This window comes from Providencia burhodogranariea DSM 19968 (genome assembly GCF_000314855.2).
Classification (GTDB): Bacteria; Pseudomonadota; Gammaproteobacteria; order Enterobacterales; family Enterobacteriaceae; genus Providencia; species Providencia burhodogranariea.
The window spans coordinates 1,739,487-1,797,157 of sequence record NZ_KB233222.1 but is presented as its reverse complement, the minus strand read 5'-3'; the positions used below and the strand labels follow the sequence as shown (position 1 = coordinate 1,797,157).

At 37.1% G+C, this 57,671-nt stretch carries 55 protein-coding genes and 1 riboswitch (1 of these 56 only partly in view); of the genes, 26 read left to right on the top strand and 29 right to left on the bottom strand.

Going from position 1 to position 57,671, the window contains the following annotated elements:
- Positions 1-41: 41 nt before the first annotated feature.
- Positions 42-641, bottom strand: coding sequence for an NADH:ubiquinone reductase (Na(+)-transporting) subunit E (gene nqrE / locus OOA_RS07680; protein ID WP_008911577.1), 600 nt, complete (start codon positions 639-641; stop codon positions 42-44).
- Positions 642-1,382: 741 nt separating this feature from the next.
- Here nqrE and OOA_RS07675 point away from each other — a divergent pair.
- Together OOA_RS07675 and OOA_RS07665 are read left to right on the top strand one after the other, a co-directional pair.
- Complete coding sequence (locus OOA_RS07675) at positions 1,383-1,865, top strand: 2-thiouracil desulfurase family protein (protein ID WP_008911576.1); 483 nt, start codon at positions 1,383-1,385, stop codon at positions 1,863-1,865.
- A gap of 636 nt (positions 1,866-2,501) precedes the next feature.
- Positions 2,502-3,314: a bestrophin-like domain gene (locus OOA_RS07665; RefSeq protein ID WP_008911574.1), complete on the top strand. Its 813-nt coding sequence runs from the start codon at positions 2,502-2,504 to the stop codon at positions 3,312-3,314.
- 96 nt (positions 3,315-3,410) lie between these two features.
- On the opposite strand, the gene OOA_RS07660 is transcribed toward OOA_RS07665, so the two are convergent.
- From OOA_RS07660 to OOA_RS07650, 3 genes are read right to left on the bottom strand one after another with little or no spacing between them, the layout of a single operon-like run.
- Positions 3,411-4,667, bottom strand: coding sequence for a PTS ascorbate transporter subunit IIC (locus OOA_RS07660; RefSeq protein WP_008911573.1), 1,257 nt, complete (start codon positions 4,665-4,667; stop codon positions 3,411-3,413).
- 11 nt (positions 4,668-4,678) lie between these two features.
- Positions 4,679-4,966 carry a PTS sugar transporter subunit IIB gene (locus OOA_RS07655; protein WP_008911572.1) on the bottom strand — a complete coding sequence of 96 codons (288 nt, stop codon included), beginning with the start codon at positions 4,964-4,966 and terminating at the stop codon, positions 4,679-4,681.
- A 19-nt stretch (positions 4,967-4,985) separates the two neighbouring features.
- Complete coding sequence (locus OOA_RS07650; protein ID WP_008911571.1) at positions 4,986-5,429, bottom strand: PTS sugar transporter subunit IIA; 444 nt, start codon at positions 5,427-5,429, stop codon at positions 4,986-4,988.
- Between the two features lie 235 nt (positions 5,430-5,664).
- Between OOA_RS07650 and OOA_RS07645 the strand changes: the two genes are divergently transcribed.
- Entirely contained in the window at positions 5,665-6,699 is a 1,035-nt protein-coding gene (locus OOA_RS07645) for a LacI family DNA-binding transcriptional regulator (protein ID WP_008911570.1), read from the top strand.
- 130 nt (positions 6,700-6,829) lie between these two features.
- On the opposite strand, the gene OOA_RS07640 is transcribed toward OOA_RS07645, so the two are convergent.
- The gene (locus OOA_RS07640; RefSeq protein WP_008911569.1) at positions 6,830-7,120 is read right to left on the bottom strand and encodes a hypothetical protein; all 291 of its coding nucleotides are present in this window, start codon (positions 7,118-7,120) and stop codon (positions 6,830-6,832) included.
- A 1,322-nt stretch (positions 7,121-8,442) separates the two neighbouring features.
- On the opposite strand from OOA_RS07640, the gene OOA_RS07635 reads away from it, so the two are divergent.
- Positions 8,443-8,832, top strand: a complete 390-nt coding sequence (locus OOA_RS07635) for a hypothetical protein (protein ID WP_008911568.1) — start codon at positions 8,443-8,445, stop codon at positions 8,830-8,832.
- A 157-nt stretch (positions 8,833-8,989) separates the two neighbouring features.
- On the opposite strand, the gene OOA_RS07630 is transcribed toward OOA_RS07635, so the two are convergent.
- Entirely contained in the window at positions 8,990-10,618 is a 1,629-nt protein-coding gene (locus tag OOA_RS07630; protein WP_008911567.1) for an FGGY-family carbohydrate kinase, read from the bottom strand.
- A 30-nt stretch (positions 10,619-10,648) separates the two neighbouring features.
- A complete protein-coding gene (locus tag OOA_RS07625) occupies positions 10,649-11,377 on the bottom strand; it encodes an SDR family oxidoreductase (RefSeq protein WP_008911566.1) in 729 nt (242 codons plus the stop codon).
- 256 nt (positions 11,378-11,633) lie between these two features.
- Between OOA_RS07625 and OOA_RS07620 the strand changes: the two genes are divergently transcribed.
- On the top strand, positions 11,634-12,665 hold the full coding sequence (locus OOA_RS07620) for a LacI family DNA-binding transcriptional regulator (protein ID WP_008911565.1): 1,032 nt from the start codon (positions 11,634-11,636) through the stop codon (positions 12,663-12,665).
- Positions 12,666-12,734: 69 nt separating this feature from the next.
- On the opposite strand, the gene fetB is transcribed toward OOA_RS07620, so the two are convergent.
- On the bottom strand, positions 12,735-13,511 hold the full coding sequence (gene fetB / locus OOA_RS07615) for an iron efflux ABC transporter permease subunit FetB (RefSeq protein ID WP_008911564.1): 777 nt from the start codon (positions 13,509-13,511) through the stop codon (positions 12,735-12,737).
- A 9-nt stretch (positions 13,512-13,520) separates the two neighbouring features.
- The gene (gene fetA / locus OOA_RS07610; protein ID WP_008911563.1) at positions 13,521-14,174 is read right to left on the bottom strand and encodes an iron efflux ABC transporter ATP-binding subunit FetA; all 654 of its coding nucleotides are present in this window, start codon (positions 14,172-14,174) and stop codon (positions 13,521-13,523) included.
- A gap of 1,034 nt (positions 14,175-15,208) precedes the next feature.
- Between fetA and OOA_RS07605 the strand changes: the two genes are divergently transcribed.
- A complete protein-coding gene (locus OOA_RS07605; RefSeq protein ID WP_008911562.1) occupies positions 15,209-15,970 on the top strand; it encodes an SDR family oxidoreductase in 762 nt (253 codons plus the stop codon).
- Positions 15,971-16,223: 253 nt separating this feature from the next.
- Here the strand turns inward: OOA_RS07605 and OOA_RS07600 are convergent, their stop codons facing one another.
- Entirely contained in the window at positions 16,224-16,445 is a 222-nt protein-coding gene (locus OOA_RS07600) for a hypothetical protein (RefSeq protein ID WP_008911561.1), read from the bottom strand.
- Between the two features lie 30 nt (positions 16,446-16,475).
- Positions 16,476-16,928, bottom strand: a complete 453-nt coding sequence (rpiB, locus tag OOA_RS07595) for a ribose 5-phosphate isomerase B (RefSeq protein ID WP_008911560.1) — start codon at positions 16,926-16,928, stop codon at positions 16,476-16,478.
- 322 nt (positions 16,929-17,250) lie between these two features.
- Between rpiB and OOA_RS07590 the strand changes: the two genes are divergently transcribed.
- From OOA_RS07590 to OOA_RS07570, 5 genes are all read left to right on the top strand, one after another.
- A complete protein-coding gene (locus tag OOA_RS07590) occupies positions 17,251-18,363 on the top strand; it encodes an erythritol/L-threitol dehydrogenase (protein ID WP_008911559.1) in 1,113 nt (370 codons plus the stop codon).
- Positions 18,364-18,459: 96 nt separating this feature from the next.
- Entirely contained in the window at positions 18,460-19,731 is a 1,272-nt protein-coding gene (locus tag OOA_RS07585) for an MFS transporter (protein ID WP_008911558.1), read from the top strand.
- A 12-nt stretch (positions 19,732-19,743) separates the two neighbouring features.
- Positions 19,744-20,745, top strand: coding sequence for a dihydroxyacetone kinase subunit DhaK (locus OOA_RS07580; protein WP_008911557.1), 1,002 nt, complete (start codon positions 19,744-19,746; stop codon positions 20,743-20,745).
- Positions 20,746-20,756: 11 nt separating this feature from the next.
- Positions 20,757-21,410, top strand: a complete 654-nt coding sequence (dhaL, locus tag OOA_RS07575; protein ID WP_008911556.1) for a dihydroxyacetone kinase subunit DhaL — start codon at positions 20,757-20,759, stop codon at positions 21,408-21,410.
- A gap of 165 nt (positions 21,411-21,575) precedes the next feature.
- Complete coding sequence (locus tag OOA_RS07570) at positions 21,576-22,538, top strand: sugar-binding transcriptional regulator (protein WP_008911555.1); 963 nt, start codon at positions 21,576-21,578, stop codon at positions 22,536-22,538.
- On the opposite strand, the gene OOA_RS07565 is transcribed toward OOA_RS07570, so the two are convergent.
- Entirely contained in the window at positions 22,521-23,423 is a 903-nt protein-coding gene (locus OOA_RS07565) for a LysR family transcriptional regulator (protein WP_008911554.1), read from the bottom strand. The genes OOA_RS07570 and OOA_RS07565 overlap by 18 nt on opposite strands.
- A 359-nt stretch (positions 23,424-23,782) precedes the next feature.
- Here OOA_RS07565 and OOA_RS07560 point away from each other — a divergent pair, with 359 nt between their 5' ends.
- The 3 genes from OOA_RS07560 to crcB all read left to right on the top strand — a co-directional run bounded on the left by OOA_RS07560 (position 23,783) and on the right by crcB (position 26,778).
- Complete coding sequence (locus OOA_RS07560) at positions 23,783-24,409, top strand: hypothetical protein (RefSeq protein WP_008911553.1); 627 nt, start codon at positions 23,783-23,785, stop codon at positions 24,407-24,409.
- A 399-nt stretch (positions 24,410-24,808) separates the two neighbouring features.
- The gene (locus tag OOA_RS07555) at positions 24,809-26,131 is read left to right on the top strand and encodes a 2-hydroxycarboxylate transporter family protein (RefSeq protein ID WP_008911552.1); all 1,323 of its coding nucleotides are present in this window, start codon (positions 24,809-24,811) and stop codon (positions 26,129-26,131) included.
- A gap of 80 nt (positions 26,132-26,211) precedes the next feature.
- Positions 26,212-26,282, top strand: a riboswitch (Fluoride riboswitch).
- A 115-nt stretch (positions 26,283-26,397) separates the two neighbouring features.
- A complete protein-coding gene (gene crcB, locus OOA_RS07550; protein WP_008911551.1) occupies positions 26,398-26,778 on the top strand; it encodes a fluoride efflux transporter CrcB in 381 nt (126 codons plus the stop codon).
- Between the two features lie 265 nt (positions 26,779-27,043).
- On the opposite strand, the gene OOA_RS07545 is transcribed toward crcB, so the two are convergent.
- The 6 genes from OOA_RS07545 to OOA_RS07520 form a co-directional block, all read right to left on the bottom strand.
- A complete protein-coding gene (locus tag OOA_RS07545; RefSeq protein ID WP_008911550.1) occupies positions 27,044-27,385 on the bottom strand; it encodes a hypothetical protein in 342 nt (113 codons plus the stop codon).
- A 12-nt stretch (positions 27,386-27,397) separates the two neighbouring features.
- Positions 27,398-27,814: a hypothetical protein gene (locus OOA_RS07540; RefSeq protein WP_008911549.1), complete on the bottom strand. Its 417-nt coding sequence runs from the start codon at positions 27,812-27,814 to the stop codon at positions 27,398-27,400.
- Positions 27,815-27,878: 64 nt separating this feature from the next.
- Positions 27,879-28,670: a scabin-related ADP-ribosyltransferase gene (locus tag OOA_RS07535; protein WP_008911548.1), complete on the bottom strand. Its 792-nt coding sequence runs from the start codon at positions 28,668-28,670 to the stop codon at positions 27,879-27,881.
- 55 nt (positions 28,671-28,725) lie between these two features.
- On the bottom strand, positions 28,726-29,142 hold the full coding sequence (locus OOA_RS07530) for a hypothetical protein (protein ID WP_008911547.1): 417 nt from the start codon (positions 29,140-29,142) through the stop codon (positions 28,726-28,728).
- A 207-nt stretch (positions 29,143-29,349) separates the two neighbouring features.
- Positions 29,350-29,808, bottom strand: coding sequence for a tail fiber protein (locus tag OOA_RS07525; protein ID WP_008911546.1), 459 nt, complete (start codon positions 29,806-29,808; stop codon positions 29,350-29,352).
- A gap of 356 nt (positions 29,809-30,164) precedes the next feature.
- Positions 30,165-31,115, bottom strand: coding sequence for a sugar-binding transcriptional regulator (locus OOA_RS07520; protein WP_008911545.1), 951 nt, complete (start codon positions 31,113-31,115; stop codon positions 30,165-30,167).
- Between the two features lie 181 nt (positions 31,116-31,296).
- On the opposite strand from OOA_RS07520, the gene dalD reads away from it, so the two are divergent.
- The 6 genes from dalD to OOA_RS07490 all read left to right on the top strand — a co-directional run bounded on the left by dalD (position 31,297) and on the right by OOA_RS07490 (position 40,201).
- Positions 31,297-32,685: a D-arabinitol 4-dehydrogenase gene (gene dalD / locus OOA_RS07515; protein WP_008911544.1), complete on the top strand. Its 1,389-nt coding sequence runs from the start codon at positions 31,297-31,299 to the stop codon at positions 32,683-32,685.
- Between the two features lie 12 nt (positions 32,686-32,697).
- On the top strand, positions 32,698-34,167 hold the full coding sequence (gene xylB / locus OOA_RS07510) for a xylulokinase (protein WP_008911543.1): 1,470 nt from the start codon (positions 32,698-32,700) through the stop codon (positions 34,165-34,167).
- A gap of 100 nt (positions 34,168-34,267) precedes the next feature.
- Positions 34,268-35,560 carry an MFS transporter gene (locus OOA_RS07505; protein WP_008911542.1) on the top strand — a complete coding sequence of 431 codons (1,293 nt, stop codon included), beginning with the start codon at positions 34,268-34,270 and terminating at the stop codon, positions 35,558-35,560.
- Positions 35,561-36,480: 920 nt separating this feature from the next.
- Positions 36,481-37,704, top strand: coding sequence for a hypothetical protein (locus OOA_RS07500; RefSeq protein ID WP_008911541.1), 1,224 nt, complete (start codon positions 36,481-36,483; stop codon positions 37,702-37,704).
- 7 nt (positions 37,705-37,711) lie between these two features.
- Positions 37,712-38,947: a Zn-dependent hydrolase gene (locus tag OOA_RS07495; protein WP_008911540.1), complete on the top strand. Its 1,236-nt coding sequence runs from the start codon at positions 37,712-37,714 to the stop codon at positions 38,945-38,947.
- Positions 38,948-39,016: 69 nt separating this feature from the next.
- Positions 39,017-40,201 (top strand): M20 family metallopeptidase, encoded by a 1,185-nt coding sequence (locus OOA_RS07490; protein ID WP_008911539.1) that lies wholly within the window; start codon positions 39,017-39,019, stop codon positions 40,199-40,201.
- Between the two features lie 86 nt (positions 40,202-40,287).
- Here the strand turns inward: OOA_RS07490 and OOA_RS07485 are convergent, their stop codons facing one another.
- Positions 40,288-40,848, bottom strand: a complete 561-nt coding sequence (locus tag OOA_RS07485; RefSeq protein WP_008911538.1) for a helix-turn-helix domain-containing protein — start codon at positions 40,846-40,848, stop codon at positions 40,288-40,290.
- Between the two features lie 82 nt (positions 40,849-40,930).
- Here OOA_RS07485 and OOA_RS07480 point away from each other — a divergent pair, with 82 nt between their 5' ends.
- Positions 40,931-41,587 carry an AzlC family ABC transporter permease gene (locus OOA_RS07480; protein WP_008911537.1) on the top strand — a complete coding sequence of 219 codons (657 nt, stop codon included), beginning with the start codon at positions 40,931-40,933 and terminating at the stop codon, positions 41,585-41,587.
- Positions 41,588-41,589: 2 nt separating this feature from the next.
- A complete protein-coding gene (locus OOA_RS07475) occupies positions 41,590-41,910 on the top strand; it encodes an AzlD domain-containing protein (RefSeq protein WP_008911536.1) in 321 nt (106 codons plus the stop codon).
- Between the two features lie 92 nt (positions 41,911-42,002).
- Here the strand turns inward: OOA_RS07475 and OOA_RS07470 are convergent, their stop codons facing one another.
- Entirely contained in the window at positions 42,003-42,191 is a 189-nt protein-coding gene (locus OOA_RS07470) for a YegP family protein (protein ID WP_008911535.1), read from the bottom strand.
- A gap of 268 nt (positions 42,192-42,459) precedes the next feature.
- Positions 42,460-42,783, bottom strand: coding sequence for a hypothetical protein (locus tag OOA_RS07465; RefSeq protein ID WP_008911534.1), 324 nt, complete (start codon positions 42,781-42,783; stop codon positions 42,460-42,462).
- A gap of 422 nt (positions 42,784-43,205) precedes the next feature.
- On the opposite strand from OOA_RS07465, the gene OOA_RS07460 reads away from it, so the two are divergent.
- Positions 43,206-44,210 carry a luciferase-like monooxygenase gene (locus tag OOA_RS07460; protein ID WP_008911533.1) on the top strand — a complete coding sequence of 335 codons (1,005 nt, stop codon included), beginning with the start codon at positions 43,206-43,208 and terminating at the stop codon, positions 44,208-44,210.
- Positions 44,211-44,324: 114 nt separating this feature from the next.
- Positions 44,325-45,206 (top strand): LysR substrate-binding domain-containing protein, encoded by an 882-nt coding sequence (locus tag OOA_RS07455; RefSeq protein ID WP_008911532.1) that lies wholly within the window; start codon positions 44,325-44,327, stop codon positions 45,204-45,206.
- Here OOA_RS07455 and OOA_RS07450 read toward each other — a convergent pair.
- From OOA_RS07450 to hxpB, 6 genes are all read right to left on the bottom strand, one after another.
- Complete coding sequence (locus tag OOA_RS07450; RefSeq protein ID WP_008911531.1) at positions 45,195-45,911, bottom strand: sulfite exporter TauE/SafE family protein; 717 nt, start codon at positions 45,909-45,911, stop codon at positions 45,195-45,197. The two genes, OOA_RS07455 and OOA_RS07450, sit on opposite strands and share 12 nt — an antisense overlap.
- Before the next feature lie 313 nt (positions 45,912-46,224).
- Complete coding sequence (locus OOA_RS07445; protein ID WP_040691197.1) at positions 46,225-46,611, bottom strand: YkgJ family cysteine cluster protein; 387 nt, start codon at positions 46,609-46,611, stop codon at positions 46,225-46,227.
- Positions 46,612-47,602: 991 nt separating this feature from the next.
- Entirely contained in the window at positions 47,603-48,478 is an 876-nt protein-coding gene (locus OOA_RS07440; protein ID WP_008911529.1) for a leucine-rich repeat domain-containing protein, read from the bottom strand.
- Between the two features lie 549 nt (positions 48,479-49,027).
- Positions 49,028-50,419, bottom strand: a complete 1,392-nt coding sequence (locus OOA_RS07435) for an L-cystine transporter (protein WP_008911528.1) — start codon at positions 50,417-50,419, stop codon at positions 49,028-49,030.
- Positions 50,420-50,607: 188 nt separating this feature from the next.
- Entirely contained in the window at positions 50,608-51,183 is a 576-nt protein-coding gene (locus OOA_RS07430) for a metal-dependent hydrolase (protein ID WP_008911527.1), read from the bottom strand.
- Positions 51,184-51,374: 191 nt separating this feature from the next.
- Positions 51,375-52,040, bottom strand: a complete 666-nt coding sequence (gene hxpB, locus OOA_RS07425; protein WP_008911526.1) for a hexitol phosphatase HxpB — start codon at positions 52,038-52,040, stop codon at positions 51,375-51,377.
- 582 nt (positions 52,041-52,622) lie between these two features.
- Between hxpB and OOA_RS07420 the strand changes: the two genes are divergently transcribed.
- Positions 52,623-53,162 (top strand): YniB family protein, encoded by a 540-nt coding sequence (locus tag OOA_RS07420; RefSeq protein ID WP_008911525.1) that lies wholly within the window; start codon positions 52,623-52,625, stop codon positions 53,160-53,162.
- A 40-nt stretch (positions 53,163-53,202) separates the two neighbouring features.
- Here OOA_RS07420 and OOA_RS07415 read toward each other — a convergent pair whose 3' ends face one another.
- Positions 53,203-54,072, bottom strand: coding sequence for a fructosamine kinase family protein (locus tag OOA_RS07415; protein WP_008911524.1), 870 nt, complete (start codon positions 54,070-54,072; stop codon positions 53,203-53,205).
- Between the two features lie 451 nt (positions 54,073-54,523).
- Between OOA_RS07415 and OOA_RS07410 the strand changes: the two genes are divergently transcribed.
- Complete coding sequence (locus tag OOA_RS07410; RefSeq protein WP_008911523.1) at positions 54,524-56,812, top strand: FdhF/YdeP family oxidoreductase; 2,289 nt, start codon at positions 54,524-54,526, stop codon at positions 56,810-56,812.
- Positions 56,813-57,276: 464 nt separating this feature from the next.
- On the opposite strand, the gene OOA_RS07405 is transcribed toward OOA_RS07410, so the two are convergent.
- Positions 57,277-57,671, bottom strand: the 3' portion of a protein-coding gene (locus OOA_RS07405; protein WP_008911522.1) for a metal ABC transporter permease. Its footprint extends 472 nt past the window's final position; 395 of the gene's 867 nt are visible here — the last part of the coding sequence; its start codon lies off the right edge, out of view — the gene reads right to left on this strand; the stop codon is at positions 57,277-57,279.

Genomic DNA, 57,671 nt, shown 5'->3' with positions numbered 1-57,671 from the left:
TACTTTAGCGTGTGCCTATAAATCGGTGTTTCCCAATGAATTTAAAGGGAGATGCCTGAAAAAGACATAAACCCAAGAGACATAAGTCCGACAGTTACAAAAGTAATTCCGAGACCCTTTAATCCTTTCGGTATATCCGAATATTTCATTTTCTCTCTGAGTCCTGCTAAAGCAATGATTGCTAGTAGCCAACCAATACCACATCCCGCGCCATATGTAATTGACTCGGTGAAAGTATAATCTCGTTCAACCATAAAAATGGTAGCACCAAAAATAGCACAATGAATAGTCAATAAGGGGAGAAATACACCCAGAGAAAGGTACAATGAATGAACAAATTTATCGAGGAACATTTCAAGTATTTGAACTAAAGCCGCTAATACAGCAATAAAAGTGACTAAAGATAAAAATGATAGATCAATCCCAGGAATAAGCGCATTATTTTTAAGAATGTAATGATATATTAGGTTGTTGATTGGTGTAGCGATAGTAAGCAAAAACACCACCGTTAAGCCAAGCTTAAAAGATGTTTTTACTTCTTTTGACACGGCAAGAAAAGTACACATCCCAAGGAAGAATCCTAGCGCCATATTTTCTACAAAAGCAGCCCTAACGAATATATTTAAGTGATTTTCAAGCATGTTCCCTCCTTAATGATTTTATCTTTATTTAATATAATAAAAACAGTATATTAAATAAAGTATAAACTCATAATTATGAGGTCTGTGTATAAAAAAAATAGATCATGAGCACGGATATGTATTATTGTTAACAGATTATCCTAAATTAAGTTAGCTTATTGAGCATTGTGATTCATTTAAGGATAAAGGCCTTGTAAGTATAAGGTTATGGTTAAAATCTAAAATTTTTCTATCTAAGTAATGGGAATTAAATAAATTAAATCAATGTATTACTGTATTATTGTTGTTTTTGAAAAGCTAGGTTAGTTACAATTTTATTCAAAAATTGAAATCATGATAACCTTATGTTATTTAGGTGTTTTTTTTGGCGCTTATCAATCATTGTTATTTTACCGGTCTTTAACTATGTGGCATTTTAATGATTTTTAATTAATTTAACTAAAAGTGCCATTGGAACTCATCTTTTTAAGATTGACTGTGTTTCTTGCATTATGTACAAAATCGTTAAATTTTTTGCAAAAATGACGACATAGTCGAAATAGTTATAGAAAGTTTAAATCAATAGAAAATTGGTCAGGGATGCTGGTATAATTTGAAGAGATTAGTTGAGGGTTTGGTCTAAATCAGCGACGCATAGCATACTTAAAAAATATTTTACATAGTAATAGTACAAATTCACATTACTGAGTTGTTTATTACCGAAAATTAGTATAGTACTTATTTTAATCTTGTGAGCGCCAAATGATAGCAGTGAGTTCTTGTTTGTTGGGCTATTCAGTTAGGTATGACGGTAAGCATCAGCTTTATTCACCTTTGAAACAGCTCCATGATAGAGGATTGGTAATAGGTATTTGCCCTGAAATTTTGGGAGGGTTACCTACACCGAGGCCATCGGCTGAAATTGTTGGTGGAAATGGTGAAGATGTCTTACAAGGAAAAGCGAAGGTCATTGAGGTTTCTGGGGATGACGTTACAGAACAGTACATCGCCGGCGCTAAGGTTGCGTTAGATCAATTAAAGCAACACAATATCTCTCTCGTTGTTTTAAAGGCTAATAGCCCATCTTGTGGTAGCAAACTGATATATAGCGGCTTATTTGATGGTACAGTGAAAGAAGGGTTTGGTGTTTGTACTGCACTTTTTAGACAACACAACATTAAAGTGTTTGATGAAAACGAACCAAATCTAATTGATGAAATTAAACGCTATTTATTACGAAAGTAATTCTACATTAATCATAATGTAGGGTATATGCAAAATGATAAGTATAGGCATGTACTAAAAAGCTAGTTAAAGCGAATTTCTATAACAGATTTACCTATGAGCGAAGCTAACATTAACTTCAACTATTTTGTCTGTAGACAAATCATTCGCGAGAGTGGTAGTAAGGTTAATTATTTTTGTTAGGTAAAAATCAATATGATAAAAATAAGTAAGAAAGAAAAATTTTCGCTGTGAGAAAATGATAACTAACTTAAATCTCATTGCCAATAATCTTAGCTAAAGTGGTTTTTTGATTTTAGTATTGACCTTCTTCTAATTACATGGTTATGTATTTAAAATAGCCACATCGATTATGTTTATTTATTAAAAAACAACTCGAATAAAATTCCCCCCTTATCGATTAAAAGTAAAAATTGAATAGTATAAATTTAATACTTGCTCTAAATATGATGAGTGAATGAGTAATATTAGTTTGTTTTATTGGTTTGATTTTAATTGTATTTTTTGTTTTTGCAGTTGAAAATTTGACTTTTTTCAGGGTTAAATACTTAACAATATTTTGTTCAATAAAATACTGGAAAGTTTTATTCTGCATATGGTATATCATCGTAAAATTACCTGCCTGGGCAACATAGTATGTTTAATTTTTCTGAATTAATTAATGGCACCCCTATAGATTCATTTTTGTTATTCACCATCACATTTGTATTGTTAATTCTTTCCGCATGTACAGGTAAGTTTATCTTCAAACGTAAAAATGCAAATGAGCAGGCTGAAGATGATGAAGCTAAAATTATATTAGGTGCTATTTTGTCTCTGTTAGGTTTATTGATTGGCTTTGTCTTATCAATTTCGATCAATGGATATAATAATCGTCAGCAAACTGAAGAGAATGAAGCGATTGCGATAGGAAATGCTTACCAACGTGCTCAAATACTTGATAGTAGTGATAGGGAACAGGCCATACATCTGCTACAACAATATCTAGAGGCAAGGATTGAATTTTTTAAGTCAGGTGTGAGTGATGAAAATAATCAATGGCGTCGTATATCATTAGATAAGCAAGCTGAGTTATGGGAAATCGGGATTAAGGAAGCAAACAAATCACCTAATCCTGTTATTGCATCAGTACTAACCGCATTTAGTGATCTTTATCTTTCTCAGCAAAAAACGATGGCCAGCTGGCGTCATCAGATTCCAAATGCAGCTTGGTTCTTACTGATTTTTTTTGCTATATCTGCAAATATGCTAATTGGTTTTAACATTCGAGGTACTAAAGGAAAGAATTGGCTTATTTTGATATTACCATCTTTAACGACACTCGCTCTATTTATGATTGCAGAAATAGATATTCCAGGTGAGGGAGTGATTCACGTTACTCCGGATGATTTAATATCATTACAAGAATACTTATTTAAGGAAGGGGCTTTAGTTGGAAGACTTAATTAGATATTTATTCTAAGAAAAGATAAGATAAGATAAGATAAGATAAGAAAAGATAAGAAAGATAAAATCCCCATAGTTTGAAAGCTATGGGGATTAACTTTAACGAACGATAATACCTAACAAAATACCGATGACGCCAAAATCAGCATCACTAAAGGTGGTATTCGCAATACCGATGTTACCAAGAACAGGTAACAGGAATACTGGAAGGAAAGTAATTAATAAACCTTGTGCAAATGCACCTAAAATTGCGCCACGACGCCCACCTGTTGCATTACCAAATACACCAGCTGCTGCTCCTACAAAGAAATGGGGTACAACACCCGGTATAATGATGGTCATATTTAATGCATACAGAATAAACATGCCAATAATACCAGCAGCAAAGCTGCTTAAGAATCCAACTAAAACTGCATTTGGTGCATAAGGGAAGACAACTGGGCAATCTAATGCAGGTTTTGCATTAGGAACTAATTTGTCTGAAATTCCTTTAAATGCTGGAACTATCTCTGCAATGACCATACGAACACCTTGCAGGATAATATACACACCTGCTGCGAATGTAATAGATTGCATTAATGAAAACATGAACCAATTTTTACCACCACTGACTTCTCGCACATAATCTGCACCTGCAAAAAGACAAGTAATAATGAAAATAATAAACATGGTGAATGAGATAGCAACAGGCGTATCACGTAGGAAAAGTAGGCTTTTAGGTACATTCATGTCCTCTGTTGAATGCGCTTTATTACCAAATTTACTACCAATGAAGCCCGCTAAAACATATGAAATGGTAGAGAAGTGCCCAATTGCTACATCATCAGACCCTGTGACTTTTTTCATGTACGGATGTGCAATTGCAGGGAAAAACACCATACAAAAGCCGACAATCAATGAGCCAACAGCCACTAACATGGTACCTTCCATACCTGCCGTTGCGAGAATAACGGCAACCATCATCGACATGAATAAGGTGTGGTGACCTGTCAGGAAGATAAATTTCCATGGAGTCAGGCGAGCAATCAATATATTGATTAACATAGCAAAGAACATAATCATTGCCATTTCACGGCCAAAACTCTTCTGTGCGATGGAAACAATGGCTTCGTTATTTGGGACGACACCTTTGATACCAAATGCGTGCTGGAAGATTGCTGAAAAATCACCCAAAGAACTTACGACTAGACCTGCACCAGCACCAAGGATCACAAAACCCATAATAGTTTTGATTGTTCCTTTAATGCATTCAGTAGCGGGTTTTTTCTGGGCAATAAGACCAATAAGTGCGATTAAACCGACTAAAATAGCAGGTTCAGATAATACATCTTGCATCAGAAAACGAAAAAATGACATATTACCTCCGCTTATAGTGCGCCGAGTTTATGCAGAGCGACGCTCAGATGTTCCTTCATCGCCACTTTATCGATCATATTTTCAAGGGCAACAATTTCGCCAGCCACTTGTTGAGCAACTAATTGCTCAGCAATATCTTTAGTGCCGACAAAAATATCACTTGGAGTACCTTTTGCTGAACCAAGATCAACATGGTCAACATCTGCGTTGACTTGAAGATCTTTTAAAATTGTTTTGATGCTCATTTCCATCATTAGGCTAGTGCCAAGGCCATTTCCACATACAACTGTAATTTTCATGTTATTTCCTTTTAAATTATTAATAACGAGCGATGATTTTAAGAATGTCATCTACGTTTTCTGATTGCATGATATTGTCAATATCTTCTTGGTTATCAAATAGTTCTGCAAGTTTTGCGATAGCACCAATGTGGCTATTACTATCAGTTGCAGCAAGAACGATTAATAGTTTGATTGGGTCGTTGCCATCGGAACCAAATTCCACACCTTGCTTGATAACAGTAAGACCCAGTGATAGCTGGTTTACGCCATCTTCAGGGCGGGCGTGTGGCATAGCGATACCAGGACCTAATACATAATAAGGACCTATTTTTTCATGTGAATGAATGATGGCATCAACATAAGGTTGTTCGATTGATTGATTTTTGATTAGTGGCGTGCAGGCGATATGAATCGCTTCTCGCCAGTCGTTTGCACTTTCTACAATCTGGATGACGTTAGGTGTCAGTAAAGTCGTTAGCATTAAATTTGCTTCTGGTAACGTAACACTATTTTTAGCTTTTCTTTTGACTGACTCGCATAGTAGTGATCAATGATAGCGCTATCTAGCTGAATTATTCATTTTCGTGATAGCGCTATCATTTCAGGTAAATATAATAAATATAAAGGAGTGGGGATGAAAGTCCGCTGATTAACAACGCTAACCTGTGATAAGTTATAGTAGATTAATGATGAACTTGAGCGAAAAATAGTCTTTCATGGAAAAAATACGTAAAAGAAAAAATACTGGGCGAGTTACCTTACAAGATGTAGCAAAATACGCAGGCGTAGGTTCAATGACCGTATCGCGCGCTCTTCGGACCCCTGACTTGGTCTCAGATAAACTACGTGAAAAAATTAATGAAGCTGTTACTGAACTTGGCTATATTCCCAATTCTGCTGCTGGTATATTAGCATCAGGGCAAAGCCGTACTATTGCAGTGCTTGTTCCTTCATTGAGGGATTATGCAAGTTCGGTTTTTTTGCAATCATTACAGGACATCTTAAATAATAAGGGATATCAGGTTGTTATCGGCAGTCATGATTATCAGCAAAAAAAAGAATCTGAAGTTCTATTTACGTTATTACAAAGTAACCCCGCAGCTTTAGTTATTTTTGGCGCCATCAATTCGGAGAGTGTTTTTAGTTACCTTAAGAATATTGATATTCCTGTCATTGGTGTTGCTGGTGAATCGACTCATTCGTTTTCACTGAATATTGGCAGTAATATTGGTGAAGCAGTTTATTTTTTAACGAATTATATGCTGCAAAAGGGATATAAAAAAATTGGCTATATTGGCGCTCAAATGGATAGCAAAATACAAAGTCAGCAGCTCAATGGCTGGACTAAAGCAATGCTTAATCACTACCATAGCGCAGAACAAAGTATTACGACCCCTTATGTTGCAACAATGGATTTTGGGCGCCAATCGATCAGTGAAATGTTAACTCGTCAACCTGAGCTTGATGCTGTTATCTGTAGTCATGAAATGCTAGCGCTTGGTGTAATATTTGAGTGTCAAAGACGTTTAATTAAAATTCCATCGATGTTAGCAATTGCTTGTGTTGAAGGTTCATCTAACTGTGATCATATTCATCCGTCATTAACATCGGTTCGTATTGACTACAGTAAAATAGCACGAGAAACAGCAAAAAAACTGCAAAAATGGTTAGCAGATCCTAATTATGATTATTTAAATCAACAAGAAGAGATTATCTTTCCTTATAAATTTGAAGCGAGACAAAGTGCTTAATAGTAAAATGAGGAGTTTGGATTTTTGATTAACACTGAAGAGGACGAGTGCTAGCTTTCAGCTAGAATAGTAAGCTCAATATTCATGCCTCCTAAGAGTGAGCTAAGAGGCATGATATAAGATAGAGAGGTTACATTTTGTTTAATATAGCCTGCCGATTAATAAAATGGTCTTCTGCCTGTTGTAAATAATGTTCTATTAAGTTGTAAATCCCAGCCCGTTGAATATATAAACCAATATTATTTTTCAATACAGGCTCGACTTGTTTGATAAATTCCTTCAAAAAATCACTTACTTTTAAATTCCTAGGTGCAATATTTAAATGATAGAACTGATAGATATACGAAATTTGTGAGTGAGAAATTGAATCGCTTTGGCTAAAATTATTGATCGTAAGTAAAAGTAGCTGAATATTTGTCATAATGCCCCCTATCTTCGAGACAGTCTGATGTTATCTGAGTTAGATTAAATCAAATATTAAAATTAGTCTTATTTTTTTAGATTTGTATTATGAGCTATACATTATAAGAATATTCTGTAATTTGATAATATTATCTCTCGCGAGTAGGTGTTAATACTTAGCGTGGGGTATAAGTAAAGGCTATAAATTAATTAATATTATTAATGCTCAAATTGAAAATGAAATTCATTTACTCGTTTATGGTGTTTGAATTAATTTCATTTAAAAAATAATCATAAATGGAACTTAACAATTAATTAAATAACCAATATTGATACTAAACTATAAAAATTCAAGTCAATATTTAATGTGTATTAAAAAATAGAAGTTAAAATTTTTAAATTAAAACCATTGAATATCAATTGTTTAAGTTATTTTCAATACTTAGGTTTTATTTTAAATAAGAATTTTTGGGGTAGGGACCCCCTACACCTGTCATGTTTTATGCGGAATTATTGTTAATTATATTTATCTACCAAATAATAAGTTTTCATATTTTTATGATTAATTTCATAGCTATACCTTGCTTATAGGCTTATTGGACGCATTAATTTTTTTAGAGATATATTATAACATAAAATTAACAAGATTAAAATTTTAACCAAATTGTAATGTTTGGGGTAATTACCTTATCTAGATTGAATTATTATTTTTTAGCTCTTTAAAAGTTGAATATCATGAATTATAACACTTCACATTTTGACATGTCATTTTAATGTTTCTACTGATTATAAACATAATGAAACAGATAGTATTGAATTGAAAAATTTATTTGTTTTTATTGACCATGAAAAATAAAGAATGGCAAATACTTAAGATAAATAACTATTTTGATTATTGGATAATGATTATTTTTATAAATTAAAAGATAAAAGCTAACAGTTTAGTAGGAAAGGGCTCTTATTTTAAATGAATATACCTGATAGAATTAATTATGGCTAAGCTTTGTTAGATGGGAATACTCATTTAAATTGTGTTAATCGTATATGCATCGTATATGCATCGTATATGCAATGGTTATTTTATCACTTACTAGTCTCTATTTTAATTATATAATAAGGTAAATTTAAGTTGATATACTAGGCATAGTTTAAATTGTAATGATTATTGACTAGTGATTAGATACTAGAATGAGATAATTTATGCTCGACAAAGCCAAATTTTATCAGAAATCGCGGGTTTTATTATATAAATGAGCGTTGTAAACCAATGTCTCATTCAATAAAAAATAATTTTTTATGTTAATTATCAGAGTACTAGTTGTATTATAAAAGAGCGTGAAAATGAATGTCGTAAAATTGCTCACTGTCATATTACTTATAGGTTGTTCTTTCCTATTAGGCGTGGCTGTTAACTACAAACCAACACCTGATTTGCTTCATTTAGTGAAATACAATGTTTCAGACTATTTGTCTTATCCAGAATCTGCGTCATTTAGAAATGTGAAATATAACTTTCTACGTAAGACAGTAGATGAAGGTGAAGTCGGGTATGTTTGTGGTGAAGTATTTAGAGTTAAAAATGAAAAATTGGAAGGCTATAAAAGATTTGCAGTAAAAATTTATGATAACAGTGATGGGCGAGTTTCTCTTTCTATTCCGCTAGTTGAAGGAGATAATGATTTTCTTCCACTTTCAGTAATGGAAGCGGTATGGAAAAAATATTGTCATTGAGCGATTTACCATAAGTGATTGTTAATATTTTAAACAATTAATTATCTATTTAATAACAATGTGGGATGTGATAATTAAGTTTCTTTGCATGGATGTAATACTCATTTCAGTTATTAAAAAAGAAAGCCGACTAAAGGCTTTCTTTATAGTTTATTCATTATCCTTTTAATGTTCTAGCACATTGCTGCAAATACTCGAAAGAAGTAAATCGTAAATTATGACGTTCTCGATATGCTTCATTTGGTTGGTATGTAAGGTCAATAGAAGAGAAGCTAGTCATTGCATCTCTCACATTTTCACAGACGCCACCCGCCACAGCACCTAAAATTGCAGATCCCAACAAAACGGGTTCGCTCGCTAGGGTCGAAATAACAGGAACCCCACAAGTATCAGCTAAAAGCTGACGTACTAATGGGTGTTGCCCCGCACCTCCGCTGACCACGATATTTTTTATAGCAGCGCCTGAATTTGCTTGCGCTTCGATAATTTGGCGCAGCCCATAGCCAATTCCACAAAGACCGGCGGTATAGAAAGATAAAAGGTTTTCTAAACTGTTATCCATTGAAAGACCTGCAATGGTCGCTCGAGCATGTGGATCGGCAAACGGTGCTCTATTGCCTAAAAATTCAGGAACAATATGGATCCCATCGGTTAGTTCAATCGCTTGCGAAGCAGATTTCATTCTGCTCAAAACTAAATCAGCAAGAAATACAGGGAGTGATAAATCTTTTTCTTTTGCTAGTCTTTTGGCATCAGCGGCCGCAGGATGGAGTGATAATAGTTGGTCAATAGCTGCACCAGCAGCACTTTGCCCACCTTCATTTAACCACATTCCAGGCACCATCGCTGAGAAATAAGGCCCCCAAACTCCAGGAATAAATACGGGTTCCTGTGTTGTGGTCATGGTACATGATGAGGTACCAAAAACATAAGCCATGTTTAGGGTTGCATTGCCATTTACACCTACAGTACCTATGCCACCAGCATGGGCATCAATCATACCCGCTGCAACAGGCGTTCCTGCAAGTAATCCCATCTGTGTTGCTGCTTCAATCGTTAACCCTGAGCCACAAGGTGTACCGGGCTCAACGATGTGTTGCCCTATGCGCGCAAAATTTTCATTTGCGAGTTCTTCAAGTCCAATTTGTTTGAAATAGCTCTCATCCCAACGTTTTTCATGCGCTAGATAAGTCCATTTGCAAGTTACTGTACAGGTTGAACGCGCCTCTGAGCCAGTAGATTTCCATGTTAAGAAATCAGCAAGATCAAAAAATTGCCAAGCTGCGTCAAAGGTTTGTTTGCGGTTTTCTTTTAACCAAAGAATTTTAGGGGTTTCCATTTCTGGGGAAATTTTACCACCAACATAATTCAACACAGGATGCTTCAACGCATTAATTCGTTCAGCTTGTTCTGTCGCACGATGATCCATCCATACAATGATATTTCGGTTAGGATCATCTGACTGACTCACCGAGATAGGTTGTTTATCTTGTCCAAGGACAACAAGAGAACAAGTTGCATCGAAACCAATTCCAGCGACTTGTTGTGCTGTTTTTCCAGAAAGTACCATCGATTTTTTTATACAATCGCAGACTGCAAACCATATCTCATTGCTAGATTGTTCGACAACATGGGCGCCTTCACGATAAAGGGTAATGTCTTGCTTGGCGGAAGCAAGCATTTTGCCATTTAAATCAAAGATACCTGCACGTGCACTTCCTGTGCCGACATCAACACCAATAACAACTTTATCTTCACGTGGTAAATTATGAGCTGACTTATTCATGTTTTCTCCTTCAGCGATAGCGCTTATTGATTAGAGATCAACACTGTTTGGCAGAATAACCAAATCGCGAATAGTGATATTTCTTGGACGTGTCAGCATAAACAAAACTGCTTCTGCGACTTCAATGGGTTGCATCAAGCTACCATTAGCTAAAGCTTCTTCCATTTTTTCTTTTGGCCAATCATCTAAGAGCGCAGTGACAACAGGGCCTGGAAGTACAGCTCCAACTCTAACACCATGTTCAGAAACTTGGCGGCGAGTTGAGTGGACAAATGCTTGAACAGCAAATTTTGATGCAGTATAAATCGGTTCCCAAATGACAGGAACAACGCCAGCAATAGAGCTAGTGAAAAGGACATCACCTGATTTTTGTGCAATAAAGTGAGGTAACACAGCTCGAACACTTCGAAAGGCGGCATTAATATTCAGATTGAGTACTTTATCCCACACATCAGGATCGCCCTCAGCAACTGGCCCACCAATATAAGCACCTGCATTGGCATGAAAAATATCTAAACGGCCTGCTTTTTTAATAATTTCATCAAGCATTCCATCAACTTGCTTAGTATCCATTAAGTCGATAACTAACGGGATCGCATTCTCACCCAGTTCAGCAACTAATTGATTTAATCTTTCTTCGGCTCGGTCAACTAATACAACTTTCACACCTGCGTTAATGAGTGTGCGTGCGCATTCAAGACCAATACCAGAAGCAGCTCCTGTAATTGCGGCAACTTTGTTTTCTAGTGAAATAGCCATTGTTATTACTCCAATAAATTTTAAGCACAGTAGGTAAGTAAATAAAAACAATTAAAATCAAAGAAATAAACCAAATCATAGCAATGTTTGAATTGAGAACAGTTAGAAAATTGATATTGCACTCATCAAGTGGGGGAACGAACAATGACCAATACCAAATTAATATTCATCAATTTCAAAATTGCTCAATCGATGTAGCAGTATTGCGAGTTTTCATCTTTGGTGTCAAGCTAGCAAAAAATGGAGATAAAAATTTGTGACAAAGATCAGACAAAATAAAAAAACAACGATCTATGACCTTGCTGAATTAGCAGGTGTTTCTGCCAGTGCTGTGAGTGCAGTACTAAATGGTAATTGGCAAAAAAGACGAATTAGCGTCCAGTTAGCTGAAAAAATCATGCGCATAGCAGAAGAACAGAACTACTCAGTTAATAAACAAGCTAGTTTATTACGCAGTGAAAAATCTAATATTATTGGTATGTTAGTGCCAAAGTATGACAACCGTTATTTCGGTTCAATTGTGGAGTGTTTTGAAGAAAAAGCGCGTGAAAGAGGGTTGTTTCCTATTATTACGTGTACCCGCCGTGATGCAAGTTTAGAAATTGAGGCAGCAAAGGCAATGTTGTCTTATCAAGTCGATTGGTTAATTGCAACAGGAGCAACGAATCCAGATAAAATCAGCGAAATTTGTGCAGCTTCAGGTGTTCCAACACTAAATCTAGACCTTCCGGGTAAACTTGCTGCTTCTGTTATTTCGGATAATTACAGCGGAGCTAAAGCATTAACTCATCGTATCTTACAGAAAAATAAGCTTAAAAGGGCTAGAGATGATGCATTGATCTTTATTGGTGGTAGGCAATACGATCATAATACCCGTGAACGTATTCGTGGTTTTATTGATGCGCATGAAGATCAAGGGATAGCGATTACAGAGCACAATATACTAGCTTGTGGTTATGCACCTGAAAAGGCTGAAAAAGCATTACATGATTTTGCGTGCCAATTTTCATTTGAGCATTGTGGGCTGTTTGTTAACTCGACGATTTCTCTCGAGGGTGTGATGCGATGGCTTGTTTCTAAGGGGTATACGGGAGAGCATCAGCCTGAAATGGGGTGTTTTGACTGGGATCCTTTTGTTGCTCTTTTGGGGCATGATATTGAAATGGTGAAACAAGATGTACCGACAATGCTAAATCATATATTTGCTTTGATTGACACTGAAAATAAAGGTAAACAGCTTATTGAAGTGCCGCCGATCTCTGTCGGTGATGGGCGCATATTCAAATAATAAGCTTAGCATCACGCTTGATATGAAGGGGCAATAATTATCATGTATATCAAGCGTGATATTGCGGTTCTATCTATTTAAGGTATTAACGAGTAGTTGATGGCGAGAGTTATAAAACTTAATATAAGTCATATAACCAGCTAAAATCGTTGATAAACTAGCAGTCGCAATGAGCATAAATGTGACCATAATTTGATATTTTACGGCTTCAAGCGGGTCAACTCCGGCAAATATTAATCCAGACATCATACCCGGTAAACTCACAATACCGACAGTTTTCGCGGAATCGACAGTTGGAATAAGTGAAGCTCGAATACTTTCACGAATGATGGTAGCAGAAGCAATTTTTGGTGTAGCACCTAAACTTAACATTTCTTGTATTTGCTGTTGTTGGCTGCTAAAGCGCTGACCTAAATTGTTAAAGCACAACCCTACCGCAATCATGGCATTTCCAGCAATCATCCCTGTAATCGGGATCACTTGCATCGGCGTGAAAGCTATCGCTTTAGTGATTATTAATACAAATAGTGTCACAAGTGTACCTGATGTGATTGCTATAAATGCAGTTAAAAAGATTTTATCGATATATTTACTACGTTTTTTTGCATTCCACGCGGCATTGAAACAAATAAACATCACCATAATGACAGTAAGAATTGCATGATCGACATTGAATATATAAGTGAGAATATAGCCAACAATGAGCAGTTGAATAATCGCGCGAACGGTGCTCCAAATGATATCCTTCTCTAGTGCTAACTTTTCTTTATGACTGATAAAAATAGCCACTAAAACAAGCATAATAGAAAAGCCAAGTGATTCATTGGTAATAGCAGGTTGATGCATGGTTATTTCCTACTTATCGGTGTTGTGAACAGGAAGGGTGATAATATCATCGGCATGTGAAATTTCATCTTGGTCATGAGTGACCCACAAAATAGCAATGTTTTGTTGCGAGGCAAATTGGTGAATAAGTTCATTGACTTTTACTTTATTTACGTCGTCTAATGCGCTAGTTATTTCATCTAATAATAAAATCTGTGGTAAGAATTGTAGATTTCGAATCAATGAGATACGTTGTTTTTCTCCACCGGATAATTCATTAATACTTTTTTCTAGAATAGTTTCAGGCAATAAAAAATAGTCCAGATCTTGTAATATTTTATTCTTATTGAACTCCACTTTTCGCAATTGATAAGGGAAAATTAAATTATCATAGACTGTTGAGCCAAATAAGCTGGGGGTTTGGGTACAATAAGAAACTTGCTGGCGGTATTCTTCAGGTGCCACTGTTGTGTAATCACATTTATCAAACAGTATTTTCCCTGAAGAAGGGGAGAGCAAAGATGCGATAATTTTTAACAGTGTACTTTTACCGCAGCCGGATGGACCTGTAATGAGTTTGAACTCCCCAGCAAATAAATCAAACTGCACTTTATCGAGTATCGTCTTATCATTAATGATGTAACCGATATCCTCTAATTGCAATAAAACGCGATTTTTATCCATTTTTACGTTTAGCCTATCAAGTTAATCTAATTTCAATAAAGAAAATTTTTAATAATTGGCTGTTTTTCCCTAAAGCATCTGAGAAATACAGTTCTGATCTAATTCTATACCTGTCATACATTAAGTTATATGAGAATTAATTCTGTTCGGCAATTCAAAACATATATCTTGCTATGTATCTTGGTTTTACCTCTCTTAGTCTAATAAATACAGGCCTAAAAATATTATGCGATATTAAAACCTAAAGTTATAGAGTTAGATCAATTTTTATCATGAATTCAAGTTGTGATTAAATACCTCTGAGTCTGGATTCTTAAAATAAGACTTGTTATTCAATATGATAATGTCAATTTGGTTATGGTATTATAAATGCAAATATTGATGAGTATTGTCATTTTTTACTGAGGATCAACTCCGATTTGAATTGTCATTCAACAATAAAAATTTCGACATGAAACGTTTACTTATCATCTTAGGTAAATTAATTGCTATGATGAAACTGATGATAAAATTAGCGATTAATTTTTCAAGTTAGAATCATTGTACTGGTTTAGGGTTCTGACAATAATATATTGTTAGTATTAACTATTAGTTTTGTTTTAAAATCGATAGATTTCGCTTTTTTCACGAGACAAATCCGAATGACATATTATTGCAATAACGGTACTTAACTATAAATAAGATATTCGAAATATTTTTTAATTTAAAAATTGTTATTCAATAGAAATGGCATGGCTGATAGGGAATTAGCATAATTATAGATGCTATTTTTGTTAGTTAATATTTATGCTAACATAACAAATATTCAATTTATTTTGAAATTTGAACATATGCTCTTAAATGGAAGGATGCTAAATTAATTATGAGAGATAGGTCATTTTTTTAATGGTGTGTTATGGCTGTCATGCTATTGTTTGGATATATTATGTTGGTAAAGATAATATTATATTTTTAATTAATCTCCATCTTGTTTTTATAAACTTCGAGATGCTGACTATATTAGGCATTCTACTGGTTATTATAAGGAGTTATAAATGAACAACTTTAAAGGTTATGATACTAATTTTTCTTTAGCGGGAAAAACAGCTCTTATTACTGGTGGAGCCGCTGGTATTGGCTTGGCAATTGCAAAACTGTTTGTTGAGAAAGGTGCAAAAGTGGCATTAATCGATAAATCTGACCAAGTGAAACGAGTCGCAATGGACATGGTGAACACCATTGGCATAGCGTGTGATATTACGCAATCTGACTCAGTGAAGCAGGCGATTGATCAGGTTGTTAATCATTATAATTCCCTTGATATTGTTGTGAACTGTGCTGGTGTAGTGGCGTTAGCACCCGCAGAATCCTTAAGTGAGTCAGATTGGGATTTAACCATGAATGTGAACCTAAAAGGGACATTTTTAGTTAGTCAATGTGCCGGTAATTTCATGATAAAAAAAGGAAAAGGGAAAATTATTAACTTAGCATCTCAAGCTGGCGTGATTGCGTTAGAACAGCATGCAGCCTACTGCGCTAGCAAAGCCGCCATTATTGGTTTGACGCAAGTATTAGCTCTAGAGTGGAGCCAAAAAGGGATCCAAACCAACGCGATTTCTCCAACTATCGTCTTGACCGAATTAGGCAAAAAAGCGTGGTCGGGTGAAAAAGCGGAGGTAATGAAAGAAAAAATTCCTGCTCGTCGTTTCGCATTCCCTGAGGAAATCGCGGCTTGTGCCTTATTTTTAGCCAGTGATGCATCGGATATGATTACTGGCCATAACCTCGTGATTGATGGCGGCTATAGTATTCAATAAATATTTAATATCCATCATACATCAAGTTGTATGGTTATTAGTGGCATTCATATAGCCGAGTTACATAATTAACTATGTGACGTCGCTATATTCATTTTTGTCCTAAATTAATTTTAACTTAAATCCTACTTTGTAATTATGATATTACAACCGAATAACAGGCTCGTTATTCGGTCTATTTTTATGTGTGAAATGAAATTTTAAATAATGGAGTTAAAAGGCTAATATAATAAAAGTATTAGCCTTGATAATTTTATTTTTCAGAATGATCTAATGATAGGTGCATATTAATTAAATTGTTAACGATAAAACCAAAGTGTTTGAATAGTAATTGAGAAGCTGCAGACTCTCGAAAACTTGATATGCCTATGAATAATCCATCCAATCCAACATATTTACCGCAAGGAACTTCTGCGATATCAATGCTAAGAATACGGGTCGTATATGCGAGTCTATTGTATTTTTGTGTACTCATCGCAATCCCCTAAATATATTCAGTACTTAGTTAGCGTTGTCTATTTTCATATTCATTAATGCGAGCGACTTTGGGGGCTGAGCGACCCCCGTCATATTCGGAAGAAAGCCATGTATCTACGATCGATTTTGCTAACTCGGGGCCAATAACGCGGGCGCCAAATGTGATAATTTGAGCATCATTACTCTTTTGGGCACGCTCAGCCGAGTATGTATCATGACAAAGTGCTGCACGAATACCGATTACTTTGTTGGCGACAATTGACATACCAATTCCCGTACCACAAATTAAAATACCTCTTTGATGTTTTCCTTGCGAAATCGCACTAGCAACGGCATGTGCAACGTCTGGATACATCTCATCTACTACGCCAGTGTTATGAGAGTAATCGGTGACTTCAATATCGAAAGCCTTCAGATGTTCTTTAATCAAATCTTTCATTTCAAACGCCGCATCATCGGCACCAATGGCAAGAGATAACATGATCGGGATCCTTATCTTGAACATTTGTTAGTTGAGTAATCATATGTACTTCATAAAAAATAGAGCTTAATGAACAAATAATCAATAGGTGAACAAATGTTTTTATTTTTAAAGCGCTTAATTTCGTAATTAGAGACTGTAAAAGATGACTCTTCGAAAATTCAAATAGAAACCAATCCTTAAAAGAGCGGTTTTAGGCAATATTTGCTCTGAATCACATTTTGGAACTCTAACGATGGGCAATCATTCACAAAAGAGGGTATTGTTTATTTGTATTCATAATGAACTTATGCTCACTTGAAAAATCATTAAGGACTCAATTATGTGTGAACAATGCGATTCAAAAGCCACAATGAGTGACGGCATTCCAGAGAAAATGAAGGCAGTTGTAGCATATGCACCAAAGGATTATCGATTGGAAACAGTGGATGTTCCCACGATCAATGAAGAAGAAATACTGGTGAGAGTCGAAGCATGTGGTATCTGTGCGGGTGATGTTAAAGCCTTTGAAGGCGCACCAAGTTTCTGGGGTGATGCAGATCAACCTGCTTATATAAAAGCACCAATGATCCCCGGCCATGAATTTATTGGCCATGTCGTGGGTTATGGTTCAAAAGTTGAAGGTTTTGCCCTCGGCGAACGCGTAATTTCAGAGCAAATCGTACCTTGTTGGGAGTGCCGTTTCTGTAAACGTGGCGAGTATTGGATGTGTGAAAAACATGACCTGTACGGTTTTCAAAGTAATGTGAATGGCGGCATGGCTCAATACATGAAATTCACTAAAGAAGCAATTAATTATCATGTACCTGCGGATATGCCGATCGAAGATGCAATTTTGATCGAACCCTATGCCTGCTCGTTACACGCGGTTCAACGCGCTAAGGTCAAATTAGGCGATGTAGTGGTTCTATCGGGTGCGGGCACGTTAGGGCTGGGTATGATTGGCGCTATTAAAAAATCGGGTGCAGGGAAAATAGTTGTACTGGATTTATTTGATAAACGCCTTGAGCTAGCGAAAGAATTTGGTGCCGATATTGTTTTAAACCCCAAACGTGATGATGTAGATAAAATCGTTAAAGGTATGACGGAAGGCTATGGATGCGATATCTATATCGAGGCAACAGGCGCACCGAAATCCGTAGAACAAGGACTCAAAATGATCCGTAAACTCGGCACATTTGTTGAATTTTCTGTGTTCAAAGACCCTGTCACGGTTGATTGGAGCATTATTAGTGACCGTAAAGAACTCGATTTATTAGGCTCACATCTTGGCCCTTACTGCTATCCACTAGTGATTGACGGGATCGGTAATGGCGATTTCCCAACCAAAGGTGTTGTAACTGATATTCTGCCACTGGATAAATTCGCAGAAGGATTTTCTATGATGGCGAAAGGCGATCCGCATATTAAAGTGGTTCTCGACCCGAACCTGTAATGCTTTAGTGGAATCAAAAAACAATAAAAATTGGACCTGAATACCTTTCACCTTACTCAGGTCCAAACCCAGCGAACAAGCACTGAGGTTAACGGTATGATAATCAATAAATTGTCTAAAGTAACGGGCTTTTCACCGAAATTATTACTCGGTTATTTTGGTGTTCTTATTTTTATGATGGGAGAAGGCCTAGAACAAGGTTGGCTTTCACCTTTTCTCATCAGTCGCGGTATGAGTATTGAAGAGTCATCACTGTTATTCAGTGTTTATGGCTTTGCTGCAGCCGTTGCGGCTTGGTTATCAGGTGTACTAGCAGAAATTTATACAGCAAGGCGAGTTATGATTTTTGGTTTCGTCATGTTTATTATTGGCTCTGTCATCTTTTTATCCGTTGGCTTACCAAGTAATAGCCTATCTGTGATGATCCCCACCTATGCGTTACGTGGTTTCGGTTATCCGATGTTTGCTTATGGTTTTCTGGTGTGGGTAGCCTATGAAGCGCCTATCAAAAAATTAGGATCAGCAGTCGGAATATTTTGGTTTGTTTACAGTGGTGGTCTAGGTGTTTTAGGTGTGATGTATTCGAGCTATGCATTACCGATTATGGGCGAAATGGCGACACTCTGGACTGGATTGATCTTCGTCACTATTGGAGCGTTTATTGCCATCGCACTCAATAAAAATGCTTCGGGTGGCGAGCAAGTGACATCAACAGAAAAAGTGTCTCTTAGTTATCTATTTAAAGGAATTACCATCGCATTTGAAAACCCGAAAATTGGCTTGGGAGGAATAGTAAGAACAATCAATACATCCGCAGCCTATGGATTTGTTATTTTTATGCCACTGTTCCTTGCCGATTACGGATATTCAAGAACTGAATGGCTACATATTTATGCAACATTATGGTCAGTTAATATTGCTTTTAACCTTATCTTTGGCGTTATTAGTGATCGTATAGGCTGGCGCAATATTGTGATTTGGTTCGGTTGCGTTGGCTGCATGGTCTGTACGTTGATGTTTTATTACGTACCGTATTACTTCGGCCACAATTACAGCTTGATGATGGTTGCAGCAGGATTGTTCGGAGCTTGCTTAGCCGGTTACGTTCCTCTTTCGGCCATCATGCCATCATTAGCACCAAATAATAAAGGTGCTGCAATGTCGATACTTAATTTAGGTGCAGGGTTAAGTACTTTTGTCGGTCCTGCGTTGGTCGGGATCTTTATTGGTAGCCTTGGTGCGTTTGGTGTGATTTGGATTTTCTCCAGTCTTTACCTATTCAGTGCGCTACTCATGAAATTTATTACCGTACCAAAAGAGCTTCTTGATCAGCCAGCAGAAATGCAGCTAACACCAGAAAATCGATAAAACGAGGGAATTATGAATAGAATTATTAATGAACCTGACTTAGTTGTTGAGGATGCCATTCAAGGTTATTTGAAGGCACATCCAGACTATTTTGCACAAACAGAAAATGCACGGGTACTAAAATATCCGCAAGCGCCTATTAAAGGTAAAGTTGGTATTGTCACTGGCGGTGGTTCTGGACATGAACCGGCATTTTTAGGTTATGTTGGTGAAAATATGTTAGATGCCGTTGCGATAGGGGAAATTTTTTCTTCACCAACAGCGGGTGCATTTTTAGATGCATTCAAAGCGGCAGATAGCGGTGCAGGTGTCGCTTGCCTTTATGGCAACTATGCTGGCGATAATATGAACGTCAAAATGGCCATAAAAAAAGCTGAAAAAGCAGGAATGAAAATTAAGACTGTTGTTGCGACTGATGATGTCGCATCTGCACCGGCGACTGAAAAGGAGAAACGACGTGGAGTTGCTGGCGAAATTTTGATGTGGAAGGTTGGTGCGGCGGCGGCAAGTAAAGGTTATGACCTTGATGGTGTTATTGACGTTGCACAAAAAGCCATTAATCATTGTCATTCGATTGGTGTTGGCTTGACCTCTTGTACAATTCCAGCTGTAGGGCATCCTAATTTTCATATAGAAGATGGCATGATGGAGCTAGGAATTGGTCACCACGGTGAGCCTGGTATTGAGATCATGCCAATACAATCCGCGGCTGAAATGGCTAAAACGATGCTTGATCCTGTGTTAGCCGATATGCAAGGAAAATCGGGAGATGAAGTCGTCGTATTAGTGTCAGGGCTAGGTGCCACGCCAGTCATGGAACTCTATATTTATTATGCCGAAGTCGAAAAATTACTGAGTGAGAAAGGTATTAAAATTATTCGTAATTATGTTGGCAATTATTTCACATCGCTTGAAATGATGGGTGTCACACTGACATTAATGAAAGTAGATGATGAATTAAAAGAGTTAGTTAATGTACCAGCCCGTTCATTAGGTTTAACGCAAGTTAAGTAAAGGAGTTTACTATGCAAGCTATTTCAACAGATTGCGGCTATGAAATCACCATGGATTTAGTCAAGATCATTGTGGCAAACCGTGAGTATCTGAGTGATATCGATGGTGCGATTGGCGATGGCGACCATGGGATCAATATGGCGAAAGGTTTTAACTTGTGCGCTAAAGCTATTGAAGGTCGGACATTAAGCCTCAGTGAAGGATTTGAAGAAATATCAGATGCCTTGATGGAAGGGATTGGCGGATCTATGGGACCACTATATGGTAGTTTTTTCATGGGGATGTCAGATAGCATCGCGAATAAAAGTTCGCTAACGCAACAAGACTTTTTAGATATGTTGAACAATGGATTAACGGAATTACAGGATATTAGTAGTGCCAATGTGGGGGATAAATGCCTTATGGATACACTGATCCCAGCGATTAATGCATTTAAAAATGCCACCACTGAAGGAAAAAGCTTTAAGCAAGCATTGAATGAAATGCAATCAGCTGCAATAGCAGGGCGCGATTCTACACTTGATTTAGTGGCTAAAATTGGCCGAGCAAGCCGTTTGGGGGAGCGCTCCCGTGGCGTACTTGATGCAGGAGCAACTTCTTGTTGTTTGCTACTATGTCAATTGGTAAAAAGTATTGAACAACACAATGTTTGTGTTACGGCTTAAGCCGATTTTTTTAATAAAAAGTGATACACAGAGTATGATAACTCTGTGTATATCAATTGTATTACTTGATTTCATAACTAAATTATTTTACACAGAGAAGCGCTATACTTACGCCGAGTTAAACTTTGTTGCGATTGACATCTATTGAGAGGAAATCATTACTGTATGGATAGATCAAACACATCTTCTGATATCGAGCTACTCACTGAAATTGCGATAGCTTATTATCGTGATGAAATTACTCAGGAAGAGATCGCCAATAAGTTTGGTATTTCGCGTATTAAAGTTGGGCGTTTACTTAAAAGAGCCAAAGAAGAGGGGATAGTTGAAATTAATGTTCGCTATCATCCTATTTTTAGCACTCAACTTGAGCAGCAATTGCTTTCACGTTTTCCAATATCACGAGCGCTTATTGCACTTGATCATCCTGATGAAGAAGAACAGCGTTATCAAGTTGGTACTCTAGTTTCGAATTATCTCGCGACAACATTACGTGACAATATGGTCGTCACTGTAGGTCAAGGTCGAAACGTTGCTGTTGTTGCCGATAGTGGTGGTGCTGTACCTGAAAAAGATTGTCGATTTATCTGTGGTATTGGTGGAACTCATCGCCCTGGTGATTCGATCAATGCTGACCATATTAGTCGTCGCTTAGCGAAAAAATTTGGTGGAACGAGTGAAACGCTCTATGCACCGGCTTATGTGGAAAATAATGAGCTTAAACAGTCTTTTATGAAGAATGGTACCATTAAGGAAACCCTTGACCGTGCGCGTAAAGCTGATATTGCGTTGATTGGTATTGGTGATATGAATGAAGATAGCTATATGGTGAAACTCGGATGGTTTACGCCACGTGAAATTGTTGATGCCAGTCTAAACCAAGGTGTGATAGGCGATATCGCAGGGTATGACTTTTTTAATGCACAAGGTCAGCATGTTGATACGGTGATGAATGACCGAGTGATTGGTTTGAATATCGAAGAATTGCGTCAGATCCCATGTGTGATAGCGATTGCCTCTGAAACTTCTAAAGCAATGGCAATTATGGGGGCATTGCGCACGGGAGCGATTGATATTATTGCTACTAGCGCAAGTAATGTACGAATGATTTTAAAAATGTCGCAATGATGAAGGTTGGATTTCTTCATTTTTACTCAAAAATAGTTGCTCAACGACAGGCGCTATGAGCGCTCTTTTTGAGGAGTTATGTTTATACAAAATCCCAATATCCCGACTTGGCGCTGGCTCAGGGAGTGAAAGTGCAATCAAGTTTTTTCGATCTGGATACATCGGCTGCCAATCAGGTATCAACGACACACCACAACCGTGACGAACTAACGTCACAATGGCATCCAATGTATTGAGGTCGAAACGTTTATTGACTTGAATCCCCTGTGATTGTAGATAGCGGTCGGCGACAATTCCTCCCCATGATTGCTGATGGTAACGAATAAATGGTTCAGTGCTGAGGATGTCATGAGCCGTTCGTCCTTTCATTGTTGCAGGTGCAACGACAATAAATCTCTCTTGATGGTGATCGAGCCAACAAAATTCTTTGCTTAGTGGAAATAGTGGAGCAACTAGTAAAATGATATCAAGTTCATCACGAGTAATTCGCCGATATAAACCACTTGAAAAGTCCAATTCGATTGACAGTGTCAACTGTGGAAACTGTTCATTAAGTCTGATTAGTACGTTCGGGACTAACATCGATAGCAATGTTGGAAGTACACCTATTCTAAGCTCCCCAGCAACATTATGCACTGTTGCCAGCTGTTTCAATGCTTTACTTCCCGCAATCAGCTCTCTAATCTTTGGAATAATCGCTTTGCCTTCGGGTGTAACCTGCATCGTTCGACCCGTTCGATAAAGTAAGGTTACACCGATTTCATCTTCTAATGTTTTTATTCTTTGTGCCATTGCAGTTGCCGTTAAATGCAATTTACGTGCTGCTGAAGCAACAGAGCCTTCTTCAGCAATATATAAAAATGTTTCTAAAAATCGAATGTTCATAGTTAACTTTTTGTTCAGTTTGAAAGTAATAAAACTCTGTTTCATTTACTGTAGTGGCTAGGTAAAGTTGTTGCATATAGGATCGTTATTTGTAGATTTCTCGATTTTATTGGTATATATCGAGTTAATAGGTATTCTCCACATAATAACAATTGGCCAATTATTCTTAATCATTAGGCCGACTCAAAAAATATAATTAATAATAGGGCATTTTATGCAAATTGATAGCAGTAATATGGAAAAGATATGCACTGATCTGAAGGGTGAGTTTTCTAATTATTTTGATTGGAATAAAGTTTATATTGAATATTTAAGAATTGACATTAATAATAAAAAAATAAATATACTATCAAGCAACTATGAAAAAATATCATGTTATTGGTGTCATGGTTTTAAATTTAATTTTAAAAAAAAGACTCTCGTTAGGTGTTAATTTTCGGAGTGACTACCCTGATGAAAGTGTTAGTTTAGTTGAGAGGTTAAATTGTAATAACATTGAGATTTGTATTAAAACTGAGGAGTTAGTTGAGGTTTTATCAATTAAATTTAAGGGTGAATTACCAAAAGAAGATTTTTTTGTTTTTTATACTTGGAGGGCTATTATTGCTGACTATGCATACCGTATTTGGAACAAAAACAAAAACATCACTATACCTTTGACTGAGGATATTTGTTTTTTAACAGAAGGCTTAGAAGAAGTAAATTCTTTGCCGATAGGATTGATAGATATACATAAATATATGCGATTTGGTGATGTTCGCTTTACCCGTAAAGAGATAATTACAATTAGGATGTTATTATTTCATTGTAAAATAAAAGAAATCAGTGCTTTTCATGGATGTTCAGAAGCTTCTGAGCATAAACGTATTCAACGCATAAAACAAAAACTAAATTGTCCTTATGCATCTTCTAGTCGGTTATTTACTATTCTTAGAACTAAAGGTATAACATTAGCTTGTTTGGAAGGGCTTATTACCTATCGATAAAATACAATCTGATTCAGGTTGGAGTGATAATTAATATCATTTTTATTTTATTATTAATGATATTGAAATTAAAAGTGTGATTTTTTAAATGTTCTATATCCTGACTGATTTTGATTAGTGAGTCCATCATCATATATAGATAATGAGATTGCCCTATGCGTTTGTTACTTTATTATTTTCACGTTATTGTTTTTCTCTACAACGAAGGGCTTGCTTTCCAACTGCATTAGGGATGAGATGATTTTATATAAAGAGAATATTACTAATAAATAGTCTCTTTATATAAAATAAAAATATATTAAATATAAGGACTGAAATGAAAAATTACAGTTGATGGTTTTTTAAACCGAGTGCAATAATTCTTAGAAATACATATTAAAATAATATAATGAGACCTCCATGACACAACATGATATTGCAGCATTACCATCGTCTGAACATAAATTGACGAAGATTTTCAATTACAAAGTGGGTTTTATTCCAATTCCAGTTTATATCATATTAGTTTTACTGGTTACGGGCATTATGTCAGTTAAAAAAATGGGTGCTGATTTACCGACAATGATTGCTATTCTGGGACTGGGTGGTGCAACCTGTGCCGAAATTGGTAATCGGATCCCTTATCTTAGAAAAATGGGAGGGGCAGCAATTGTCGCTGCGTTTCTTCCTGCTTATTTGGTCAGTGTCGATGTGATCCCACAATCGCTGGTCGAACCGATTATCTTATTTACTAAATCGAGTCATTTTATTTATTTATTTGTCTCGGCTGTGGTAGTGGGAAGTATCTTTACGATGGATAGAAATTTAATATTAAAAGGCTTTGCTAAGATTTTCTTGCCACTTTTTATTGGGTCAATCTTGGCATTTATCGTTGGCGGGCTGGTGGGGATGGTTTGTGGATTAGATCTTAAACAGATCATGTTTTTTATTAGCACACCCGTAATGGGTGGGGGGTTAGGAGAGGGTACAATTCCACTGTCGGTAGGTTACTCTGAAATTTTGGGAATTGATTCCGGTAAAGTGTTAGCAAAATTGTTACCTGTGATATTGGTAGCTAACTTATTTGCAATCGTGATATGTGGTTTTTTGAATATGGTTGGTCGCCGTTACCCACATCTTACGGGAAATGGGCAACTGCAAATAACGGGTGATAGCCTATTATCTGGCAATAACGAGGAAGTAAAAGAAGCTATTGATGTTAATTGGGTCATTAGTGCAGGCATATGTGCGATTACTCTTTACCTCGCAGGTGTATTACTCCATGTGCTATTTGGCTTACCCGGTCCGGTATGCATGCTTTTTTTAGCGGTGATATTTAAGCTAAGTAATTTGATACCAAAGCCTCTTGAACAAGGCGCAAAAACATTGTTTCAATTCTTTCTCGCGAGTGTAACTTATCCATTATTATTCGCAAACTCGGTGGCAGTAACGTCTTGGTCTCAATTAGTTGCAGCTTTTCACCCATCCATATTAATTACCATTTTTACCACTGTTGCGATGCTCGCTTTAGTGGGCTTTCTGATGGCAAAAAAAATGGGGATGTATCCTGTCGAGGCGGGTATCGTTACTGCATGCCATAGTGGTTTAGGCGGAACCGGTGATATTGCGATTTTAAGCGCAGCAGAACGAATGAGTTTATTACCTTTTGCTCAAATATCGACGCGGATAGGCGGCGCAATAACGGTAATGGTCGCATTACTGATATTTGCCCAGTTTGGTTAATCATATACAGCTGACGATTAAGTGCCTTAACGGGTACTTTTTTGTTTAACTTATTTATCTTGGTATCATTAGGATGTAATTTAGTTTGAGGCGATGGCATTCCTCCCGTTTAAGAACTGTCCTAATAAGGACTGATGATGCCTACGTTAACCTTTCCAATCGATCGGGTATGTAGGTATTATGTGCCTTGAATAATCTATAGGGTATAAATGTTTTTAAGGTCTTATTCTTACCGTTTATCCCCAAACCATACAAGGGGAGCTCACATGTATGCATCACTCTTTGCTATCGCTCTAGGTTCAGTTTTAGGTGGCTGGCTAAGATGGTTTGTTGGATTAAAACTCAATCATTTATACCCAAACATTCCTATGGGGACGGTATTTGTAAACCTTGTGGGAGGGTTTATTATTGGCTTTGCCATATCGTATTTTTCGAGCACCAGTATCAATCCTGCTTATAAATTGCTGGTAGTGACAGGGTTTTGTGGCGGTTTCACCACATTTTCAACTTTTTCTTTGGAAGTACTGACACAAATCCAAGAAGGAAAATTAGCCATTGCTTTGAGCACTATTGCCATTCATGTTATTGGGGCATTAATTTTTACTTTTTTGGGAATGCTATGTCACAACTGGATTTCACAACAATAAAAAGAGATTAATAACACATCGGCAATATCGACTCTGAACATGGCTTTAATTATAGTGTTTTAATGTATTAGTGTATGAGATGACTCATTGATGAATGATCGTTGCTTAAAATAAGCCCGAGATATTTGGTATTAGACAACGTACTGCATCGTCAAGTTATAGCCCAGTCATATTGAGTTCCTGTGCTGGTTAATATCAAACTTTATGGTGACTATCGGCGCGCACAGAGACATGAAATTTTTCAATAAATGCTTTTTAAGTAACCTTAATCTTTAGCATTAACACCATATAGATAACTATTGTTTAAACCTGAGCCTTGCTCGCTATAACATAATGAAACTTTTTTATTAAAATACATTGCTAACCGTAATGTTCTTTCTGCTTGATATTGAAAGATACTACTCGTTGGGTATATAACCATATCAAAAGTAATGGGTTTTTTAGATGTGCTTTCAATAAAAGTTGCCCGAATATTCGAATGAAATGGAACTGCATCGACTCGTTTGACATACACGTCATATTTGATTTTATCATCACATCGAATGGCATTGCTAAGAGGTGAAATGAAAATAACAAAAAATAAAAATAAAGTAAATTTTTTTCTCATTATATTAATTCCTTATTGTTTTAATGCTGAATTCACTGAATGAAGATATATAGTACTATCGTTATTTTTGTTAAGGCAAAGCTCAATGGTTTGATGCAAAAATAGCGAATTATTAAGAAGGCTGACCACACTTTGAACTGTGTAATCATTTCCTTCATATACCTTGACTAAAACTTCATTAGAATTTGGTTTATTATCTTTGTAATGAAACCAGACTCTTTTATTATAAGCATCTATTTGTAATTGCGTGATCTGTGCATTTGCAATGCTATTATTTGAACCGGGTTGGCAATCTACTGCGAAAGCGGTTGTCGAAATTAATCCTAACAATAAAATGGTTATAATTTTAACGTGGATAATTTTAGCTTTAGTCAATAACCATTTTATAATTCTATGTTTGCATTTAAAGATATGATTAATTAATTTCATTTTATCTCCTTGTTTCATAATGAATTATTTACTTATGATTTTTAAAAACAAACTGACATATGTTTTACGTGTTAGTAATAATTATTCTACGAATACCAATGTTTATAGTGTTTTCCATGCTCTTTATTTTACAAAAATTCTTCCGTAAACTATTTGATTTATGATGTGGCCCTGGGCAGCCATCAAAACCATGTGCTGGCTCAACAGGATAATGGTCAAAGTCACCTAAGTAATAAACATTGGGAATAATAACATTAGTGGCATTTAAAAAATTATGGCTAATTTGTGGTGCTCTTTGTTCATAGGCAGCATTATGAATCTGAACAGGGCTAATTGTAATGAAATTTTCCGCATTACTAGTTATGGCTTGAGCATAATGAATCTGTCTATTTGTAATAGTGTTATAAGCAGCAAATTCCTCTTGCCATGAATAGGTTCTATATAATGCCAGACTCTGACGGGAAATATTAATGTTTTCTGCATTTTGCATGTTGGAATTAATTAGAGAACCATTTATGTCATGAAAATTTATTGAAGGTCTAATGGCATAAACCCAAGCTTGAGTATTTGGACCCATGAGTGTACGTGCCATTTGTTCAATAGTCATCCAATTAGATGTCGTAGAAATCAAAGCAGATGTTCTATTATTGATTGATTCTCCAGATACATGCCGTAATAAATCTTCATCATCGCCCCAAGATTGAAATCCTGTTGCGAAAATTTGGTTCGGAGGCCTTGAATCTATACGATAAACAATATCTGGTGGTGGAATTGCATGTGCTGTATTTAGCGTAATAAAAATTAAAACAAATAGTATGATAAATACTAATAACTTATCAATATAATATTCTTGCATTATACACCTATATTTTAAATGATTTATTTTCTAATCACGTTAATCATAATTGATGCTATTTTTTGAGTTTATATAGATAAAGCTCGGAGTTATTTTTATCGGCGTCAGTAAAACATGAATGAATAACTATATCACCAATGCTATTAGTATATATATCATAAAGTTTGTTGCATATTTTGGGGTTTTCAATAACGAAAATATCTCTGTAATCACCATCCGCTTTTACGGCTCTTTCTTTTCCAGACAATGAGGTGTTTTTATAATAGAAAAATTTTATACTACAAGCTTCAATTACGGTACCTCTGGCTGTGATCGCTCCTTCATTGAATTGTATAGCTCTTCCTGAAAGTAGCGAATGATATTCGTTATCAGATAATGATTCACCATTGTTATAACATAATGGAATGCCAGCAAAAGAAATTGATGAAATAAAAAATAAACTATTAAGTATTATAGGATTGAAAAAACGCATAGGCTTAATTTCTCATGAACATTTATAGTGGCTCGAAAAGAAAAATAATATAATGAGTATGGTTTTTATTTTACTTTTTAATAATGTTAAACTAGTGATGATTAATAAATAGCTGAGTCATTGTATTGTTCCATATTAAATTTTTAAATGTGATTTGTTAATGATACAGATAAAATAATAACCAATGTATTGTGGCAATAATCATTTTTATCCAGCATACATAATAAAAGCTAAGGCATAATAAGGCGGAATAGGTTCTATTTCATGAGAATGAGACACTGAAGTGAAATCGGCTTGATGAGAATGACCTTGTCCACCGCCTGTTTTAGAAGATTCAGTTGAAGTATAACCGCCAACATAGGGAGACCTCCACTGTTCCCCATCAAATTTTCTGGTGTTAGTATATGTTTTTTGGTATTCATGGCTATGTGGTGGAATTTGTTTAATCGTTAAAATAGTTTCTTTAACATTCACACTACCCTTAATAGTTTTTTCTTTTGTTTGGGTTGTACCATTTCCTGAGCCTCTTTTAAATATAGGACCTTCCATAACAATAAATTTATCTTGCAGATTAGGAGTGCCGTTTTTTCCATTACATAATAACCATCCATTAGGAATAGTTTCTCCTGAAAACATAACAATACATCCAACTGGTATATCACTCATAATCTCTCTCCAATATAATTAGTGTAACGTTATTGTTGATATTCAAAATAATAACTAAAAAATAAAGTTCGTTAATTTAAACTAAAGAATTCGTTGATAGCAATAATCATTGCTGGGATGTTGTATATAATCAAGTATCGAAAAAAATCAAACAGGTAGAGTTTTTATTATAATGAATATTAAATATGATGGAGAGTATTCATTTATGTCATTGAATACAACTTCTGAGTATTAAATACGAATAATTGTACCTGTGTGAATTTAATTATTAATATTTACGTTATAATTGCGTTGTTATAATGAAATTGAACGGCGATACCTTAATCGCTGTTCAACCATTAATCCTATTACTCATGTTATTCTTCTGCTAGCAGTTTACGCGCAGTCGCTTCATCAGTCACTAATCCTGAAATCCATTTCCCATTGAGAACGGCTCTGATTGCTGGGTACTTATGTTCACCACCGGAAAAGGCAATGATCTGTTTATTGCTATGTGCTTGAAGTTGCACACTAGTATGAGTCAAATCTAATGGTGTCGAGAGGCGTTCACCGTTAGCGTGAATAAAGTGCCCTAACATTTCGGCGGCAACACCCTTTTCTAATAACATGTTTACTTGTTCGTCAGTGATAAAGCCCTCTGAATTAAGTGGGCAGCCGATGCCAACCTCCCCAATGCCAATAAATGTAATATCTGCATTTAATGCTTTTTCTGATACCTCTTTATAAACGCGATGCTGGCACCACATCGTTTTATCTTCCTCATTATCAGCATATAGCGGAGCCGGTAAAATATAGTGGCGACATTGTAGCTTCTCGGCAAAACTTAGTGGTACATCATATCGAGTTGCTGAGCTATCACGGGCAATCGCACCAATGAGAGAAACACATTGGTGTTGCGGTGTATGTAGATAAGGTAAAGCATCGATAATACAACGTAATGTTTTACCAGAACCAATACCAATAACTTGAGGAGTATCTTTATTGATTAATTGTTCCATAAGCTCCGCACCTGCTACGGAGATCATCTCAATAACCGAATCGCCATCTAACCTGCCAGAAGGGACGATATTACATAGTGATAGCTGGTATTTTTTTTGTATTTCACTTGCCAGCTTTAAACACTCTGCAATCGGGTGGGTAATTTGCACATGCACTATCCCTTGTTCTTTTGCTAGCGAAATTAGACGCTGGGCAACTTGCCGAGATAGCCCTAATTCATGAGCAATTTCTTGTTGTGTTTTACCTGCGACATAGTACATCCAAGCAGCTCGTGCAGCTTGTTCCATTTTTTTTATTTCTCTTTGCATTAGCGTTCCCCCACTTTTTTGCTATTAAGCATTGTAAGTCTGGGCAAATGCTAATCAAAAGGGCAAATGTAAATACTGTGAGTCTCATCTCAGTATTTCATTAGCAATTGAAACTAAAATATAACGATTGGGCATATGCCCTTCCAATAAACAAATATCCAAGATGAACTCAGGAGTAACAATGCAAAAACATCAATCTGTTTGGATGCATATAGGTGCCGGTTCTTTTCATCGTGCACATCAAGCATGGTATCTACATCGTTTGATTCAGCAGGGCGATGATAGTTGGTCAATTGCTCTGGGTAATATTCGTAATGATGCAAATGTACTGTTAAATAATTTAGCCGAACAAAATGGCGAATACACACTTGAAACTGTTTCTCCTGAAGGAGAGCGTCATTACGAAAAAATCACCTCAATTCGTAAAATTTTACATTGGGATGAAAAGCTATCTGAACTTGCCAAACAAGCTAGCGCAAAAGAAACTCGCGTTATTGCATTTACTGTTACTGAAGGTGGCTATTATCTGACACCTGAGCATGAATTGGACAGCGAACAGGTTGATATCAAAGCTGATCTTAACGGTGAAATGCGGACTATTTACGGCACATTAGCACATATTTTAAGTGACCGTTTGGCTGCTCATGGTGAGCCAGTGACGTTACTAAACTGCGATAACTTGCGTCACAATGGCGAACGCTTTCGTCATGGTTTCCTCTCATTCTTAAAGCTAAAAGGTGAAACTGCACTGTATGAATGGGTGAAAACACAAACGCGTTCTCCTAACACGATGGTTGACAGAATTACTCCACGCCCAACTCCTGATGTTGCGGAAAGAGTTAAAGCACAAACTGGTTGGGATGATAAAGCGCCGGTGATGGGTGAGTCTTTTATTCAATGGGTAATTGAAGATGACTTTATTAATGGTCGACCTGCTCTTGAGCAAGTTGGCGTTGAAATGGTTGAGTCTGTATTACCATGGGAAGAAGCGAAAATCCGCATTCTAAATGCAACTCATAGCTGCATTGCTTGGGCTGGCACATTGACCGGTTTTAATTATATTGATGACAGCACACGTCAAGAGCCGATTAAAGAGATGGCATGGAAGTATGTGACTGAAGATGTGATCCCTTCATTATCACCAAGTCCACTTGACCTAGAAAAGTATCGTGATGTGGTGTTAGAACGTTTTAGTAACCCATACATTAAAGATACTAATCAACGTGTTGCGGCTGATGGGTTATCAAAAATACCAGGTTTTATCACTCCAACATTACTTGAATGTTATCAGCGTAAACACACGCCAACCGCTACTGCCGTTTTACCTGCACTTTTCTTTGTATTCTTAAAAGATTGGGCTAAAGGAAAATTACCTTACGAATACCAAGATGGTGTATTAGATGCGACGTATTTCAGAGCACTAATCAACTCCGATAATGCATTAGCACAATTTGTGGCAAACGAAACCTTATTTGGCTCATTAGCCAAATCGCCTGAATTTTATTCACTGATGGAAAAAACAGTTGCTAATGTTGAGCAGTGGATTAAATCACCAGAGCAGTCACTGTAAGGAGAGATTGTTATGTATCTTGGGATTGACCTAGGCACCTCAGAGCTAAAAGCCGTTTTAATCGATGGACAGGGTGACATCGTGGCATCAAGCCATGTGGCATTAACAGTTCAACGTCCTCATCCACAATGGGCAGAACAATCTCCTACAAGTTGGTGGGATGCGACAAATACAGTTGCAGCAACTCTGCGCCAAAAAGCCCCTGAAGCTTGGGCACAAGTACGAGCAATAGGTTTGTCTGGACAAATGCATGGCGCAGTATTATTGGATGAAAGCAACCATGTCCTGCGTGATTGTATTTTATGGAATGATACGCGCAGTGCCACTGAGTGTGAATGGTTGATGGAGCATTACCCAGAGTTCCTGACTGTAGGAAGCAATAGGGTGATGCCTGGCTTTACCGCCCCCAAGTTACTCTGGGTTGCTCGTCACGAGCCTGATATTTTTAGTAAAATAGGTAAGGTATTGTTACCAAAAGACTATTTGCGTTGGAAAATGACCAATGAATTTGTCAGTGATATGTCTGATGCTTCAGGAACATTATGGTTAGATGTTGCAAAGCGTGAGTGGTCAGAAGAATTACTCGCAGCAACGGGATTGAATTTAAGCCAGATGCCTTCATTAGTAGAAGGCTCCACAAAAAGTGCTGTATTAAGGGCTGATTTGGCATCCCAATGGGGACTTAGCGCGGATGTTATTGTCGCTGGTGGCGGTGGTGATAATGCAGCATCAGCAGTAGGAGTTGGCGCAGTAAACCAAGGTGATGCCTTGATTTCATTGGGGACATCAGGAGTTATTTTTGTTGTTAATAACCAACTGCAAGCTGATCCGCAAAATGGTGTACACGCATTTGCTCACGCACTTCCTGACCGCTGGCATCAGATGAGTGTCATGCTCAGCGCAGCGAATTGCCTTCGCTGGATATGCCAACTGCTTTCAACGACAGAAAATGTCTTGATGGAAGAAGTGGCACAATTGAGTGAAGCACAAAAAAAGCAATCACCGATATTTCTACCTTATCTTTCTGGTGAACGAACACCACATAATGATCCTTATGCAACAGGTTCATTCTTTGCCATACGTAATGAAACTACTCGAGCTCAGTTAGGCTATGCAGTGATTGAAGGCGTTTCATTTGCTCTCGCGGATGGCATGAAAGTACTAAAAGATACAGGAACTGAAATTAATCGTTGCAGCTTAACGGGGGGCGGTGCACGTAGCCCACTGTGGGCGCAGTTGATTGCTGACATTCTTGATATTCCAATCGTGACTCATCCTGCTAGTTCTTCGGGAGCATTAGGTGCTGCACGGCTAGGTTGGCTTGCTGATGGTGGAATTGAACAAGAGGTTTGTCGTAAACCTGAAGTCTTGGAAACTTATCAACCACAAGTAACTAACCAAGAGTGGCTAAAACAAAGACTAGAAGTATTTAGATTATTGTATCAACAGCAAAAGCAAGCAAGAGTTTTAATGCCTGAATAACTAAGGCAGTGATGGCGATATATTTTACCCTACTAGTCGCCATCACTTTAAAACATTCTTAATTAAATAAAACGATAATATAAAATATGAGGAAACTGCAATGGAACAGAAGCAGTATTGGTTAGGGCTACCTAAGCATTTATTCTGGGGCTTTATTGCTATCGCTATCTTTATGAGTGGCGATGGTTTTGAAATGGCGTTTTTATCAAAACATATTACAGATCTCGGTTTTACACCGACACAGTCAGCAATGGTATTTACCGTTTATGGCTTGATGGCAGCGGTAGCTGCATGGGCCGCAGGTGTGGTCGCTGAAATTATTACACCACTTAAAGCAATGATGATTGGCCTTGTGCTGTGGCTTGTTATGCATGCGCTATTTATGGCATTTGGTTTAGGTATGAAAAGCTACACAATGATGCTGATATTTTATGGTATTCGTGGATTAGCTTATCCATTATTTATCTATTCCTTCATGATGATGTTGGTACAGGTTATTCCTCGTGCACACTTGGCTGCTGCGACGGGCTGGTTCTGGGCGATGTATTCTGTCGGTATTGGTGTTGTGGGTAGCTATTTGCCGAGTTTTACCATTCCTTTTATGGGCGAAACTGGAACCTTATGGATGGCTATTGGTTGGGTTGCTTTGGGTGGCGTAATTGCGTATGTTAGCCTGCGCAATGTGCCAGTTGATCGCTCAAAAGTGAATTTGCCAATGAAAGAAAAAATGGGCGAGCTCTCAAGAGCCGCGACCATTTTATTCACCAATAAAAACATTTTTATGGCAAGTCTGATCCGTATTATCAATACGATTTCACTGTTTGGTTTTGCGATTATTATGCCATTGTTATTTGTTGATAGACTCGGGTTTACCATTTCTGAGTGGCTACAAATTTGGGCTGTATTCTTCTTTGTTACTATTTTTACCAATATTTTTTGGGGAATTGTTGGCGAACATATCGGTTGGGTACGCCAAGTTAGATGGTTTGGTTGCTTAGGTATGGCCGTATCAAGTTTACTGTTCTACTATTTACCTGTTTATTTCGGACATAATTTTGCAATTGCGCTGATCCCAGCAATCTTATTAGGTATTTTTGTTGCCGCATTTGTGCCGATGACGGCAGTATTCCCAAGTATTGAACCACACCATAAAGGCGCCGCGGTTTCTATTTACAACCTCTCCGCTGGCCTGAGCAACTTTGCGGCACCTGCAATCGCCAGCTTAGTTTTACCATTCTTCGATATTGTTGGGGTTGTATGGGCTTATACCGGACTGTATCTATTTGCAGGCGTATTAACCTTTTTTATTAAAGTACCGCAACCAGGCTTTGAAAATAACCGTAAAATAAAGCAATCTTCAGTGATTACTAAGCAACAGGTTAATCAGAGCTAAATAAACTTAAATTAAGATTAATTAGTTTAATACCTCAGCCTTTTTGGGTTGGGGTATTTTTGTTTATAAGATGTTTTTAAATATATAACTAATCTCTAGAAGGAATATATTTGTCATACTTCACGTAGTGGTGCTGTTGACTACGATTGCTTGTATTCAGCATAGAGTTATCTAGATGTAATCTCTTATCACTTAATTTAAAAGGTTAATGAAATAATATCTGGCTAAGTAAAATCACTTTAATTCAATATTTTTAGACGGCTATCTGGATGTCATTACTGCGATAAATACACCTCTAAGGGCCGACTTATAACTAAATAACAATACAGTTGATTATTCTGGATATTCATTTAATTTACGGTTTAATATGAATTTTATTTCCAAATAAGATTCATTCAATTTGATAAGTTGTCGAGAATAAAAAATAATATAATTTTTCGCATAAAAAGTAATCTATAAAATTAGATGTTTATTAATGATTAAAATAAAAAATATAACGCTAAATTGTTACCAATTTGTTAGATGATACTGGTGGTTTGAAAGGATATATTATTATTTATCACTATTGGCTCAATGCGTTATCTATTTAGTAATATGGCCTACCTTTGGTTTGCTATCTATACATCTTGTTTTTCGATGATATTATGAATTTTGTTGCTATTTTTATAAGCAGCAGAGAAATAATCTTAATATTGTCTATATATCGTACAGAAATGGGTTTTGTATTTTCCATAAAAGTAAATTTAAAACCTTATAGTCTAAAAATCATTAAATTAAAAAGATATATAGCCAAAATAACTCGAGATGCTTGTAGGTAGTGAAAGCGCTATTTTGATACTTATACATAAAATAAGTAATTCAACCTACTCAAAGCAGCCAGCGGTAATTTTAATTATGTTATGTATTGACGGGGAAACGTTATGTCACAGATGTTAGCGCTGTTTATTATAGTTTTTATATTGTACATAGGGGATGCTATTGCGGTAAGAACCAAAGCATGGATCCCTTCTGTTTTCGTGTGTGCTGTTTTATTTCTTTTGGGATATTGGACCTTTTTCCCAAAAAATATTGTCAGTATTGCGGGAATACCACAGGTCGTTGCAATTACATTGATGTACCTATTAATTACTAATATGGGAACATTGTTATCCCTAAAAGAATTAATGCGGCAGTGGAAAACAATTGTAATTTCCTTATCAGGGATATTAGGTATTATCGTATTTACTTTTATCGTGGGTATCACCTTATTTGATATGAACACTGTGTTGGTTGCTATTCCGCCATTAGTGGGGGGGATTGTATCTTCATTAATTATGTCTAAAGGTGCCGCAGATGCAGGTCTTATTGACTTGTCTGTGTTTGCGATTGTTATTTATGTTATGCAAGGGTTTGCTGGTTATCCACTGACGGCTGTTATGCTGAAACGAGAAGGGCGTCGTGTCCTTGAAAAATATCGTAATGGTCAATGGAAAGAATCATTAGCTGTTGAAGGCGATACGGGTGTTGATATTAAAGCAAGTAACTCTGAAGATGCCATGCCGCGTTTATTCAAAAAAATACCATCACATTATAATACGGCCTACTTTAAATTCTTGCGGTTGGCAGCAATTGGTTATTTAGCCTATTTAGTATCATCATTGGCAGCACCGATTGTTAGCATCAGTCCTTTTGTTCTGTGTTTATTGTTCGGCGTTATTGCCTCATCATTAGGTTTTTTAGAAAGACAACCGCTACAAAAAGCTAACGGTTTCGGATTTGCTATCATGGCATTAATGCTCTTTATCTTTGATACCTTGAACCATGCCACACCAGATATGTTGATGCGCCTTGTTTATCCATTGGTGGTATTAATTGTTGCTGCCGTTATTGGCATGTATTTGGCTTCGTGGATTGTCGGTAAAATTCTCGGAGTCTCTAAAGAAATGGCTTTTGCCGTATCATTAACTGCATTATATGGCTTCCCCGCTGATTACATTATTACGAATGAAGCGATTAATGCGCTGACAAAAGATGAGAAAGAACGTGAAATTCTGACTGGGCATATGTTAGGCCCGATGTTAGTCGGTGGTTTTATCTCCGTTACCATCGTCTCTGTTGTATTAGCAGGGGTAATGGTTAGCTTTATTACACCACTTGTAGGGTAAATAAATTATGGAATCAAGCGCATTAAGAATTCAACAGCACATAGAGCAGTTGGCAGAATATACCGCTACGCCAGGTCAAGGAACGACTAGACTAAGCTATAGTCAGCAAGATAAACAAGCTCGTGATTATTTAAAACAACAAATGAAAGAGCTTGGTTTGCAAGTTCGTGAAGATGCTATTGGCAATATTTATGGCCGATTAGAAGGCCGTGAAAAGGAATTACCTGCTGTTATTATTGGTTCACATTTTGATTCAGTGCCACATGGTGGCGCTTTTGATGGTCCGGCAGGGATCATTACTGGGCTAGATGTTGTTGCTCGCATACGAGAACAAAACCTTCAGCCACGTTATCCTCTTGAGGTTATTGCATTGGTCGAAGAAGAAGGAACTAGCTTCGGACGCGCGTTGATGGCATCAAGTGTTATTACTGGGCTTATTGGTAGTAAAGAACTGCATCAATTGAAAGATAGGCAGGGCGTCTCAGCAGCAAAGCGTATGGCTGATGCAGGTTTTGATGCAGATAAAGCCGCTGAAGCTGTACTTGATCCCTCCACAGTTAAAGCATTTTTAGAACTGCATATTGAACAAGGCCCAGTACTAGAGCAAGCAAACGAAGATATTGGGATCGTTGAAACTGTTGTCGGTATTGCTCAGTTGGAGATTAAATTAACCGGTAAAGCAGGTCATGCCGGAACAACACCAATGAATATGCGAGCGGATGCATTAGTGTGTGCGAGTCATATTATCAGCCAGATCCCTGATATCGCGATTGCAGCTAGCAATAGCACTGTTGCCACTGTAGGACGATTAAATGTCTTACCTAATGGCGCTAATGTGATCCCAAGTGAAGTCATTTTTAGTGTGGATATTCGTTCAAAAAATAAAAGTGCACTGGGTAACGCTATCGAACAAGTGATTGCATTAATTGAAGAAGAAAGTGCCAAAATGGCACTTCAAAGTGACATAGTACAACCACTTTATGTTGCACCTACTGAGCTAAATCCTGATATTCACCGAGTAATGGCACAACATGCCGAAGCACAAGGTCTACGCTATAGAACTATGGTGAGCGGTGCAGGGCATGACACGATGATTTTTGCGGGAATAACGCAGACGGGATTGATATTTGTACCAAGTCGTAATGGCTTAAGTCATCACCCTGATGAATGGACTGACTATGAACAAATAGCGCGCGGTGTCGATGTCATGTTCGAAACAGTGAAATCATTGACTGAGTGCTAAATTTTAGATAAGCATTATTAGTATTAAGCAGATAGATAAACCTCTGCAGAAAAGGGTAAAGGTAGAAAAATGGTAAATACAACAATTACTGAAGCAATTAAAAAATATACGACAGCTATGATTGCTTTTCGTCGTGACCTGCATTCACACCCTGAATTGCCGTGGGAAGAGGTACGCACTACGCAACGTATTGCAGAAGAATTAACCAAAATTGGTATTGAGTATCGTCTGACTGAACCAACAGGTATTATCGCAGAAATTAAGGGTGGTAAACCGGGAAAAACCGTTGCATTACGAGCAGATATAGATGCACTTCCGGTACTTGAGCTAAATGATTCATTAGATTATAAATCACAAAATCAAGGTAAAATGCATGCCTGTGGCCATGATGCGCATACCTCGATGCTGTTGACAGCAGCAAAAGCCTTGTATGACGTACGAGCAGAACTCACGGGTAATGTTAGATTGATTTTCCAGCCTGCTGAAGAGATAGCACAAGGTGCGCGTGAAATGGTTAAACAAGGTGCGGTTGAAAACGTAGATAACGTATTTGGCATGCATATTTGGTCGACAACGCCATCAGGAAAAATATCATGCAATGTCGGTGGCACATTTGCATCAGCAGACTTATTAGTTGTCAAATTTAAAGGGCGTGGTGGACATGGTTCAATGCCTGAAGCAACCATTGATGCTGCTGTTGTAGCGTCATCTTTCGTATTAAATCTACAGGCTGTTATCTCACGTGAAACATCTGCACTTGAGTCTGCGGTTGTCAGTATTGGCAAGATGGATGTTGGAACTCGCTTTAACGTTATCGCTGAAAATGCAGTATTAGATGGCACTGTTCGTTGCTTTAACATCGAAACCCGTGATCGTATTGAAGCGGCAATCAGACGTTATGCAGAACATACTGCAGCAATGTACGGAGCGACCGCAGAAGTAATATATACCTATGGAACATTACCCGTTATTAATGAAGAGCATAGTGCGTTACTTGCGCAATCTGTCATTACTCAAGCTTTTGGTGAAGATACACTAATGTTTGAGAAACCAACGACAGGTGGTGAGGATTTCAGTTTCTATATTGAAAACATTCCGGGGTGTTTTGCATTATTGGGGTCAGGTAATCCAGAAAAAGATACGCAATGGGCGCATCACCATGGGCGATTTAATATCGATGAAGATGCCATGGTAACAGGCGCTGAATTATATGCTCAATATGCATGGTCTTATTTGCAACAAAATAAATTTTAGTTAATGATTAGCCTTGTCGTTTTATACGACAAGGCTTTGTGTATTTATAACTCATCGTTATATTCAAATACTTTTATCATTTTGATTTAATTTTGTTTGTCGATAATCATAACGGCCATCGTATTGGGTTCGAGTGCACGCATAATATGCGGTTCATCCCCGCGATAATGAATATAATCCCCCGGATGAAGTTCAACAGGGTTATCCAATGGGCCAACCATGGCACGTCCATGCATTAATATAATATGTTCACTCACGTCTTGCATATGCGGCTGAGAAATGCGGTCACGCCCAGGCTCTGCGACGATAGTATAGATATCACGCTGTGAATTAGCTGGAGCGGACGAGAGCAAGAATGCCATATAATTAGCATGCTCAGCACTGGTTTTAATACCCTGACCATGACGAATAAAAGTCACGGGTTCTTGTTTATCTTCGATTAGTCGTGAAAAAGGGACATCTAAAGCAACACAAATAGCCCATAAAGTTTCTATGCTAGGGTTACCATTTCCTGATTCTAATTGAGACAGTGTCGATTTAGCGATACCCGCCTGACGAGAGAGTTCAGAGAGTGAGAGGCCGCTTTTTTGTCTTTCTCTAACCAGTGCCTTGGCAATTAACGCGATAGGTGGGGTAAATGAGCTCAATTTTAATTTCCTATTTTGATTGCGCTTTTTAATAATGACCGACATAATGAACGAACGTATTATATATAGAACGATTTAAATTATGTTTACTTCATCACTTAATAATAACACGATAAAAAATATTGTATTAGTTTGTATCGCAGACTTAATTGTGGGCATTTCTTATGGTGCATTAGCGCACTCACAAGGTTTTGATCTTTGGGTTCCTTTAACACTCTCAATTTTAGTGTTAGCAGGGGCGTCAGAATTTCTTTTTATTGGTGTGATTTTTACTGGTGGTAGCCCAATTTCTGCTGCATTAGCAGGGCTGCTGGTTAACTCTCGACATATTCCATTCAGCTTTGCGGTGAGTGAGCTTGTAGGAAAGGGGCCTAAAGCGCTTTTGGGTTATCACATCATGAACGATGAAAGTGTTGTATTTGGTTTGGCGCAAGAAAGTGATAAAGAGAAAAGAGCGGCATTTTGGTTATGCGGAATAGGTATTTTGATTTGCTGGCCTGTTGGCGTGCTGATTGGTGAGGGTGTAGGCAGTTTTATCCAAGACACTCAAATGTTTGGAATGGATGCCATGTTCCCTGCGATTATATTAGCGCTTTCGCTACCTGCATTGAAAGATAAACGCCTGCGCTTAGCTGCGATCGCAGGTGCCATTATTGCCGTCGCGACAACACCGTATTTACCCGCAGGGATCCCGGTGTTAATGGCGTTATTAAGTCTAGTTATTTATATTAGGAGCTAGTAATGATGGATAACCAATGGCTGATTTTAGGTGGTATTTTATTGCTGGCGGTAGGTACTTACTTAATGCGCGCATCAAGTGCTATTTTTAAAGGAAAAGTCGTTTTATCGGACAATACTAAAACATTATTTTCTGCCGCAGCGATTGTCATTTTATTTTCTGTGGCTGTGACATCTACTGTATTTGAAGGTAATCATCTTTCTGATATCCCAAAAATTACAGGGGTATTGGTTGCAGGTATTCTTACTTGGTATAAAAAACCATTCCTTGTCATTGTGTTATCAGCTGCAATTATTACTGCATTACTACGCTTAATTTTCTAACCATAGAAATGAAAAATGCCCTTGCCAATTCAACAAGGGCACTTAATTTATAATGAACCATTAATCGTATGTTTATTCAAAATAAACAGTAATTAGGTAGTGAGATCTTTGATCTCGTCTGTTGCGGCATTTTTCTTGACGGACGCAATCCCTTTTAATGCAGCTTGTTTGGAAGAGTACATTTCACTATTTGCGATGATTTCGTGATTCGCGGCTTTAAGCACAAAATAGTATGGTTGATTTGTATCTTTTGTCGATTTCTTAAGTTCGAAATAACCCATGATTAGCTCCAAAAGTAGAATAAAAGCGGTATCAAAGCAGTGGTTATTCCATCTGCTTTTCTTAAGACTAGAAAGAAATAAGTAATTTTACTAGTTATTGTTTGAGTTTTATTTAGATGCAAAAAAAAAGCCTCTGAAAATAGAGGCAATCGTAGGATTAATACATTTAATTTTTATCTGCTTAAAATAGCGAATCTGAGCGATGAACGCTATTCGATTATAGGTATTGCTCTAAAAGGTAATACCTATAAGCATGTTAATGTAATAGCTATTGTGCAGCTGGTGCTGTAGTCGATGCTGTATTCGTCGGCTGTTTAGCATTATTTCGATTTATTTTATTGAATTCAGGAACTTCAACGATAGTCATTTTCACCATATAACTCTTACCATCTTCTGTTTTTGGTGCATCGTTAATTAATTTTTTTAATGTTTCATTTGGCGTTGTTGTCTGCTGAGTAACGCTATAGACCACATTAGGATGACCTCCCATTTGATGGCGTGGTGATTTATTCTCTGGGGCATTAGCAGCTACTGCCGCAAACCCAACTGACATCAGCATAATAGCAAGTAAACTTGAATTAATTTTCTTCATTGATATAGCCCTCTTTGTTTGCAATGACTGAGATATTCTATGAATTAGTTTCAGGTCGCAATCGCTTTTACTTGCTTTGACTGAAGCTTCACATTTACTGCACTATCTTCATATTTTCTGCTTATTTGCCGCAAATAGCCTAATATTGAAATAAAATTGGTTCCTTTTACGTTAAAACATTAATCATCTTAATTATCTATAATTGTTAAGCGAATCTACGTTGATGTGTTCCTAAACGAATGATTTTCGTTGCAGTCGTTATAAGTACTCATCGTTAATGAAAATAGGAAATAAACATGAATATGCAACTTGGTAAAAGGCATCAGTTGTGCGGTGGAGGGTTGCGTTACTGGAGAGTAAAGGCGGAATCGATTACGATGGTTAAATGATGAAATAACAAAATATTAATAAAGTGAGCCGTTATGTCAGATAAACAAATTCCGTTTTCAGTATTAGATCTCGCACCAATAACACAGGGTTCTTCTGCCAAAGATGCTTTTTTTCATTCTCTTGATTTGGCGAAATTAGCTGAAAAACTGGGGTATCATCGTTACTGGTTGGCTGAACATCATAATATGACAGGCATAGCGAGTGCTGCGACATCTGTATTAATTGGTTATCTTGCGGCAAATACTACGACATTACACCTTGGTTCAGGTGGTGTTATGTTACCTAATCACTCGCCGTTAGTCATCGCAGAGCAATTTGGAACATTAAATGCACTTTATCCTAATCGTATAGATTTAGGATTAGGTCGAGCACCGGGTAGTGATCAGCAGACAATGAGGGCATTGCGTCGTCATATGAGCAATGATATTGATAATTTTCCTCGTGATGTTGCTGAATTAGTTAACTGGTTCGATGCGAAAGATCCAAATCCTGCTGTTAGGCCTGTTCCTGGATATGGTGAAAAAATTCCTGTGTGGTTGTTAGGTTCAAGCTTATACAGTGCACAACTTGCAGCTCAAATGGGCTTACCGTTTGCGTTTGCTTCACATTTTGCGCCTGACCTGCTGTTACAAGCTCTACACGTTTATCGCGAAAATTTTAAACCATCTGCTCGGCTCGAAAAACCCTATGCGATGGTGTGTATTAATATTATTGCCGCTGATACTATTCGTGATGCGGAGTTTTTATTTACGTCGATGCAGCAAGCTTTTGTTATGTTACGTCGTGGTAAAACTGGACAATTACCCCCGCCAGTACAAGATATGGGGCAATTATGGTCTCCGTCAGAGCAATTTGGTGTACAGCAATCACTTGGTATGTCACTCGTTGGCGATAAAGCAAAAATTCGTCATGGGATAGCATCAGTACTACATCAGACGCAAGCCGATGAAATTATGGTGAATGGCCAGATATTTGATCATCAAGCTCGTCTATATTCATTTGAGTTAGCTATGCAAGCAATGAAAGAATCAGTGTGATGTTTTAACGATTGTCGATCTTTCTTGCTGATATCAAAAGGAATTATCAATAGGGATTAATGAAATAAAATAATCTCTATTGATGCTGATTTGACTGTAACAATAAGGAAAACCATGCGTTTTGATATCACGGATTTACGTTTATTTTTGAATATCTATAAAGCAGGAAGTATTACTGGGGGAGCCAATTTATCGCATCTCAGTTTGCAATCTGCGAGTGAACGTATTCGGGGTATGGAAAGTGAGCTTGGTGTCCTATTATTCACCCGAACAAAGGTAGGAGTGACATTGACGAATGCTGGCCTTTCTCTTGTCAATCACGCGAATACGGTATTACAACAAATTGAACATATGCGCAGTGAATTGCAGCAATATAGCAAAGGGTTACGTGGGCATATTCATTTATTAGCTAACTCTTCAGGTCAAACTGAATTTTTACCACATAAAATAGGTCGTTATTTACATCAACAGCCTAATATCTCACTTTCTGTGACGGAGATGCCAAGTACAAAAATAGTGAGCAATATTAATAATCAAATGGCTGATTTAGGTATTGTCGCTGACTCAACGGCACTGAATGGTTTAGATCACCGTACTTTGTGTGACGATCCACTGATTGTTTTCGTTCCCCTAGCAAGTCCTTGGACAAAATGGGACTCCGTCAGTTTCTCCGATATTGTGAATAGTGAATTTGTTGGACTGACAGAAGGAATTGCTTTGCAAGATCACCTTGATGAGCATGCGAAAAGTTTAGGAACCCGGCTGAATTACCGGGTTCGAATGGCCACGGTCGATGGTATAATGCAGGTAGTCAGTCAGGGGGGTGGTCTAGCCATTATTCCTCAGCAATCCGCGCTTCGATTTATAGGCAACTATCAAGGCAAGTTGATCTCTTTATCGGATACTTGGGCAAAACGTAAGTTAGTTATTTGCGCCCGAAACTTTGATCAGCTCCCTAACTATGTAACCGAATTTATTGATTTTTTATTTGAATAACATATACCCACCTAATGCAATTAATCCAATGAAAAAGCAGCGTTTAAATGTTCGCTCACTCATTATTTTTCGACAATATTGACCAATATACATGCCAATAAGCGCCGGTATTAGTGCGATAATTGATAAATAATAGTCAACGCCATCGAAACTATTATCGTGAGAAAGCTGTAGAGCGAGTGCAATAGTGGATGCAGTGAAAGCTAAACCAAGCGCCTGAATAAGTTCATCTTTATTTAATTTCAAAGATTGCAAATAAGGTACAGCAGGAATAACAAAAACACCTGTTGCTGCGGTGATAGCACCAGTAAAATAGCCGATAAAAGGCGATAGCCATTTTTCTAAGTGGGAAGGGTAAGGTAGTTTCTTTGTTGTTATTCCTAAGCAGCCATATGTAATAAGAATTGCACCAAGTGTAGGTATCGTCCATGTTGATGAAGCACTCAAACTGGGTAAAAAGCTCCACAATGTGCCAATAAATATACCGACAATAAACCCCCAAAGACGTTTGATTAAGGCAATAAATTTAGGCCCAATGAATAACTGCCATAAGTTAGTTACCAATGAGGGAATGATCAATAAACTTGCCGCAATAGCAGGTTCCATTGTTGTTGATAATAGTCCCATTGCAAGGGTTGGTAGCCCTAAACCAATTACACCTTTTACAATACCAGCAAGTAGAAAAACACCAAGAATAATTAACATAAACAAACCGTTGTATAAACATGAGAACTAAACAGTAATTAATTTCATGAAATAAGCCTATACGGATTATTTTGAGAGGGGATAAGGAAAATACAGAGCCTAAGGAATAATGTATGGTTAAGTTAAAGCACATAGTGATTTAATTGTTTTGAAAAGCGACATCAAGTGGTTGGAATAAAAGGTTAGTTCAAGGCTGATAGATAGAATATATTTAGAAATAAAAATCAATATTAACGAATAATAAAAATCCAAGGTTGAGATATAGTGATAATAGCGTCTCGAGATAACCCAGATTTCTCTGGGTCATAGACGGCTAACAAGCAATTTGAGGAAGATGAGGTTCGAGTGGGGGGAGACCATAAGCTGCACGAGCGCGATCACAAGCTTCATTATGTATACCATTCAGCCATGATTGATCAAATTCACGACACGGAGTAGGTCTTTGTGTGTAAATAGAGCAGGATACACATTCACCAACCGTGCCTGATAGTGCTGTACAGCGAGTATTGCTTTTTTGGTTGGTACCTTTCATGCAACTCATAAAAGGCGTAATTTGTTCAGTTAATTCTTGTGGTACTAACCCGCCGCCACTCTCACTTTCTGCCCAATAAAAAGAGACACGAAAATAAGCACAACATGCGCCACAATTCACACAGGGGTTATCTGTAGGATCAGTTTTGAGTATATGAATCTTGGTCATATGGTTATAGAATTCTATATTAGGTTGATGATTAAATAAATTAACGTTTACCGGCAATAAAGCTATAAAACTGAAATTATATATTTTCTTTTTTTTCAATGTGTTGTTCTTTTATGGGGATGTTTTTAATGTAGATGAACTATAAAAAATAATTATATTTTTAAGTTCATTTTATAAGCAATTAAAATCTTCCCCAAAACCACACCAACATTCTTCCCCAAAATAATACGGAAAATAGACTAATCAAATTACAACAGTTTTCCCTTTTTTACTACGGTCATTGTTGTAATTAAAAGCCTATCTGTAATTCTCTTGTGATCAGCCTATCATTGATAGCCCATTCGAGTACGCTGAGCTACTTTTCCGTGCAATGCACACTATAAAACTAATCAATAGTTATAGTAAAACGGCATCATATATACAGGCTATTTTATGGTTTGATCCACTATTAGCAGCATACGGGAAATTAAAACCAGGAAAAGTAAAATAAGCCATAGAGTTTTTTAATGATGGTAGCCATGAGGCAACCATCTGGGGGGATAGATAAATTTAGTAATATTTATAGATATATTTTGTATTGCTTGTAATTCTAGGTTCAAATCCTGAACGGATATTTGTGGTTATCTTCGTTAAGCAATTTTTATGAGGATCTTTTCCAAGCATTTAACAACAATGGTGGTATTAAGCTTGTCATTATCGTACAGTTCAGTCACTATTTCATCCAGATAATTTTTTGAATCATAATTATATTTTATATTTCTTGTCAGTAATTTTGGCTTGATTACTGGTTAGTTTTTACTTTACTCACTGTACTTGTTACTTCTATGTTTACGCTTATTAAAATATTCAAAGACTTAGTTGATTTAATTCTACAAATGTTATTCATTGAGTTGCATTGCTAGTGATTTATCTCGATACTTATCATTCAATGCCTCAAGGTTTCCTAATTATAAGTTCAAGAAATATCTAATTTACTGAACTAATTCATGTGCTATATAAATACAACACAGCCATTATCTTGAAGTTTTTTTATGATTGAGGGCTCTTTATTAAAAGAATTCCAGCGTAAATCAAGCTTTGCAAGATTGGGTAAATTATCCATACCATCAGGTAAAGACTGTAGTTGGTTGGCTCGTAGATCAAGATACTCAATTGATGAAAGGTTGCCAATTGAGTCCGGGAGCTTAGTTAATTTATTAAATCTAAGATTGATAGAACTGATTCTTTTTAGTTTTGATATATTTGGAGAGATTTTTTGGATTGAGTTATTGCTTAGATCAAGAATTTTCACTTGAGTTAAAGAGCTAATATCATCCGGAATATCTGTAAGTAAGTTATTCATTAAGTGTATTTCACGAGCACTAGAAAGTTGCGTTACGGTTCCTGAAATATCTGTTATTTGATTGTTATATAACCTAACTTCCTTGATGTTTGCTAGCTTAGGCAACCAATCAGGAAGCTTATTTAAATTATTATCAGTGGCATTGAAGTATAAAAGATTTTTTAGTTCTGCCAGTGAATCAGGTAGATAGTCAATTCCATTGTCACTTAAATACATAAACTTTAAATTTTTAAGTAAGCCTAGCTCATTAGGAATATCTGTAATTTTATTATGCCCTAAATCGAGCATCTCAAGTTGCGTTAAATTAGCTATTTCTGTTGGGACTTTAGTGAGTTGATTGCAAGACAAGTTAAGTACTTTTAGGTTGATACAGTTACATATTTGTTGAGGAAAAGTAGTTAAATGATTGTGATAAGCGCTTATTACTGTATATGAAAAAGGTGAGTGTATTAGCGCGTTTATATCGGTATAGTCATTAGAGTCTAAATTTAATTTTAACTCAGATGTGGAATGTTGATGCAGCATAATTCCTCCAATTTCTAAAATAAAGATAGCTTTATGTTGCTATCTTATTAGTCTAATAAATAAGGTTACATTATAACTTTGAATAAGGCTATCAGCTAATCTCGGGTAGCCTTTTTATTTGTGGATAATATTATGTCAAATATTCAATTCAAAATATGAGTTGGTACAACGGATCTAGATAAAGTTGACGTTCAATTAAAACGTATTGCTTGGATTGATAGTTGAGGCAGGATTAAAGCAGCCAGCAAGTGGAGAGTTTAACTATCATCATGTTTTTCACTTGCTGAAACAGTTAAGTATTCCTTAATGGTGTTTTCATTTATCAGGCACCAATTTTTAAAGTTAAATCAGGTATTCACTATAAAGAAAGCGAAAAGATTACAACAGCTAAGCCGGATAATATTAGAGCTGAACTAAAAGAAACTATTGCGTTTAGGTATATAGAGAGCTAAGCACTGAGTTTGATTTGCGTGATGAAGCGGCTCCCAAATTTCAAACAAAAAACCTGCCGCAGAGGACAGGTTTTCCGTAAGGCATAGTTTGTGATAGTTAAACGTGCTTCAATTCACCATCATCATCTTGATTGTAGATAGCTTTATCTGTCTGGCCCATTAACTGGCTTGTCACTGTACCGGCAGTCATAGAACCACTGACGTTTAGTGCTGTACGACCCATATCAATCAACGGCTCAACAGAAATCAGTAATGCAACAAGTGTGACTGGTAGCCCCATTGCAGGCAATACAATCAGCGCTGCGAATGTTGCACCACCACCGACACCCGCAACACCAGCTGAGCTAACGGTGACAATGCCGACTAAGGTTGCAATCCACAGCGGATCAAACGGATTGATACCCATTGTTGGTGCAACCATTACAGCTAACATTGCAGGGTAGATACCAGCACAACCATTTTGACCAATTGTGGCACCAAATGAAGCTGAAAAACCGGCGATCGATTCTGGAATACCAAAACGACGAGTTTGCGTCTCGATGTTCAACGGAATACTTGCTGCACTTGAACGGCTGGTGAAAGCAAACGTCAGCACTGGTCCAGCTTTCTTAAAGAACTTAATTGGGCTTAATCCAGTGAACAAAACAAACAGCCCATGCACGACAAACATCAATGCGATTGCAACATAAGAAGCAATAACAAAGGTGCCTAAGTTAATAATGTCTGACAGGTTAGAGCTAGCAACTACTTTGATCATCAGCGCCATCACACCATATGGTGTTAAACGCATAACCAAACGAACCAATTTCATTGCCCAAGCTTGTAACACATCAATAGCTGCTAATGCTTTTTCACCGCGTTCTTTATCATCTTTAAACAATTGCAGTGCTGCAACACCTAAGAAGGCAGCAAAGATAACCACACTAATGATTGAAGTTGGATTAGCACCAGTCAGATCAGCGAATGGGTTTTTCGGAATAAATGACAGAATCAACTGCGGAACAGTTAAGTCAGATACTTTGCCGACATACGTATTCTGAATTGCGTCAAGACGTGCTGTTTCGACTTGTCCTTGAACCAGACCTTCCGCGCTTAATCCGAATAGATTCGCAACCAAAATACCAATTAGAGCGGCAATTGCGGTAGTTACCAGCAGTGTCCCGATAGTCAAGAAGCTGATCTTGCCTAATGACGATGCTTTATGTAAACGTGCAACCGCACTCAATATAGAAGCGAAGACTAATGGCATAATCACCATTTGTAATAGCTGAACATAACCATTACCGACGATATTAAACCAAAGAATGGAGTCTTTTACCGTTTGGTGGCCGCTGCCGTATACTAAATGTAGCACGACACCATACGCGACACCGAAAACTAGACCCAGTAAAACTTTCTTCGACAGGCTCCAGCCTTTTGCCCCAAGTTTTGCCAACAGTATCAGCAGTGCTACAAAGACGAGCACATTAATTATTAAAGGAATATTCATTCCGAACTCCAATCGCAGTTTTTTGAATTATGTTATTAGTGCTTTAAGCCCTATGACCTTAAAGGTTATAAGTAATCGGCTCATCCTAACAACTGGTTATATGTTATCAGCAGATAAAACACAATTCTTATAATGAAACGTAATATCATATGAAGATTAGTGCTTGCAGTATATTACAAAACTTATTGTTATATAGGTATGCGTATATCTAGTTGATTATGAATATATTTTATTATGTTTTCAAATTGGGAATGAAAATCAACACTGTATCCCATCGGTAATAAACAAGCACAAACAGTCAAAACAATGGCAATAAAACGCTCTGCCCGCTTATTTGATTTACTGCGGAGTATGGGTAAACAGAACCGAAATGGTATAGGCCATAAGAAGGGAACACCAGAAGGTGTAAGCATATCAGCAACCAAATGGCTCATGTATCCGAGCAAAAATGCTTGGATTAAATCATTAGGAATATTCCACTGGGAAGGGAGCCATTGATAACAAGATATCAGCAATATCAACCAAGCAACTAAGCTGTGAGTAAATCCTCGATGCCCACATAATTTTGATATGGGAAGTGAAAATATACGTAATAACCGACCGAGTATAGAAGAAGGATGATCGATGTCAGGAAGTAGAGCACCCAGCAAGACGCCTGGCACCATATGCAACCAATCACCTTGAGTGAACTCAGGTGTTAGTTCTAGCTTATGTGCCATTATTAAAGAGGCTACAGAAAAAAGCAGGTGCCCTTCAGCGGTCATGGTGGATAAATTACCATCTGTTTATCTATACAGTGAGGAGGGAATTATAAAGTGTTTAAAAAGAATATGATAGGGTTAGAAATGCAAAAAACTCTTAGTTATTAGGAAATAACCTCAGAGTTTTATACTTTTGTGCGATATCCCTATCAAAAAGTGATAGGGAAGAGCGGAAAAAAATAATCAAATGATAATTAACGTAAATATTTTTCGGTTAACTCATTGAGTGAAGCTAGTTTCACATCGGCAAGTCCCCAGCGAGGATCATTAAAATGTTGCTTGTCAGGGATCACGATAGAGCGCATTCTCGCTGCTTTCGCTGCGATCATTCCGTTAAATGAATCTTCTAATGAGACGCAATGAATAGGTTTTGTTCCCAATAATTTCGCTGCGTTCAAATAGACTTCAGGGTGCGGTTTACTGTGCGCTAGGTCAGCAGCAGAAACAACAGCAGAAAAGTAGTCGCGAATGTCGAATAAATTCAGAACTTTCTCGAGCATATATAGAGGTGATGCAGAGGCAAGTGCAATATTTAGGTTCATTGAACGGCATAGCTCAAGCGCATGCTGTACACCAGGAAGTAAAGGGCGTTGTTCTTCAACTAAGCCAACGACACGGTCAATAATCATTTGTGCGACTTCTTTTTCGCTATGACCTTGCCATGGAGATGCTTGATACCAAAGTTCGACAACATGGTCGATGCGTAATCCCAGTGTATCAGGTAATTTATCAGCGATGGAAACATCTACGCCAATTTGTGTGAAAATCTCAAGCTCTGCCTGTGCCCAAAAAGGCTCTGAGTCAATTAGCAAGCCATCCATATCAAAAATAACAGATTGGATAGGTAAGTTGTGGTACATGTCAAAACTCCATTCATGTATGTGTGATCTTGCTATATTTCAAATAGCTATCTTCATTAGGATGACTCAATTATTACATCAAATAATTGGTTAGCCTGTTGCAAATAGCTTGAAATCATTAGCCCTTTAATGAGTTTAGTAGTGTAGCAAGTCATCGCCTAATTATATACCCATCATGGCTGTCATACTTCAAGCAATATCGTTGTTGATGCACTCAGCTACCCAAGCCACCATATTCGTGTAGGCTTTTTGGGACAATACAAATAATTTTATTGGTATCTCAGCGATCTGATCTTTGTTTATGGCGCTAAATTCAAAAAACACGGGATAGAAAAATCTGAAATGATAATAAAGTTAGAATGATTTTCTTTATTGTAATACTTCAATTAAAAATAGCTGGGTAGGTGAAGTACATAGGGATGTTTGCGGCTTTGAGCTGATAATTCTATTAATAATAACGACTCTACAACTTGAAATATGTAGAAGATACGGACATCCATTATGGATATTAATCATTGTAAACTTGGTGGGATTAGAAAAATTCAGTTATTATTAGCTATAAAAAAATCATGAGGGTCAATAATGAATTACCAGACTGCAAGTTATGTCGCAATCGGCAAACGTGTTCTCGGTTGGATTGTTTTTCTTGTAGCATTGATGTCAACTTTAGCTTCACTAGTAAAACTTGCAGGTATGAAAGGGCTAGAAGGTGAAGGTATTAATGCGGTAGCCAATGACTTTATTAAACTCATGGCTGAAATGATACGTCAAAGTACCCCTTTTCTTAATATGTTTTGGAGCAACTCTCCTGTTCCTCATGTCACTGAGGGGTTTTCAGGTGCGAATATTGGTTTTTTTGTCATATTTATTTTTATCTTTGTCGGTTTAGCTCTCTGTGCTTCAGGGATCCGCATGTATCGACAAATTAAATTTATTCACGAAAGTCTTGAAGACCATGTAATTGTAGAAAAAGCGAAAGGAAATGAAATATCGAAGGAGGAATTAGAGGCGAAAGTGACTATTCCACGCCACACTATTTTTACTCACGTTTTTATTCTTTATTTCTGGCCAATTGTGTTGGGCGTTGCAGTGTATTTCGTTTTAAAATTACTTAATTGGTAATAGTAAAAGCCCAGCAAATTATGCTGGGCTAGCTAACCGATTATTTATCACCAATTAATGCATCGATAATTGAACGTGCTTGTAAATAGCTCGTTTCAAGACCAAAAATATTTGCTTGACAGAGTAGATAATAGAGTTGGTAAATGGGTTGCCTTTCTAAAAAGCCAGCTGGTAATGGCCAAACACTTTGGTAGCCATCAATAATTTGAATGGGTAGCTGGTGATATAATGGCAGCATTGCTATATCACATTCCCGATCACCCCAATAGCATGCAGGGTCATATAATAGTCCATTTTGTTCGTTGGTCATTGCACAATTAGCAGGCCACAAATCCCCATGTAGCAATGAAGGCTGTGGTTGATGCCCAGCAAGTCGTTCTTTGATAGTATCTACGATGCATTGAATATCACCAAAAACCATTCCTTTCTCTGTTGCTAGCTGTAATTGCAAGCCAACCCGTTTTTCAGCAAAAAAAGAGTTCCAACGTTTTTCCCAGCCATTAGGCTGGGTAATAGTGCCTAGCATAGTGTCAAAATCGAAGCCGTAACTGGGTTGTTCTTCCCATTGATGCAAATGAGCTAATTGTTGACCAAAGCGCCATGCATTAGTGGCGTCAAAGTTTTTCAAAGGAAAGTATTCGAGAAGAAGAAAACTATGATGTTTATTGCTACCCACGCCATAGACTTTTGGCACCCTGATAGTATTGCTTTTGGCAATCATCTCAAGTTGTTCGGCTTCTTGTTTAAACAAAGGTAAAAATTCACGAAGGTTCTGTTTGACGAACACTGTGTGCTCACCATAGTCGATTTTCATCGTATGGTGAATGTCACCTCCAGAGAGAATTTCTTTGTTGTGGAGTTCTGCGTCACCAAAGTGTTCACTTAATAAACGATACATTACCTGCCACATGACTCACCTCGCTTTGCTTTGGTCTTCATTAATACAATACTATAGCGACAGTTTGGGAATGAACAGCGATAATTATTTAAAAAGAAGAGCCTATCACTAAATCGATAAATGACACTGTACTTTGAGCGAGTCATTTCAAAATATTAAATGTTGATTTGTAATAATCAAGTTAAAACAATAAATATGAGTGGTTAACACTGAAACGTATTTGTATCAGATAGCAATAAATGTTGCCATTAGGATGATACCTTGTTTTTACTCTATAACTTAAAGATTAATGAATTGAAAATAAAACATATTATATAAAATATTTCAAGTTAGTTTCTTATTGTAATAAATATTCTTTGCTATATTTATTAATAGATACAGCAAAGAATTTTAATTCATAATTAGATTGTATTTATTTGATGTGCATTTTTATCCATATTCAAATTAGAAAAGAGCAATAAAAATGAAACCGAAAATTGAAAATTACACAGGCCCTGCAGCAGGTTGGGGGGCATTAAAAGCAGTAGCTGAAGCTATTCGTGGTCAAATGGAAATTGGTCATGATGTTATTGCCATGTTTGAAATGAATAAGCCTCAAGGATTTGACTGTCCAGGCTGTGCATGGCCGGATCCTAAGCATACAGCATCATTTGATGTTTGTGAAAATGGTGCAAAAGCGATGTCATGGGAAGCGACATCGAAAAAGACAACACCAGAATTTTTTGCAAAACATTCAGTCACTGAATTATTAACGTGGGATGATTATGATTTAGAAAATGAAGGTCGTTTAACGCATCCGTTAAAATATAATGCCCTAACTGACCATTACGAAGTTATTGAATGGGACGATGCTTTTATACAAATTGGTCAGCACTTAACAAGTTATTCAGATCCTAATTTAGTAGAATTCTATACATCGGGTAGAACATCAAACGAAGCGGCATTTTTATATCAATTATTCGCGCGTGAATATGGCACAAATAATTTTCCTGACTGTTCTAATATGTGTCATGAACCGACAAGTGTGGGGCTTGCTGCCTCTATTGGAGTTGGTAAAGGTACAGTATTATTGGATGATTTTGACAAAGCAGATTTAGTGATTTGTATTGGCCATAACCCGGGAACCAATCATCCTAGAATGCTTAGCTCATTGCGTGAAGTATCGAAACGTGGAGCTAAAATTATTGCCATAAACCCATTAAAAGAGAGGGGGTTGGAACGATTTACTTACCCACAAGATCCCATTGAAATGTTAACCTTTGAATCAACGCCTCTTGCTCAACATTATTATAAAGTACGCGTTGGTGGTGATACGGCATTAATCAAAGGAGTGATTCGCTTTGTCCTTGAACAGAATGAAGCCGCTATTTCGCAAGGTAAATCACCTATTTTAGATAACGATTTTATTCAGGAACATACTGTCGGGTTTGAGGCTGTTAAACAGGATGTATTGGCCACTAGCTGGGAAAATATTTTACAAGTAAGCGGTTTGTCAAAAAATGAAATTGAACAAATAGCACAACTGTATATCGAAGCAAAAAGCACCATCATTTGTTATGGAATGGGTATTACTCAGCATCAGCACGGAACACAGAATATCCAACAGCTCGTGAATCTATTGCTATTAAAAGGAAATATTGGGCGAGAAGGTGCCGGTATTTGCCCTCTGCGTGGTCATTCGAATGTGCAAGGCGACCGTACTGTGGGAATTACTGAAAAACCGAGTAAATCATTCCTTGATAAGATTGAAAAACGTTTTGGTTTTAAACCACCTATTGAGTTTGGTCATGCAGCTGTCGCTAGCATGCAAGCTATCTCTGAAGGAACGGCTCGTGCTTTAATTTGTATGGGAGGAAATCTTCCGATAGCAATGCCCGATCAAGATGCATGTTATAGCGGAATGAAAAAGTTAGATTTAGCTGTACATGCAGGGACTAAGTTAAACCGTTCTCATTTATTAACGGCGAAAAATACATTTTTATTTCCTGTGCTAGGTCGTACAGAACGGGATATTCAGAAAAGTGGTGCACAAAGTATCACCGTTGAGGATTCGATGTCGATGGTACATGCCTCTCAGGGGAAATTGAAGCCTGCTAGTCCACATTTGAAATCTGAATGTGCGATTGTCGCAGGGATGGCAAAAGCGACATTACCTGATACTAAAGTGGAATGGGATGATTTTATCGACAACTACGATAAAATTCGTGATGCTATGGAGGCCGTTTTATCAGGATTCGATGATTATAATACTCGAATTCGTGTACCCGGGGGATTCCATCTAACAAATGCGGCAGCTGAACGCCAATGGTTAACCTCTTCAGGAAAAGCGAACTTCATGACGACCCAAGGGGTTATCGAAGATCCACATTCGGCAGTAAACAGTGAATTGATACTGACAACAGTGCGTAGTCATGACCAATATAATACGACTATCTATGGCTTCAATGACCGCTATCGAGGTGTTTTTGGTCAGCGTGATGTTATATTCATCAGTGAGGCTCAAGCTAAGAAACAAAACTTAGTTGCTGGTGATAGAGTTAATATTATTGCGCTGGATAATCAACAAAAACGCACGCACCGCCGGTTGGATAATTTAAAAATTGTTATTTATGATATGGCTGATCGCTGTGTAGCAACATACTTTCCGGAAGCAAATAATCTTATTGCATTGGATAACGTCGACCCTCAAAGTGGGATACCTGCTTATAAAAATATCCCGGTCTTACTTGAGAAGGTTGATATTTCCAGCTAATTCAGTTGCAAATTTACCGTCCTTACCTTATTTGATGAGGGCGGTATTTTTTAATTTACTGAGATTGACGTGTTAACTTGGCGGAATTAATGAAATTTAAATAATAAGATTGAGTAAGTATCTCAAAGGTGCCCGGATAGTGGGTTGGCAGGTTTTTAACTCAGTTTTCGTGACATGTCACGCGGGATAAAATGTCATAATAATTCTTGGGGATATTGATCTTTCACCGTCATTTTCAATCAAATTTGAAGGGCGATTTTCTGTGAGGCTTAGATTTTCATGATGTTTTTTAACCGCTTCATACTTGGCATAATCAAATAGCTATTATTTTAATCATTCGCACAGTAAAAAATAAACAGAAAAGTTCAACAGCTCTTAGGATGTAATTTAACTATTTCTCATTAAAAAACTGAGTCGATAATCATCGTACTCAGTTTTTTAATTTAATCCATATTTTGGCAGCTTCAAACTGTTTGCATTTTTTCTGCCGACAATTTTGCTTTTTTACGGCTTAATATGATTTTGCTATAGAGTAGGGCGAGAACAAAATAGACTGCTTGTGTGATAACGATACAAGGGCCTGTAGCACCGTCAATATGGAAACTAATAATAGTACCAATCACGCTTGAAGTTACTGATGCAATAACGGCAATGACAAGCATCCACCCAAAACTTCGACAAAGTACAAATGCGATAATACCCGGAGAGATAAGCATAGCAATAACTAAAATAATCCCTACCGCTTGCAGTGACGCGACAATAGTTAAAGCCAGCAGTGATAACAAACCATAATGAATAAGCTTAACTGGCAGGCCAATTACACGAGCTTGATTCGGGTCAAAGCAATACAGCATAAAAT

Coding starts and splice junctions, on each gene's coding strand:
- OOA_RS07500 (WP_008911541.1), top strand. CDS start 36,481: ATGTCACAGATGTTAGCGCTGTTTATTATAGTTTTTATATTGTACATA.
- OOA_RS07540 (WP_008911549.1), bottom strand. CDS start 27,814: ATGAAATTAATTAATCATATCTTTAAATGCAAACATAGAATTATAAAA.
- OOA_RS07560 (WP_008911553.1), top strand. CDS start 23,783: ATGAAAAAATATCATGTTATTGGTGTCATGGTTTTAAATTTAATTTTA.
- OOA_RS07475 (WP_008911536.1), top strand. CDS start 41,590: ATGATGGATAACCAATGGCTGATTTTAGGTGGTATTTTATTGCTGGCG.
- OOA_RS07490 (WP_008911539.1), top strand. CDS start 39,017: ATGGTAAATACAACAATTACTGAAGCAATTAAAAAATATACGACAGCT.
- OOA_RS07430 (WP_008911527.1), bottom strand. CDS start 51,183: ATGACCGCTGAAGGGCACCTGCTTTTTTCTGTAGCCTCTTTAATAATG.
- OOA_RS07585 (WP_008911558.1), top strand. CDS start 18,460: ATGATAATCAATAAATTGTCTAAAGTAACGGGCTTTTCACCGAAATTA.
- OOA_RS07655 (WP_008911572.1), bottom strand. CDS start 4,966: ATGAAAATTACAGTTGTATGTGGAAATGGCCTTGGCACTAGCCTAATG.
- dalD (WP_008911544.1), top strand. CDS start 31,297: ATGCAAAAACATCAATCTGTTTGGATGCATATAGGTGCCGGTTCTTTT.
- OOA_RS07590 (WP_008911559.1), top strand. CDS start 17,251: ATGTGTGAACAATGCGATTCAAAAGCCACAATGAGTGACGGCATTCCA.
- OOA_RS07455 (WP_008911532.1), top strand. CDS start 44,325: ATGCGTTTTGATATCACGGATTTACGTTTATTTTTGAATATCTATAAA.
- OOA_RS07410 (WP_008911523.1), top strand. CDS start 54,524: ATGAAACCGAAAATTGAAAATTACACAGGCCCTGCAGCAGGTTGGGGG.
- OOA_RS07600 (WP_008911561.1), bottom strand. CDS start 16,445: ATGAGTACACAAAAATACAATAGACTCGCATATACGACCCGTATTCTT.
- OOA_RS07460 (WP_008911533.1), top strand. CDS start 43,206: ATGTCAGATAAACAAATTCCGTTTTCAGTATTAGATCTCGCACCAATA.
- OOA_RS07415 (WP_008911524.1), bottom strand. CDS start 54,072: ATGTGGCAGGTAATGTATCGTTTATTAAGTGAACACTTTGGTGACGCA.
- OOA_RS07505 (WP_008911542.1), top strand. CDS start 34,268: ATGGAACAGAAGCAGTATTGGTTAGGGCTACCTAAGCATTTATTCTGG.
- OOA_RS07520 (WP_008911545.1), bottom strand. CDS start 31,115: ATGCAAAGAGAAATAAAAAAAATGGAACAAGCTGCACGAGCTGCTTGG.
- OOA_RS07565 (WP_008911554.1), bottom strand. CDS start 23,423: ATGAACATTCGATTTTTAGAAACATTTTTATATATTGCTGAAGAAGGC.
- OOA_RS07435 (WP_008911528.1), bottom strand. CDS start 50,419: ATGAATATTCCTTTAATAATTAATGTGCTCGTCTTTGTAGCACTGCTG.
- crcB (WP_008911551.1), top strand. CDS start 26,398: ATGTATGCATCACTCTTTGCTATCGCTCTAGGTTCAGTTTTAGGTGGC.
- OOA_RS07580 (WP_008911557.1), top strand. CDS start 19,744: ATGAATAGAATTATTAATGAACCTGACTTAGTTGTTGAGGATGCCATT.
- OOA_RS07495 (WP_008911540.1), top strand. CDS start 37,712: ATGGAATCAAGCGCATTAAGAATTCAACAGCACATAGAGCAGTTGGCA.
- OOA_RS07635 (WP_008911568.1), top strand. CDS start 8,443: ATGAATGTCGTAAAATTGCTCACTGTCATATTACTTATAGGTTGTTCT.
- dhaL (WP_008911556.1), top strand. CDS start 20,757: ATGCAAGCTATTTCAACAGATTGCGGCTATGAAATCACCATGGATTTA.
- nqrE (WP_008911577.1), bottom strand. CDS start 641: ATGCTTGAAAATCACTTAAATATATTCGTTAGGGCTGCTTTTGTAGAA.
- OOA_RS07570 (WP_008911555.1), top strand. CDS start 21,576: ATGGATAGATCAAACACATCTTCTGATATCGAGCTACTCACTGAAATT.
- fetB (WP_008911564.1), bottom strand. CDS start 13,511: ATGCATCAACCTGCTATTACCAATGAATCACTTGGCTTTTCTATTATG.
- OOA_RS07535 (WP_008911548.1), bottom strand. CDS start 28,670: ATGCAAGAATATTATATTGATAAGTTATTAGTATTTATCATACTATTT.
- hxpB (WP_008911526.1), bottom strand. CDS start 52,040: ATGTACCACAACTTACCTATCCAATCTGTTATTTTTGATATGGATGGC.
- OOA_RS07450 (WP_008911531.1), bottom strand. CDS start 45,911: ATGTTAATTATTCTTGGTGTTTTTCTACTTGCTGGTATTGTAAAAGGT.
- OOA_RS07445 (WP_040691197.1), bottom strand. CDS start 46,611: ATGACCAAGATTCATATACTCAAAACTGATCCTACAGATAACCCCTGT.
- xylB (WP_008911543.1), top strand. CDS start 32,698: ATGTATCTTGGGATTGACCTAGGCACCTCAGAGCTAAAAGCCGTTTTA.
- OOA_RS07630 (WP_008911567.1), bottom strand. CDS start 10,618: ATGAATAAGTCAGCTCATAATTTACCACGTGAAGATAAAGTTGTTATT.
- OOA_RS07470 (WP_008911535.1), bottom strand. CDS start 42,191: ATGGGTTATTTCGAACTTAAGAAATCGACAAAAGATACAAATCAACCA.
- OOA_RS07605 (WP_008911562.1), top strand. CDS start 15,209: ATGAACAACTTTAAAGGTTATGATACTAATTTTTCTTTAGCGGGAAAA.
- fetA (WP_008911563.1), bottom strand. CDS start 14,174: ATGGATAAAAATCGCGTTTTATTGCAATTAGAGGATATCGGTTACATC.
- OOA_RS07440 (WP_008911529.1), bottom strand. CDS start 48,478: ATGCTGCATCAACATTCCACATCTGAGTTAAAATTAAATTTAGACTCT.
- OOA_RS07665 (WP_008911574.1), top strand. CDS start 2,502: ATGTTTAATTTTTCTGAATTAATTAATGGCACCCCTATAGATTCATTT.
- OOA_RS07650 (WP_008911571.1), bottom strand. CDS start 5,429: ATGCTAACGACTTTACTGACACCTAACGTCATCCAGATTGTAGAAAGT.
- OOA_RS07675 (WP_008911576.1), top strand. CDS start 1,383: ATGATAGCAGTGAGTTCTTGTTTGTTGGGCTATTCAGTTAGGTATGAC.
- OOA_RS07660 (WP_008911573.1), bottom strand. CDS start 4,667: ATGTCATTTTTTCGTTTTCTGATGCAAGATGTATTATCTGAACCTGCT.
- OOA_RS07530 (WP_008911547.1), bottom strand. CDS start 29,142: ATGCGTTTTTTCAATCCTATAATACTTAATAGTTTATTTTTTATTTCA.
- OOA_RS07465 (WP_008911534.1), bottom strand. CDS start 42,783: ATGAAGAAAATTAATTCAAGTTTACTTGCTATTATGCTGATGTCAGTT.
- OOA_RS07420 (WP_008911525.1), top strand. CDS start 52,623: ATGAATTACCAGACTGCAAGTTATGTCGCAATCGGCAAACGTGTTCTC.
- OOA_RS07645 (WP_008911570.1), top strand. CDS start 5,665: ATGGAAAAAATACGTAAAAGAAAAAATACTGGGCGAGTTACCTTACAA.
- OOA_RS07625 (WP_008911566.1), bottom strand. CDS start 11,377: ATGGCTATTTCACTAGAAAACAAAGTTGCCGCAATTACAGGAGCTGCT.
- OOA_RS07480 (WP_008911537.1), top strand. CDS start 40,931: ATGTTTACTTCATCACTTAATAATAACACGATAAAAAATATTGTATTA.
- rpiB (WP_008911560.1), bottom strand. CDS start 16,928: ATGTTATCTCTTGCCATTGGTGCCGATGATGCGGCGTTTGAAATGAAA.
- OOA_RS07640 (WP_008911569.1), bottom strand. CDS start 7,120: ATGACAAATATTCAGCTACTTTTACTTACGATCAATAATTTTAGCCAA.
- OOA_RS07555 (WP_008911552.1), top strand. CDS start 24,809: ATGACACAACATGATATTGCAGCATTACCATCGTCTGAACATAAATTG.
- OOA_RS07525 (WP_008911546.1), bottom strand. CDS start 29,808: ATGAGTGATATACCAGTTGGATGTATTGTTATGTTTTCAGGAGAAACT.
- OOA_RS07545 (WP_008911550.1), bottom strand. CDS start 27,385: ATGAGAAAAAAATTTACTTTATTTTTATTTTTTGTTATTTTCATTTCA.